The sequence below is a fragment of the Arcicella rosea genome, from assembly GCF_014204325.1.
In the GTDB taxonomy this organism is placed as follows: Bacteria; Bacteroidota; Bacteroidia; order Cytophagales; family Spirosomataceae; genus Arcicella; species Arcicella rosea_A.
Window position 1 is genome coordinate 1 of sequence record NZ_JACHKT010000025.1, and the last position, 57,671, is coordinate 57,671.

43 protein-coding genes are annotated in these 57,671 nt (G+C 33.5%); 23 read left to right on the forward strand and 20 right to left on the reverse strand.

Features of this window, described 5'->3' with window-relative positions; genetic code table 11:
- Positions 1-101 precede the first annotated feature (101 nt).
- Entirely contained in the window at positions 102-512 is a 411-nt protein-coding gene (locus HNP25_RS15545) for a hypothetical protein (protein ID WP_184135572.1), read from the reverse strand.
- A 109-nt stretch (positions 513-621) separates the two neighbouring features.
- Positions 622-1,845: an alpha/beta hydrolase family protein gene (locus HNP25_RS15550; RefSeq protein WP_229202886.1), complete on the reverse strand. Its 1,224-nt coding sequence runs from the start codon at positions 1,843-1,845 to the stop codon at positions 622-624.
- A 299-nt stretch (positions 1,846-2,144) separates the two neighbouring features.
- Here HNP25_RS15550 and HNP25_RS15555 point away from each other — a divergent pair, with 299 nt between their 5' ends.
- Positions 2,145-4,952: an outer membrane beta-barrel protein gene (locus HNP25_RS15555; RefSeq protein ID WP_184135574.1), complete on the forward strand. Its 2,808-nt coding sequence runs from the start codon at positions 2,145-2,147 to the stop codon at positions 4,950-4,952.
- Between the two features lie 118 nt (positions 4,953-5,070).
- Here the strand turns inward: HNP25_RS15555 and HNP25_RS15560 are convergent, their stop codons facing one another.
- The 3 genes from HNP25_RS15560 to HNP25_RS15570 all read right to left on the reverse strand — a co-directional run bounded on the left by HNP25_RS15560 (position 5,071) and on the right by HNP25_RS15570 (position 9,048).
- Positions 5,071-5,838: an SDR family NAD(P)-dependent oxidoreductase gene (locus HNP25_RS15560; protein ID WP_184135576.1), complete on the reverse strand. Its 768-nt coding sequence runs from the start codon at positions 5,836-5,838 to the stop codon at positions 5,071-5,073.
- Positions 5,839-5,876: 38 nt separating this feature from the next.
- Positions 5,877-6,962 carry a carboxypeptidase-like regulatory domain-containing protein gene (locus HNP25_RS15565; protein ID WP_184135577.1) on the reverse strand — a complete coding sequence of 362 codons (1,086 nt, stop codon included), beginning with the start codon at positions 6,960-6,962 and terminating at the stop codon, positions 5,877-5,879.
- A 103-nt stretch (positions 6,963-7,065) separates the two neighbouring features.
- The gene (locus HNP25_RS15570) at positions 7,066-9,048 is read right to left on the reverse strand and encodes a S9 family peptidase (protein WP_184135579.1); all 1,983 of its coding nucleotides are present in this window, start codon (positions 9,046-9,048) and stop codon (positions 7,066-7,068) included.
- Positions 9,049-9,264: 216 nt separating this feature from the next.
- Here HNP25_RS15570 and HNP25_RS15575 point away from each other — a divergent pair, with 216 nt between their 5' ends.
- Positions 9,265-9,489, forward strand: coding sequence for a hypothetical protein (locus HNP25_RS15575; RefSeq protein WP_184135580.1), 225 nt, complete (start codon positions 9,265-9,267; stop codon positions 9,487-9,489).
- Here HNP25_RS15575 and HNP25_RS15580 read toward each other — a convergent pair.
- From HNP25_RS15580 to HNP25_RS15590, 3 genes are all read right to left on the reverse strand, one after another.
- On the reverse strand, positions 9,470-11,188 hold the full coding sequence (locus HNP25_RS15580) for an IlvD/Edd family dehydratase (protein WP_184135657.1): 1,719 nt from the start codon (positions 11,186-11,188) through the stop codon (positions 9,470-9,472). The genes HNP25_RS15575 and HNP25_RS15580 overlap by 20 nt on opposite strands.
- A gap of 139 nt (positions 11,189-11,327) precedes the next feature.
- Positions 11,328-12,470, reverse strand: coding sequence for a MalY/PatB family protein (locus tag HNP25_RS15585; RefSeq protein WP_184135582.1), 1,143 nt, complete (start codon positions 12,468-12,470; stop codon positions 11,328-11,330).
- Between the two features lie 5 nt (positions 12,471-12,475).
- The gene (locus HNP25_RS15590; protein ID WP_184135584.1) at positions 12,476-13,720 is read right to left on the reverse strand and encodes an MFS transporter; all 1,245 of its coding nucleotides are present in this window, start codon (positions 13,718-13,720) and stop codon (positions 12,476-12,478) included.
- Positions 13,721-14,217: 497 nt separating this feature from the next.
- On the opposite strand from HNP25_RS15590, the gene HNP25_RS15595 reads away from it, so the two are divergent.
- Both HNP25_RS15595 and HNP25_RS15600 read left to right on the forward strand, forming a co-directional pair.
- On the forward strand, positions 14,218-15,840 hold the full coding sequence (locus HNP25_RS15595) for a S8 family serine peptidase (RefSeq protein ID WP_184135586.1): 1,623 nt from the start codon (positions 14,218-14,220) through the stop codon (positions 15,838-15,840).
- Between the two features lie 204 nt (positions 15,841-16,044).
- On the forward strand, positions 16,045-17,019 hold the full coding sequence (locus tag HNP25_RS15600; RefSeq protein ID WP_184135588.1) for a helix-turn-helix domain-containing protein: 975 nt from the start codon (positions 16,045-16,047) through the stop codon (positions 17,017-17,019).
- Between the two features lie 38 nt (positions 17,020-17,057).
- Here HNP25_RS15600 and mog read toward each other — a convergent pair whose 3' ends face one another.
- Both mog and HNP25_RS15610 read right to left on the reverse strand, forming a co-directional pair.
- Positions 17,058-17,591, reverse strand: coding sequence for a molybdopterin adenylyltransferase (gene mog, locus HNP25_RS15605; RefSeq protein WP_184135589.1), 534 nt, complete (start codon positions 17,589-17,591; stop codon positions 17,058-17,060).
- 270 nt (positions 17,592-17,861) lie between these two features.
- Positions 17,862-18,440 (reverse strand): TetR/AcrR family transcriptional regulator, encoded by a 579-nt coding sequence (locus HNP25_RS15610; protein ID WP_184135591.1) that lies wholly within the window; start codon positions 18,438-18,440, stop codon positions 17,862-17,864.
- A gap of 279 nt (positions 18,441-18,719) precedes the next feature.
- Between HNP25_RS15610 and HNP25_RS15615 the strand changes: the two genes are divergently transcribed.
- Positions 18,720-20,096, forward strand: a complete 1,377-nt coding sequence (locus HNP25_RS15615) for an aldehyde dehydrogenase family protein (protein ID WP_184135593.1) — start codon at positions 18,720-18,722, stop codon at positions 20,094-20,096.
- Positions 20,097-20,120: 24 nt separating this feature from the next.
- Here HNP25_RS15615 and HNP25_RS15620 read toward each other — a convergent pair whose 3' ends face one another.
- The 3 genes from HNP25_RS15620 to HNP25_RS15630 all read right to left on the reverse strand — a co-directional run bounded on the left by HNP25_RS15620 (position 20,121) and on the right by HNP25_RS15630 (position 24,277).
- Positions 20,121-21,002, reverse strand: a complete 882-nt coding sequence (locus HNP25_RS15620) for an N-acetylmuramoyl-L-alanine amidase-like domain-containing protein (protein WP_221432485.1) — start codon at positions 21,000-21,002, stop codon at positions 20,121-20,123.
- A gap of 7 nt (positions 21,003-21,009) precedes the next feature.
- The gene (locus HNP25_RS15625) at positions 21,010-22,263 is read right to left on the reverse strand and encodes an MFS transporter (RefSeq protein ID WP_184135596.1); all 1,254 of its coding nucleotides are present in this window, start codon (positions 22,261-22,263) and stop codon (positions 21,010-21,012) included.
- Positions 22,264-22,369: 106 nt separating this feature from the next.
- Positions 22,370-24,277 (reverse strand): alpha-amylase family glycosyl hydrolase, encoded by a 1,908-nt coding sequence (locus tag HNP25_RS15630; protein ID WP_229202887.1) that lies wholly within the window; start codon positions 24,275-24,277, stop codon positions 22,370-22,372.
- A gap of 237 nt (positions 24,278-24,514) precedes the next feature.
- On the opposite strand from HNP25_RS15630, the gene HNP25_RS15635 reads away from it, so the two are divergent.
- The 4 genes from HNP25_RS15635 (at position 24,515) to HNP25_RS22105 (ending at position 30,121) form a co-directional block, all read left to right on the forward strand.
- Entirely contained in the window at positions 24,515-26,419 is a 1,905-nt protein-coding gene (locus tag HNP25_RS15635; RefSeq protein WP_184135598.1) for an alpha-amylase family glycosyl hydrolase, read from the forward strand.
- Positions 26,420-26,597: 178 nt separating this feature from the next.
- On the forward strand, positions 26,598-27,245 hold the full coding sequence (pgmB, locus tag HNP25_RS15640; protein WP_184135600.1) for a beta-phosphoglucomutase: 648 nt from the start codon (positions 26,598-26,600) through the stop codon (positions 27,243-27,245).
- 282 nt (positions 27,246-27,527) lie between these two features.
- A complete protein-coding gene (locus HNP25_RS15645; RefSeq protein WP_184135602.1) occupies positions 27,528-29,849 on the forward strand; it encodes a glycoside hydrolase family 65 protein in 2,322 nt (773 codons plus the stop codon).
- Positions 29,850-29,953: 104 nt separating this feature from the next.
- On the forward strand, positions 29,954-30,121 hold the full coding sequence (locus tag HNP25_RS22105; protein ID WP_184135661.1) for a hypothetical protein: 168 nt from the start codon (positions 29,954-29,956) through the stop codon (positions 30,119-30,121).
- 146 nt (positions 30,122-30,267) lie between these two features.
- On the opposite strand, the gene HNP25_RS15655 is transcribed toward HNP25_RS22105, so the two are convergent.
- On the reverse strand, positions 30,268-30,984 hold the full coding sequence (locus HNP25_RS15655) for an SDR family oxidoreductase (protein WP_184135604.1): 717 nt from the start codon (positions 30,982-30,984) through the stop codon (positions 30,268-30,270).
- A gap of 328 nt (positions 30,985-31,312) precedes the next feature.
- Between HNP25_RS15655 and HNP25_RS15660 the strand changes: the two genes are divergently transcribed.
- Together HNP25_RS15660 and msrB are read left to right on the forward strand one after the other, a co-directional pair.
- On the forward strand, positions 31,313-32,602 hold the full coding sequence (locus tag HNP25_RS15660; protein WP_184135606.1) for an MFS transporter: 1,290 nt from the start codon (positions 31,313-31,315) through the stop codon (positions 32,600-32,602).
- Positions 32,603-32,878: 276 nt separating this feature from the next.
- Entirely contained in the window at positions 32,879-33,379 is a 501-nt protein-coding gene (gene msrB, locus HNP25_RS15665) for a peptide-methionine (R)-S-oxide reductase MsrB (RefSeq protein ID WP_184135607.1), read from the forward strand.
- A 492-nt stretch (positions 33,380-33,871) separates the two neighbouring features.
- On the opposite strand, the gene HNP25_RS15670 is transcribed toward msrB, so the two are convergent.
- The 4 genes from HNP25_RS15670 to ligA all read right to left on the reverse strand — a co-directional run bounded on the left by HNP25_RS15670 (position 33,872) and on the right by ligA (position 37,867).
- On the reverse strand, positions 33,872-34,360 hold the full coding sequence (locus tag HNP25_RS15670) for a hypothetical protein (RefSeq protein WP_184135609.1): 489 nt from the start codon (positions 34,358-34,360) through the stop codon (positions 33,872-33,874).
- Positions 34,341-34,643 (reverse strand): Dabb family protein, encoded by a 303-nt coding sequence (locus HNP25_RS15675; protein ID WP_184135611.1) that lies wholly within the window; start codon positions 34,641-34,643, stop codon positions 34,341-34,343. Before HNP25_RS15675 ends, HNP25_RS15670 begins: the two co-directional genes overlap by 20 nt.
- Before the next feature lie 175 nt (positions 34,644-34,818).
- Entirely contained in the window at positions 34,819-35,700 is an 882-nt protein-coding gene (gene dapA, locus HNP25_RS15680) for a 4-hydroxy-tetrahydrodipicolinate synthase (protein ID WP_184135612.1), read from the reverse strand.
- Between the two features lie 163 nt (positions 35,701-35,863).
- A complete protein-coding gene (gene ligA / locus HNP25_RS15685; RefSeq protein WP_184135614.1) occupies positions 35,864-37,867 on the reverse strand; it encodes an NAD-dependent DNA ligase LigA in 2,004 nt (667 codons plus the stop codon).
- 290 nt (positions 37,868-38,157) lie between these two features.
- On the opposite strand from ligA, the gene HNP25_RS15690 reads away from it, so the two are divergent.
- From HNP25_RS15690 to HNP25_RS15740, 11 genes are all read left to right on the forward strand, one after another.
- Positions 38,158-39,825 (forward strand): hypothetical protein, encoded by a 1,668-nt coding sequence (locus HNP25_RS15690; RefSeq protein WP_184135616.1) that lies wholly within the window; start codon positions 38,158-38,160, stop codon positions 39,823-39,825.
- 197 nt (positions 39,826-40,022) lie between these two features.
- A complete protein-coding gene (gene rpe / locus HNP25_RS15695; RefSeq protein ID WP_184135617.1) occupies positions 40,023-40,679 on the forward strand; it encodes a ribulose-phosphate 3-epimerase in 657 nt (218 codons plus the stop codon).
- Between the two features lie 101 nt (positions 40,680-40,780).
- Entirely contained in the window at positions 40,781-42,796 is a 2,016-nt protein-coding gene (locus tag HNP25_RS15700; protein ID WP_184135619.1) for an OmpA family protein, read from the forward strand.
- Between the two features lie 176 nt (positions 42,797-42,972).
- Complete coding sequence (locus HNP25_RS15705) at positions 42,973-44,994, forward strand: OmpA family protein (protein ID WP_184135621.1); 2,022 nt, start codon at positions 42,973-42,975, stop codon at positions 44,992-44,994.
- 111 nt (positions 44,995-45,105) lie between these two features.
- Positions 45,106-46,740: a hypothetical protein gene (locus tag HNP25_RS15710; protein WP_184135623.1), complete on the forward strand. Its 1,635-nt coding sequence runs from the start codon at positions 45,106-45,108 to the stop codon at positions 46,738-46,740.
- Entirely contained in the window at positions 46,741-47,865 is a 1,125-nt protein-coding gene (locus HNP25_RS15715) for an acyltransferase family protein (protein WP_184135625.1), read from the forward strand.
- A 264-nt stretch (positions 47,866-48,129) separates the two neighbouring features.
- A complete protein-coding gene (locus tag HNP25_RS15720; RefSeq protein ID WP_184135626.1) occupies positions 48,130-48,870 on the forward strand; it encodes a glycosyltransferase family 2 protein in 741 nt (246 codons plus the stop codon).
- Positions 48,871-48,885: 15 nt separating this feature from the next.
- Positions 48,886-49,989 (forward strand): UDP-galactopyranose mutase, encoded by a 1,104-nt coding sequence (glf, locus tag HNP25_RS15725; RefSeq protein ID WP_184135628.1) that lies wholly within the window; start codon positions 48,886-48,888, stop codon positions 49,987-49,989.
- A gap of 27 nt (positions 49,990-50,016) precedes the next feature.
- Positions 50,017-52,668 carry a hypothetical protein gene (locus tag HNP25_RS15730; protein WP_184135629.1) on the forward strand — a complete coding sequence of 884 codons (2,652 nt, stop codon included), beginning with the start codon at positions 50,017-50,019 and terminating at the stop codon, positions 52,666-52,668.
- A gap of 1 nt (position 52,669) precedes the next feature.
- Positions 52,670-54,073 carry an MBOAT family O-acyltransferase gene (locus HNP25_RS15735; RefSeq protein ID WP_184135631.1) on the forward strand — a complete coding sequence of 468 codons (1,404 nt, stop codon included), beginning with the start codon at positions 52,670-52,672 and terminating at the stop codon, positions 54,071-54,073.
- 168 nt (positions 54,074-54,241) lie between these two features.
- Entirely contained in the window at positions 54,242-55,282 is a 1,041-nt protein-coding gene (locus HNP25_RS15740; protein WP_184135632.1) for an alginate O-acetyltransferase AlgX-related protein, read from the forward strand.
- Between the two features lie 55 nt (positions 55,283-55,337).
- Here HNP25_RS15740 and HNP25_RS15745 read toward each other — a convergent pair whose 3' ends face one another.
- Entirely contained in the window at positions 55,338-55,922 is a 585-nt protein-coding gene (locus HNP25_RS15745; protein ID WP_184135634.1) for a carboxymuconolactone decarboxylase family protein, read from the reverse strand.
- 63 nt (positions 55,923-55,985) lie between these two features.
- Positions 55,986-56,528 (reverse strand): peroxiredoxin, encoded by a 543-nt coding sequence (locus HNP25_RS15750; RefSeq protein ID WP_184135635.1) that lies wholly within the window; start codon positions 56,526-56,528, stop codon positions 55,986-55,988.
- A gap of 195 nt (positions 56,529-56,723) precedes the next feature.
- Here HNP25_RS15750 and HNP25_RS15755 point away from each other — a divergent pair, with 195 nt between their 5' ends.
- A complete protein-coding gene (locus HNP25_RS15755) occupies positions 56,724-57,662 on the forward strand; it encodes a hydrogen peroxide-inducible genes activator (RefSeq protein WP_184135637.1) in 939 nt (312 codons plus the stop codon).
- Positions 57,663-57,671 lie beyond the last annotated feature (9 nt).

Here is a 57,671-nt window from a genome sequence, read left to right on the forward strand (position 1 = left end):
AGTAGGAATTCATTGCTCATCAATCACAAAAAAGCGGTCAAAAACTAATTTTGACCGCTTTTTTGTGATTTTAAAATTCGGGATGACTCATGTTTTTATCTTTAAAAAATCGAAATGTCGTCTTTAAAAGTATCAGTTTTTTTGTCTTTTTTTACTTTTTCAAAAGTTACTTTCTTGGTTTTACATTCTGTTTTTAAGCCTTTTTGAATTTGTAAATTATGTTCAAAAAATTCAATGGCTCTTTGTACTTTCTTTTTATTGATTGTCAAGAAATACGGTTGACGACCATTCTTTTGAATCAAACGAGCGTCTAATTTATAAATAGTTCCTTCAGGGAAATCAGCGATAATTTTTGTGGGGCAACCAATTTTCAAATCACAGGGAATCGCTTGTCCATCAATGGTTTTTAATCTTGGGCGATTACGGCGAGTATCAAAGTACACCTTAGCGTAAATGTCCAAGAAAATTTTCTTTTCTAATTCGGGCATTTCAGAAATTAGCGAAAGTTGCATTGATTTTTCAGGGATTTTAATGGTTTTGATAAAATTATAAACAATAATTCAAATTTTCAATAGCCTAAGCAATTTTACTAGGCTATTCAAAACCATTTTCGGCGTTTATTTATTTTTTGCCATTGAAAAAGTTGAAAGTTCCGATGGCATAATCTTGTAAAGTTGAACCATGCGTTCCACCAGCCTTTGTAATTAAAGTAACATTGCCACCTTTTGCTTTCATGGCAGTAACTGCTGTCGATGAATTTAAGTAAAATACTTGTTGATCAGCATTGCCATGATACAATTGCGTTTCTGTTTTTGGTGCCCAATCAAAAACGTCATTGTCTTTTACAGCATTCAAAAATTGAGTATCTGTTCCATCATTGATATTCTTCTTGAAAGCATCTGCAAAGGTAAGATTGAAACTTACAGGTACATTTGCAGTATTTCCATTGTTTTGAATGTCTGTGGCATAAGGCTCCTTGAAATAAGTATTCATTGCTCTGTTGAGTCCATAAATACGGTTATAAGTTTGTACTACCCAAATGTAAAGTTGATTGTATTCTGAAATCGCATGAGTGGTTTCGTTAATCAAATACTTCATGAAAGCCGTTTTATTATAAGCACCAGCACCACAAGAGGAAGCGACTAAATTGAATTCCGTTGGGAATTGTTCTTCAATTTTCTTTTGTAAAGACATCGTAGCAAAACCTCCTTGAGAGTAGCCTGTAATCATCAATTTTTTACTCCAGTTTAATTTTTCAGTCGTGATAAATTCTTTAGAAGCACGAATCATATCTAAACTGGCTTGTGCTAAACTTTCACGATGTTCATAAGGGTGAACAATGCTTTTTGAAGCTCCATAGCCAATGTAATCTGGGCAGGAAATGATATAACCATTTGAAGCGAAAAGGGAGGCAATTGTATAAGATTCACTACTTGTTCCATAGTTTGATGGAGCGGCACTATCAGAACGAATGGTACCATGTTGTTGGCTGATTAATGGAACCGCTTCTGTGGTTTGTGGTACAATCAAAGCACCCGAAGCTTGAATTTCAGTGCCATCTGTATTTTTTGTTTTATAAATAATTTTATAAGCCTTCACGTCATACTTAAGTAAACCGCTAATAAAAATAGCCACCAATGGGTCATTTATTCCCCCAGTTAAAACATCAGTTCTGGTTTTTAGTACATCTTTTGAATAGGTACCAATCAATGTGCTGCTTACTAGATACTGATTACTTGGGATTGGGTCTGGGTCACTTATTTTATTCTTACAACTTGCAAACCAAATACCTATGCAAGTCATTAAGAAGTATAATACTATTTTGTGTTGTTGAGGTTTATTCATTTTGTTGTTTTTGATTTACTAACGAAGAGGACAAAGAATTATTTAAGAAATGAGGTTCAAAATTTGGCATTTATTTAAAGGATTCAAAATAAATAAAATTTATGATTAAACCATTATCATTAGACTTAATCTAAAGCATTTATATGAATTATCAAAGATAGATAATCCATATAAACTCAAATTTACCATAAAAGAAATTAATTACAGATAAGTCGCACAATAATTCGTGCTTGTCTCAAATCAGAGTGCTTCAGCTACGTTTTTTTTAATTTGTGTTAAAATAAAAACAAACCTTCGTTATGAAAAAAATATTTTTCCTCTTAGCCCTAATCCTATCTTGTACCAAATTCTATGCTCAAACTGTAATTAGCGGAGAAATTAGAGAGATGGCTACCCAAAAGACATTAAAAAGTGCCTATGTTTCACTTGTTAATCTTGCAGACTCTACTCGAAAAAGAACTATACCTACCAATGATTTAGGAAAGTTTCAGTTTCAGCAAGTAAGGAAAGGCAATTATTCTATCCGTGTAAGCTTCTTAGGATATAAAGAACTCAGACAAAATATTACTGTTGCAGACGAGCCAACCGTTGCGTTAGGTACATTGCTTTTGATTGAAGATAGTCAGACACTTAACGAAGTAAAAGTAGTCGGGCAAGTAGCCGCTGTAATTCAGAAAAAAGATACTTTGGAATTCAACGCTAGAGCTTATAAAGTAAATCCTGATGCTAATGCAGATGAATTAATCGAAAAATTGCCAGGTGCGGTTGTTGAAAATGGTAAAATGCAAATTCAAGGTGAAGAAGTAAAACAAGTAATGATTGATGGAAAACTTTTCTTCGGAAAAGACGCAACCGCAGCCATGAAAAATATTCCAGCTGAAGTAATTGATAAAATTCAGGTATTTGACCAATTGAGTGAACAATCTCAACTAACAGGATTGGATGATGGTAATACGACTAAAACCGTAAACATTACTACTCGTCCTGATATGAGAAATGGTGTTTTCGGTAGAAATTCTGCTGGTATTGGTACAAACGATTCATACAGAGTAGGTTCAAGTATTAATCGTTTCAAAGGAAATAGTCGTTTGACAGTCTTGTTTCAATCGAATAATATTAATCAACAAAATTTTTCTTCGGAAGATCTTACAGGTGTTGCCAGCGGTAGTGCACAGTCACGCAGAGGTGGCGGTGGTGGTGGAAACCGTGGCGGAGGCGGCGGTGCTGGTGGCGGCGGTGACAACTCTGGGAATTTTTTGGTTAATAATCAACCCGGTTATAACACAACGAATGCTTTTGGTTTAAACTATTCTAACGAATGGGGAACAAAATTGAAATTACAAGGAAGTTATTTCTTGAATCAATCAAGTAATTCTATTGTAGAAAACAGTTTTCAACAATATATCCAAAGTTCAAATGCTGGACAAACATATACTGAAAATAGTAATTCAAGTACGAAAAGCTTGAATCACCGTGCATATTTTAGATTAGAATATAAAATTGATGATAATAATTCATTAGTAATGACACCTAATTTAAGTTTTCAAACTACTGATGCAAGTTCTGGCTACGATGGTGTTACCAACTTGAAAGGTAGTAAACTGAATGATGTTTTGAATAAAAACGCAAGTAATAATAATGCTATTAATTTCTCTAACAATATACTTTTCAGACATCGATTTGCTAAAATGGGGCGTTCATTAACGTTTAATGTGACTACTACTTATAACGACAGAAATGCAGAAGGTTCATTGAATTCAGTTAATAATTTTTATGGAACAAATCCTTCAGCTAGAATTTTGAATCAACGTTCCAATACCGATGCCAATGGTTTGGGACTTTCAACAAGTTTATATTATTCAGAACCTATCAGTAAGCAAAGTGCGGTTTTCTTGAGTACAAGTTTTGGTTATAATGAAAGCCAGTCAGAAAAATATGCGTATAATTTTTCTGATTCAGAACAAACTTACAACCGTTTAGATACTTTGTTAAGTAACGTTTTCAACAGTGATTATTATAACTACAGAATTGGAACTGGTTTCCGTCAGTTCTCAAGAAATATGAATATTTCTGCGGAAGTACGCTATCAGAATGCACATTTGATGAATGAGCAGATTTTTCCTAAAGTGTATAACTTGGACAAAAGCTTTAACAATATTTTGCCTTCTTTCTCAATGCGTTATAATATCAATGGTAATGCTAAATCTGTGCGTTTTAATTATCAAACACAAACGCAACAGCCAAGTATAAGCCAATTGCAAGAAGTAGTAAATAACAATAATCCATTGAGGTTATCAACCGGTAACTCTGGATTAACACAAGAATATCAACACCAGCTTTCTCTACGTTATACAGCGACTAGTCCAACTACTTTCTCGAATTTTGTTACTTTAATGAGTGCCAACTTTGTAGTAGGAAATATTACAAATAGCAGTTTTATCGCAACAAGAGATACTGTAATTAGCAAAGACATCATCTTAAAGTCAGGCTCTCAGCTTTCTCGTCCTGTTAATTTAGATGGACAGTATTCGGTGAGAGGTTTTATTTCTTATGGTTTTCCTGTGAAAGCTATCAAGTCAAACATCAATACCAATCTTACGGCTAGTTTTTCAAGAACACCCGGCTTAATTAACAGTGCTTTGAATTATAGCGATTCTCAACGTTATGCTTTTGGTTTAGTGTTAAGTAGTAATATTAGCCAAAATGTTGACTTTACGATTTCGTCAAACTCAAATATTAGCTTTGTTCAAAATACCATTTCAAATACTTTGAATAATAATTACTTTAATCAAAATGTAAAGTTGCGTTTAAATATTATTTTCTGGAAAGGAATTGTATTTAATACAGATGCTACTTATTATTCAAACTCTGGACTTTCGTCTTCGTTCAATCAATCTTATACATTATGGAATATGGCTGTAGCGAAGAAATTGTTTGATAAACAACAAGGAGAAATTCGCCTGTCTGTATTCGATTTATTGAAATTAAACACCAGTATTCAAAGAAACATAACAACAACTTATATCGAAGACAATCAATCGAATGTTCTTCAACAATATTTTATGTTAACGTTTAGTTATAATTTGAAGAAATATTGGAAAAGCTAGAAATAATTGTGAGTTGTGAATTATGAGTGATGAGTTGTGAATTTTATTCGCTGAAACTGTTGGAATAATACAGTATCTATGAACTTGTTTTAAAGAAAAGAATTTTTTTAACTCACAACTAATAAGGCGAAGGACCAACAGAAGTCCAGCCGCCATCTACTACGATACTTTGACCAGTGATTTGTCTGGAAAGTGGAGAAACTAAGAAAAGTGCTGCATTGGCAATGTCTTGAACAGTAGCTGGGCGACCAGTAGGAGTAATTCTGGACCAAGTTTCAAGATAATTAGCATCGCTTAAAGTCCGTTCAGTAAGCGTTGCACCCGGAGCAACAGTATTGATATTAATTTGATGCGGGGATAAATCAACCACTAAATTTTTAGCCAGTTGTTCTATCCCCGCTTTTGTCATTCCATAAGCTGCTAAATATTTATGTGCCTGATGTCCCGTCACAGAAGACGTTAGTAAAATACTTCCGCCATGTCCTTGTTTTAGCATTTGTTTACTTGCTGCTTGGGTCAAGAAGAAAGTGCCAAACAAGTTTACTTGTAAGATTTTCTGCATTGATTCAGGCTGATATTCCCAGAAATCGCCAAAAGTTGTGATACCAGCATTGGCAATTAAAATATCTATTTTATCAAAGCTTTTTATTGTTTTTTGAACTAAATGCTGAATGATTCCCAAGTCAGCTACATCTCCACCAAAAGCTTCACAAATTCCTCCATTTTCTCGAATTGTTTTTGCCGAAGAGTCCGCCAAACCCTCATCAATATCGTTCAACATCACTTTAGCACCCTGCTCTGCTAGTTGTTTCGCAATTTCAAAACCGATGCCAATACCTGCACCAGTGACAATCGCTACTTGGTTTTGGAAACGTTGTTCAAGCATATTCTTCTGTTTTGTTTCGTACTGTTTTAAAAATTTTATCAAGGCTCATAATCGGAAGGTAAAGCCATTCCAATGCGATAATTCCCCATACTCCCAAAAAATTTTAAGGATTGCGGAGGATACAATTCTCCTTGTGAAGTTAAGTATTTTATGTCATCTTTATTGGAAAGGTAAATACTTGTGTGCTCAAAGCGTAAATATCGATAACGATAATTGGCTTGTTGATTATTTTTTCCTTCATAAACAATTTCGATAGGAGAGTTGAGCTTAAAAAAATATTGATGATTTACAGAATCTGGCTCAATCATTTTATCTAAATCTATCTGAAAAGCTTTGTTTGCCAATTTTTGATAAAAATCATTAATGCGATAATTGAACAAAGTATCTTTTACGACTAAAAACTTATTTTCTTTTAGTTGATGTCTTATCAATGATTTGAAAAAATGGTTTGGAGAACCTAAATAAGCTTCTTTTCGGTTTTGTTCCCAAGTATTTTGTTCTGTTTGGTTTTGTGCTTTCAAAGGTTCGAAACGAGTAATACCTAAATAAGAAACATCGCCATTGGTTGTGTATTGAAACTCTTGCAAAGTACTAAATACTTTGTAACCAAGCTTGTGATTGATGATAACAAGCGGTTCATCACAACTGGCAAAGAGTTTGTTTTCTTCCCAAAACAATCGAATTTTATTCCGATTTTCAATTTCATAATCTCCATCTTTATCACTTTCTCCTAGAAATTCTTTTTTGAAAACTTTAAAATCTCTGAGCCACTGTTTGCTTACTTTGCCTTCAATTTTTACTTCAAGTAATTCTTTGCTGACTGGCATCAACTTGAAAGTAAGTGTTTTGGCAATCAATTGTTTACTTTCAAAAACGGAGCTGACTGTTGTATAACCAATAAATGAAGCCCCGATTTGTATGGTTCCGAAAGATACTTTTAGGATGAAATCTCCGTTTTCATTAGCAATTGTTCCAATGGATGAGCCTACCACAAAAACCGTTGAAAAAGGTAATGGCTTATTATTTTCTTCGTCAATTACTTTGCCTTTAATCGTCACTTGACTAAACGACGCAAAGGAGTAAAAAAGGAGTAAAAAAATACATTGATAAAATATTTTTTTCATGAAGTATTCTATCATTTGGAACTGATTGTATGTGTTTATGGAAAACCAAAAAAAATCTGAAATCCTACAGCCGAAATCCGAAGACCGATAGCTGACAGCTATTTTACTTCTTCAAATACTTCCCAAACCATTTCAAGTAACGCTCAAAGCGGTCGATTTGGAAAATGGGGTTGGTGATGCCATGAAATTGTCCCGGATAAATAATCAATTCCGTTGGAATTCCTACTGATTTGAACGCTTGATACATTTGTTCACTACCGATGGCTGGTACATTAAAATCACTTTCACCGACCATAAACTGTGTTGGTGTTTTGATTTTTTCTACTTTCAAGAATGGATACGAAAGTGCGATATATTTATCAAAATTTTTCCACGGCGCCCCTAATTCATGTTCGTATTGTAAAATATATTGGTCTGCACCATACATTGATGAAATCATTGCTACGCCTGCACCACTTGATGCTACTTTAAAACGAGTATCCGTTGCAATGGTATAATCTGTCAAGATTCCGCCATAACTCCAGCCACCAATTCCTAATTTCTCTGGGTCAGCAATGCCATTATTGACTACATAATCGGTTGCACCCAAAATGTCCAATACTTCTTTGTTGCCCCAATCACCCGAAATTACTTTACAATATGCTAAACCTCTACCGTTTGAACCACGATAATTTACCGCCACCACATTATAACCAGCGGCAGCCAACATTTGGCGACTTAAATCAAAACTGAATTCATCTTGTGCTACTGGCCCACCGTGAATAAAGAAAATCGTAGGCAATTTTTCTGTTTTTGAAGCATTCGCTGGGCGATACAAAAGGTTTGAAACCAAAGCACCATCTTTACTTTTTGAGGTAAAACCTTCAACGCTTGCCAATGCCAAAGGTGCAAGGAAAGCTTCATGATGTTTAGTCAATCTTCTAATGGCATTATTTTCAAAAACATATAGTTCCGCAGGCGTTTGCGGGTTACTCATCGTCGTTAAAAAAGTGCCACTAGGATGTCTTTCTAATGCTGTAAAGCTTCTTTCTCCATCGATTAGTTTAGTGATTTTTCCGTCAATAGCGTTGAATTGTGCAATGTATCTTGTACGGTCGTCGGTTACTAAAGCGATTAATGCCGTACCGTCTTTTGTCCATTTGTGTGAAGAAACAGGTCTGTCTAATGTTTTCGTCAAGAGTTTTGGTTCGCCTCCATCTTTTGAAATCGTGCATAAAATAGACTGGTCGTACATGATGTAGGCTTCAGAAGAAGTAGTTCTCAAATAGGCAATTTGTTTGCCATCTGGACTCCAAACGGGTGAATAATCTCTTCCCGTCCAAGTTGTTAATTGCTTTACTGGAGCATTGGCTTTCGCATCCATCACAAAAATATCACTGTTTGAGTTTTTGTCTGGATTTTCAGAATGATTACTCAAAAAGGCAATCTGTGTTCCATCGGGTGACCAAACTGGTGATTCTTCTTCAAAATTTCCTTTGGTTAAAGTATCAATCTTTTTGGTTTCAATGTCAAATAAATAGAGATGCGTCGAGCTTCGGGTAATATAACCTTCAACATCTCTTTTAAACTGAAAACGGTCAATTACGATGGGTTTGGGTACTTTTGATTTAGAAGTATCAGCCGAAACCTTAATGACCAAAGCAATTTTTTTCCCATCTGGCGACCAAGCATATTCTTCTAAATCACCTTTTTTCAAATCTGTCAATTGTTTGGCTTCGCCACCTCTTCTGTCCATTAACCAGATTTGACCACTTGTTAAACCATTTCTTGATGAAATGAAGGACAAGTATTTCCCGTCTGGACTCCAACGAGCTTGAGATTCACCGTCAGGCGTGTGCGTGAGTTGAACGGTTTCTTTTCCATCCCAAGAAACCATGTAAACATCGGCATTTCTTTTATTTTTGGCAGAATCAACCGTTGAAAGCGTGTAACTTACCCAATTCCCATCAGGTGAAATTTTAGCATCTGAAATTGTTTTTAAACGATAAACATCAGAGGGTTTTAAAGCACGTTTGACAGGATTTTGAGCAGATAAATTAAAACTCGCCCAAAAACAAAGCGAGATTAAGAGTAAATGTTTTTTCATGTTGTTGTTGAAGATTTTTGAATGAAATCGAAGATAAGAAAATTCCCCAAAAGATTTTTTGAGAGATATGAATTTTGAATTAGTACTTTATGAAAGATTCAATTTGGTACAACTTCTCAAAACCGTATTTTTTTTGTAGCGGCAAACCCTTGCGGTTGCCGCACTCAGAACGGCAACCGCAAGGGTTTGCCGCTACAAAATCTGTTTTTTGACACAGTGTCACATTTTAATACTCAAGAGTCTCGTTTTGCTACTCGTGAGCATCGTTTTGCTACTCGTGAGCATCGTTTTGATACTCGTGAGCATCGTTTTGATACTCGTGAGCATCATTTTGATACTCATGAGCATCGTTTTAATACTCGTGAGCATCGTTTTAATACTCGTGAGTATCGTTTTGATACTCACGAGCATCATTTTGGTACTAATGAGAATCTCTGGTAACGATACTTCCAGATTTTCCTTTCAAGAAATCCATATCAGCTCCTAAGTGAGCTTGTTCAACGTGATTGATATAAAGATTTACATAACCACGAGTAATATTCATGTCGATAGCTTCCCAATTTTTACGTCTTTCAGCCAATTCTTCGTCTGATACTTCTAAGTTTAGCGTTCTGTTTGGCACATCCAAACTGATATAATCGCCATTTTGAACCAAAGCTAAATTTCCACCAGCGGCAGCTTCTGGCGAAACGTGCAATACAACCGTTCCAAAACCTGTACCTGACATTCTTCCGTCAGAAATTCTAACTAAATCATGAACACCTTTTTCTAAAAGCTTCTTTGGAATACCCATATTGCCAACTTCTGCCATGCCTGGATAACCTTTTGGCCCAACATTTTTCAAGACCATCACAGAATTTTCGTCGATGTCTAAATTCGGGTCTTCAATTCTGGCGTGATAATCTTCAATGGTTTCAAAAACTACTGCTTTACCACGGTGAACCATTAATTCAGGCGTAGCTGCTGAAGGTTTCAACACAGCTCCATTCGGAGAAAGATTTCCTTTTACTACAGCAATGCCAGAATTGGGTTTGAAAGGATTTTCCATCGTAGCCACAATGTTTCTGTTATATACCTCAGCATCTGCACAGTTTTCACCAATTGTTTTTCCGTTTACTGTCAAAGCATCATTATGAAGTACTTCACGCATTTCTTTAATTACCGCTGGCAAACCACCAGAATAATACAAATCTTCCATAAAATGTTCACCAGATGGTTGAAGATTGGCTAATAATGGAATATTTTGAGAGAATTTGTCGAAATCTTCAATGTTTAAATCAACGCCAATTCTACCTGCAATCGCCAATAAGTGAATCACAAAATTGGTTGAACCGCCAATCGCAGCGTTGACCATAATCGCATTTTCAAAGGCTTCACGAGTAAGAATTTTTGAAAGGGTTAAATTTTCTTTCACCATTTCTACGATACGTCTTCCCGAAAACTGAGAAATTACTTTTCTACGAGCATCCGCCGCAGGAATCGAAGCATTATTGGGAAGAGATAAACCCAATGCCTCAACCATCGTTGCCATTGTAGAAGCCGTTCCCATCACAGCACAGTGTCCTTGAGTACGAGCCATACAAGCCTCAGCTTCCACAAATTCCGACTGTGAAATTTGTCCTAATTTATAGGCTTCAGCAAAACGCCAAACATCAGAAGTACCAATATCTTTTCCTTTAAAATGTCCTTTCAACATCGGCCCGCCAGAAATAACCAAGGTTGGAATATCTACACTACAAGCACCCATCACTAAAGAAGGAGTTGTTTTATCGCAACCACAAAGCAATACTACACCATCAACAGGATTGGCACGAATTGATTCTTCTACATCCATACTTGCCAAATTTCTGTACAACATGGCAGTAGGTTTTATCAAAGTTTCGCCCAAAGACATTACTGGAAACTCCACAGGAAAACCACCTGCTTCATACACGCCAATCTTTACGGCTTCTGCCAAATCACGGAAATGAGCGTTGCAAGGGGTAAGTTCCGACCAAGTATTACAAATTCCGATGACAGGGCGACCATCAAATTGGTCGTGCGGAATACCTTGATTTTTCATCCAAGCACGATAAATAAAACCATCTTTTCCTGTTTTCCCAAACCAATTTTGTGAGCGTAAAGCTTTATTTTCTTCCATATTATTTTCCATGTAAATAGTTTATTTTCCAAAGTGGAAATTATTAAAATTATACCGAATTTTATCCTGATATTTTGAAATGGGATTGTAAGGTAAAAAAAATCCCTCCAAACTATCAAAAATTGGAGGGATTTTTAATTTATTCTGCCAAAGCACTTTTAATTCTTTCAATGGCTTCGATGAGTGTGGCTTTCGGACAAGCGAAGTTTAATCTAAAAAATCCTTCGCCTTTGAAAATCTTTCCGTCCATTATTCTTACGCCCGCTTTAAGGAATTTCTCTTGGATATTTTCGATACCTGTTTCTCTGGCATCAATCCAAGCCAAATATGTAGCTTCTAAAGGAAGGAGTTTTAATCCTTTGTAGCCATTCAAGGCTTCGTATAAATAATCATGATTTTCTTTCAGATAATCAACTAAAGCCAAACGCCAATCTTCACAATCACGATAAGCCACAAAAGCAGCTTCTTGTGAGTAACGAGTAAGCGGTGGAAAAAATCCATGTTTGGCTTTTTCAAATTTCTGACGAAGTTCAGGATTAGGGATAATCGCAACCGAACAACCCAATCCCGCAATGTTAAAAGTTTTGGAAGGAGCCATCAAAGTAATGGTTCTGTCGGCTGCCTTTTTACTTAAACTTGCAGTGGGAATATGTTTTTTATGAATATCTAAAATTAAATCAGCGTGAATTTCATCTGAACAAATCACTATGTCATGTTTTTCACAGATGTCAATCAATTTTTGTAGTTCTTCCTTCGTGAAAACTGTTCCAGCAGGATTATGTGGATTACACAACATAAACAATTTTGTGTCAGAAGTAATCGTCGCTTCCAAAGCTTCAAAATCGAAAGTCCATCGTCCATCCGCTTCAATCATCGGGAACGTCTGCAACTTTTTATCGACATAAGCAGGTGCTAAATGGAAAGGATGATACACAGGAATAGCAGTGATAATAGCATCACCAGCTTCTCCGATTGCTTTACAAGTAGCATAAATAGCAGGAACTAAACCGGGAATCCATACTTGCCATTCTTTTTCAGTTTCCCAATTATAAAGATTTTTCAGACGGTCTTGAAAAAGGTCTTTCAACTTTTCAGGAACAATAGAGTAACCAAATACTCCGTGCTCTGTAATATTATTAAGTACTTCTAAAATAGGTTCAGGACATCTAAAATCCATATCAGCCACAGGCATTGGAATTACATTCTCTGGGTCATTAAACATATCCCATTTCTGAGAATCGGTGTTTTTTCGGTTGATGATTTCGTCAAAATTATATTTCATGTATTTTATTGAGGGGAGATTGGTTTCTGGAGTTTTAGCATAAATGCCTTGAATCTCAAAGAAAGAATTAATACGACAAACATTAATCCTGCATTGATGGTGAATGCTAATTGATATGAATGATTGATACTAAAAACGAATCCTGTCATGACGGGACCTAATAACGAACCACCACCTTCAAACATGTTAATAGTACCGTTAATTTTTCCTGCGGAGGCTAAGCCAAATGTTTTGATAGCGATAAGATTATACAAAGAATAAATTCCGCCCCAACTTACAGCCATGAGGGCGATTGAAGGAAATACAAATTGAATATTCATCATGGAAAGACCAAAACAGCCCATCATCATCATGATACAGCAAATTGAAAATACCCAATATGGATTGATATAATCTGAAAAAATAGAAACAAATAGCTTCGCCAAACCAGCCATGATAAAGTATAAACTAAGATAAAAACTCGCACGAGTTTCAGTAAATCCTAGTCCCACTAAATGCAAGAAAACATTGGCAATGGTGCCAACCAAACAGTAAAAAGTAATAAAGCCACAAAGACAAATTAGCCAAAAAAGATGTGTTCTAGTAGCTTCTTGATAAGTCATTCCTTCGATGAGTAAATCGTTCGTTATGTTTTCATTACCCAGTGCTTTAATGGAAATATCGCTTGGTGAATTTTCAACTACGAAGTAAATATAGAAGAAAATTAAAGTAGGAAAAGCTGCTAAAATCATAAATGATTGTCGCCAACCAAATTCGGATAATAAATAATGATTAAAAGGAGAGAAGATAGCACTTCCTAAACTTGTGCCAATTAATACAATGCCTAAAGCCAATCCCTTTTTTTCTTGAAACCATGAGGAAACCAAAATGATACAAGCAACAGAACCAGCGGTAATCATGGATAAACCTAACAGGAAATGAATAAAATAAGCTTGGTACTTGTTGGTAACAAAACTATATGAAAACAAAGCGATTGTTAAAACGAAACTGCCAAAAAGCATCATCTTTTTCACCCTGATTCTATCAATAATTACTCCTGAAATAAGTATAAAAAAGAGTGTCACGCTATTGGTTATAGATTCTCGCAGTTTTAATTCATCTCGTTTCCAATGAAATTCATTGATAAAAACTTTATCGAAAACTGAAAGCGAAGTGGTGGTTAGTCCGTTGATGACAACTAAAATCAATAATCCAGAAAAACATATAAGCCAAGGGTAATAATTATTCTTTTCGTAAAAGATTTTGTTCATCGTTTCTGAATTTATGGAGATACCCAAATTTAATGTATGTACATCATATCAGTAAACTATTCCCTTGTAACACAGGTTCATTTTTGATGGTGAAAAGCCATAAATAAGACAAATGCTTAAAAAGTAAAAAAATATTCTTGGAAAATACATAAACAGATTTGCGAACTTATGGTAATTTTTACACATTGCTTCATATTTTAAAATACTAACCACAACCGATTATATTGTACATCAGTTGATCAATTGATACGTCAGTCAAAAAGTCAACGCTTGTTGAAGAGTCTTTGATTTTAAAATCACATGAAGAGGTGATTCTATGAAAGAAATTATGTTTAAAATGTTAAATTGTACCAGTTTTTTTAATTAAAAAACAATATTCAATCTATCTTTTAGTGTTTTCTTTTAAAACTGCCATTTTTATCTGAATTTGCTTTTTCATAGATTTACAGATAATTAATTCATCAACAGCATATAATCCTTAATTTTTTATAACCGCCATGAATATTTTACCAAAACTCAGTTTGATTTGGCTGCTTTTCCTTTTCAATACTTCTAATGCCCAATATCTTGAACCTTCACTAGAACATGCTCCTTCCAATTGGTTTAATTTAGATTTTTCTGATGATAAAGTACGTGGAATCAGTACTGAAAAAGCTTATCGTGATATTTTGAAAAATAAAAAATCAAAGCCTGTTATCGTCGCAATTATTGATTCAGGCGTTGATATTCTTCATGAAGATTTAACCAATAAAATTTGGGTTAATGCTAAGGAAATTCCTAATAATGGCATTGATGACGATAAGAATGGCTACATTGATGATATTCATGGATGGGATTTTTTAGGAGGAAAAAACGGAGAAGACATTGCAAAAGAAAGCTTGGAAATTACCAGAGAATTTGCTCGTCTTCAAAAAAAATATGAGTATTATAACGAGACAACAGCTCTTTCTGTAGAGGAAAAAAAGGAGTACGATTTGTACAAAAAATACAAACAAGAATACGAGAACAAGTTAAAAGAAGCAAAAGAGCAAGGGGTTTTTGTGATTAACCTTTATCATAAATTTATAGATGCCAAGCTTCAATTGACTCAATATTTGGGTGTAAAAGAAATAACTAAAGCCGATTTAAGTAAAATTACAAATAAGGATAGCGAAGAATTAAAGAAAGCTAAAAGAGTATTTGAATTGATTTTGGATTTAGGACAAGATGAAACCAAGCTTCAAGAAGCTTATGAATATTATGATACTCAACTGAATTATGGTGTGAATCTTACTTATAATCCTAGAGCAATCGTTGGTGATGATGTAAATAATATTCAAGATAGAAATTATGGGAATAATGAGGTAAAAGGCCCAGATGCTCGTCACGGTACTCATGTCGCTGGAATTGTTGCTGCGAATCGCAATAATGATTTTGGTATTGCTGGCGTGGCTGATAATGTTCAAATTATGGTGATTAGAGCTTTGCCTGATGGCGATGAACGTGATAAAGATGTTGTAAATGCTATTTTGTATGCTGTTGAAAATGGAGCGAAAGTAATTAATATGAGTTTTGGGAAAACTGTTTCACCTCAAAAATCTGCGGTTGATGAAGCCGTTAAGTTTGCACAATCAAAAGGAGTTTTATTGATTCATGCGGCAGGAAACGAAAACCAAGATATTGATACCAAAGAAAATTATCCAACAAAACATTTATTAGATGGTACCGAGGCTGATAATTGGATTGAAGTAGGAGCAACTTCATGGATGCAGTCAACCAATACAGTCGCTGAATTTTCTAATTATGGACAAAAAACAGTGGATGTTTTTGCTCCTGGAGTAGATATTCAATCGACGGTTGTGGGTTCAAAATATGAAGATTTGAGTGGCACAAGTATGGCTGCACCAGTTGTTTCAGGTTTAGCCGCTTTATTGATTTCATATTATCCAACTTTTACTTACAAGCAAGTAAAGCAAATTATTTTAGAATCTTCTATCAAATTAGCACAATTAAAAGTTGCTCGTCCGGGTTCATCTGAATTAATTGAATTTGGAAAACTTTCATTAAGCGGAGGCATTGTGAATGCTTATGAAGCCGTTAAATTGGCGGAAAAATTACAAAAAGATTCATTGAAAAATTAGGCAGTATAGATGCCAATTATTCTCTATCCATAATTGGCATTCTACTTAAATTATCGTTATTTTACGAAAATATTTATCCAATATTTTTAAAAAAATCGTTGAAAATTTACTTGAATATTTTTAATCACAGAAAAAATATTTCTTAAGCTATTGCCTTGCAAAATGATTCATTGAGACAAGCGCTAGTGATTTAACCGTCAAACCATGTCTATCGTTAGCAATAATATAAAGTATCTTCGTCGATTGAATGGGCTTACTCAAGAACAGTTCTCTCGCAGAATTGGGATTAAACGCTCATTATTAGGGGCTTATGAAGAAGCCAGAGCCAATCCGAATTTAGAAAACCTCAAAACCATTGCACAAGTATTTGGTACTTCTGTAGATTCTTTGATTAAGACTGATATTAGAAAAATTCGTGAAACACCCGGCATTAGTTTAGGACAAAGTACTACAGGTATTATTGAGCAAGTAAAAATGCCAGTGAATGATGCTGTAAATACTTTTCAGAAGAAAGAAGCTGAACCGCAACCAATTGCTAAAATTATTGATGATTATTTTCAAGAAGAGAAGGAAGAACAACCTGTTAGAAGCGAAAATCAATTTGTTCATAATCGAGTAAATTATACTATTCCTGAGCAAAATTTTAAGTCATTTTCTGAAAATCAGCATAATAATAAATCGCTGAATGAAAGTCTGCATAAAAACTTTGAAATCAGAATTCCTTATGTAAAAAGGTCACAGATAAAAGACTATTTGGCGAATTATACTAAAACAGAATACATCAAAACGTTAACTACTTTTTCCATGCCTTTTGTGAATTCTGAAAAGAGTAGGGCGTTTGAAATGGGAAGTGATTTTCCTTTGCAAAATTCAATTGTCATTGGCAATGCCATTGACCATTGGACGAATATTTTGGATGGAAAATTTTATATTTTAATTACCCCGCAACAGGGTGTTATTTATAGAAGAGTTTATAATCAGATTAAAGTAAAAGGTACTTTATTGCTCAGTTCTGATGATTCTTCGATTCCAAGTTTTGAAATTTCATTGAAATCAATTGCAGAAATTTGGGAAGTATCTGCTTTTATGAGTAAAGAATTACCAGAACCGAGAATATCGCTAGAAAGAGCCAAATCACTCATAGAAGAATTGAGTTTAGAGCTTAATCAATTGAAGTAAAATAAAAAATCCACAAATCAACTTTGTGGATTTTTTATTTATTGTTTAGGTCTGAATTCTTTCATAATTTCTTGATTACAAATTAGATATGGACCTTCAAGTAAGTCAATGCAATATGGAACGGCGGGAAATACTGCATCCAAACATTGACGAATAGCCTTTGGTTTTCCGGGTAAATTGATAATCAAAGATTTACCTCTGAGACCAGCCGTTTGCCTTGATAAAATAGCAGTGGGAACATATTTTAAGCTTTCGGCTCTCATCAATTCCCCAAAACCGGGCATCATTTTGTCACAAACGGCTTCTGTAGCTTCAGGTGTTACGTCTCTTTTGCTTGGGCCTGTTCCTCCAGTTGTTACAATTAAACAACAATTTTCAACATCAGCCATTTCGATTAAAGTTGCTGAAATTAAGTCTTGTTCATCAGGAATTACTTTATAAACAGTTTCAAAAGTAGAAACTAAGTAATCCTTTAAAGTTTCAACTACTGCTTTTCCCGGAATGTCTTCATAAATTCCAGCACTAGCCCTGTCTGAAATATTGATTACTCCAATTTTAATAAGTTCTTGCATCAATTTTAGATATGCTTATCAAAGCGTTTTCTTTCAAAATTTTAAATATAGTGTAAAATTCTTTGTGGAATAACGTTTGATGAGTTAATTTGTAGATTACGCATTAGAATTTTGCTTTTTATATTTTAAACTACTCAACAACGATATGATTTTATTACAATCAAAACTGCCTGAAGGTGCCGAGAAACTATTCTCATTATTGTTTCTAATTTTACTCTTGGGTGCTTTGTATTTTGCTTTCAAGATTTTCAATAAAAATAAAGAGTAAAGTTAAGGTTTTTTAATACCGTCCCAACAAGTAAAAAAAGCCATTTCTAGGTCAGAAGATGTCATTAGAAATTCTCCTGACAAACGAAGTTTAATCAAAGAGCTTGCACTTCCAGTAACCATCGCAATTAGTATTTTAGGAGGAATATCTCTTACTACTTGGGTGAAAACTGCTTTTCTAAGAAAATCATAAATGGGTTGTTCAAGTCGAGTAATATCCTCTTTTTTGAGCATCCCGATATATGGCGAATTCATGAATTGTTCTAAGAAATAAAACTCTTTGGGATTTGTAAAGTAGTAGTTAATCATTTGTAGATAGAAACTACGAAAACGATCTTTAAATGGCTTAGTTGTGTCGTCGTTTTTGAAAATACTCTGAATAGATTTTTCACGTTTGTAAACGTACAGAGCACAGATAAGTTCATCTTTACTTTTGAAGTAGTGATAAATGGTTCCTGCGGCCACATTTGCTTTTTTAGCTACCTCAGACATGGGCGAGCTGTGGAATCCATGTTTTGAAATTAGTTCTAGTGTTGCTTGAAAGATGGCTTCTTTTTTGTCGAAATCTTTAACAGTATTCATAAAATAGTGGAAGGAAGGTAAAATTATATTTTAAGCGTGTGTGAGTGATTTTTGAAATTTGGCATTAAATATAGATTAAAATTGGGAATAATTAAGTAATTCTAGGAATTTCTTAATATTGATCTAGGGTAATTTAATATTTTTTGCTTGTTGCATAATCTTTTGCGTAAAACTTACATTAAAATTACCCATAACACAACTAAAAACTAATCAAAACAGTAAATTTAAAAAATGCAATTTCGTAAATTGTGTTGCATGAATCTTAAGCCTTATAATTAAATGAAAGTAAGAAATCCAAGAACAGGTATATATGATTATGAAATCTCTCTACTCTCTTTTGAAACGCTTCAAATAAAAGCCGATGTAATGCGTCAGGCTCAGAAAAACTGGCAAGTAATTGGTATTGAGCAAAGAATAAAAACTATTCAGCGTTGGAAAAAAGCATTAGAAAGACATCTTGAAGAAATTACAGAAGCATTAACGATTGATACTGGTAGAAAAATTGAAACCGAATCGGAAGTCAATTTAGTAATGGCTTCAATTGATCAGTTTTGTGATTTCGCTAATACTTATTTCAAACCCGAAGCACAAACAATTCTTCATAATAATACTTATCACATCGAAGAGTTTTCAGAGCCTTTTGAACTTGTTGGAATCATTGGATCTTGGCAATTTCCTTTACAGAATGTTATGATGCAAGTCATACCTGCTTTATTAGCTGGTAGTGCTGTCATCGTAAAACCTTCTGAAAAAACGCCAAGATTTATCAAAGTTATTGAAAAAACAATTAGTCAAATTTTACATTTCAATAATCTTGTGGACTTTGTGGAAGGTGGAAAAGAGACTGGAGAAATGCTTTGTGCCATTACTGATTCTGTTTGTTATGTAGGTTCTGAAGTAAATGCACGAAAAATTTATGAGATAAGTGCCAAGCATTTTATCCCAGCCACATTATTATTTGCAGGAAAAGGAGCGGCTATCGTTACGGAAACAGCAGATATAGAACACGCTTCATCAGCAATTTTGTGGGCTGGTGTTTTCAATGCAGGTCAGTCGGCTGATGCCATCGAAAGAGTTTACGTGCATCGTAATATTCACTCTCAGTTTTTATCGAGATTAGTTGGTAAAAGTAATTTGTTGACACTAGCTTATCCGAATATTAATCATGGAGAAATCGGGCCAATTATTTCAGAAAAACAAGCTACTTTGATTAATGAACAATTGGCTGATGCGGTTAAAAAAGGAGCAGTGATTGTAGCAGGAGCAGCCAAATGCCTTGTACAAAAAGGAGGATATTATTGTCGCCCAACGATTTTGACGAACTTAAATCATCAAATGAAAATCATGAAAGAGAAGACTTATGGCCCAATTTTGCCCGTAAAGTCATTTTTAAATGAAGCACAAGCTTTGGATTTAGTCAATGATTCTGCCAGTCCGTTTACTTGTTCAGTTTTTGCAGGAAAAGATAGCGAAACAATGAAAATTGCCCATAAACTGAAAAGTAAAACAGTCACTATCAATGATGTTTACTTAGAAAATAGGTTTTACGGAAATCAAAAAAGTTCCAATACTTCGCTTGAAATCAAAGCTGAAAATATTGGAACTAATTCATTTAAGAAATTCTTGAAAAATAAGGATTTGATTTTTAAGAAGTAATACTGAAACTGGAAGATTGGTTGGTTATTCAATTTTGAACCTAGCAACCATGATTCCAGTTTGTGTTTTTTTCGGAGCCATATATTCTGCCAGTGGCTTATCGCTCACCATTACTCTTTTGAATTCTGACGAGGCGTGTATTAAATATACTCGTTTGTCTTGTAATCTAATCGCAAAACCTTCGTGCGTGATGTCCAAACCATCAATATTGGTAGTAATACCGATAATGTCACCATTCAGTAATTTATCTTCAATACTTCTAATTTTGGCTTTAGGAATGTAATAAAAATCTTGATTACTAATTTTATTTTCTACTTTACTGATTTTTTCTTGAAGTGCAGTATTGCCTGCATTTGGGTTTTTATCCCAGTTTGTACTGATGAAATTAATATCTTTCTTCAATGGGATTCCTCCTAAACTATGCGTAATATCTTCTAAAAGTCCGTCTTGATTGTGCGTATAAATCCAGTCTGAAAAGTAATGGATTCTCGACTCATAGCCTTTGATTTGCCCTTTATTGTAATATCTCAAACGCTTCAAGTAATACTGAAATTTATCGAATGAAGTATCATTTTTTCGGTAGGTCAAGCCCATTGCTACACAACTTTCTACGAAGGTTGAACAATCAAACTCCTTGAGGTTTACCACTAATTTCTCCTCATCTTTACTTTCAAGCGTATAAGCTTTATAAGGTCTATTTAGGAAACCCTTCGCAATATTCAGCGTGTATTCGTGCATATTGCTACCTTGTGCTTGCTGAATTTTCTTTTGATAAATTTCTTCATCTGATAATGGTTGTTGAAAACTACTTCCCATCACCAATACTGATGAAAACACAAAAACCTTGCAAGGTTTTATCAAGCTTGCAAGGTTTTGATTTAAGCTACTAAAATTAATTTTTCTCATGTAATATTTAATCGTTATCATCAACTCGAAGGCTGAACAAGCCAGCCAAAATCATCAATACTCCTCCCAAAGTAACGATATGTATAGGCTCTAATTGCGTTAAATTCATGAATTTTTTCAGTCCCAAACTTGCAACAACTTGTGGTATTACAATAAAAAAATTGAAAACACCCATAAAATAGCCCATTTTGTTGGCAGGTAAACTTCCTGAAAGCATGGCATAAGGCATAGCTAAAATACTTGCCCAAGCTAATCCAATTCCTACAAAAGAAGGTAATAGAGCATACTTTGAAGTAACAAACATAACAGAGATAAGCCCTAATCCACCTGCTGTTAAACAGATTAAATGCGTTACTTTACGACCAAACTTTTTTGCCATACTCGGAAGTAAAAGTGCAAAAAGCATTGCAGTACCATTATAAACCAAGAAACAAATACCAACAAAGTTTGCTCCTTCATTATAAATCGCAGATTTAGTATCTGTTGAGCCGAAAATATTTTTTGTTACCGCATCAGTCATAAAAAGCCACATACAAAATAAAGCAAACCAAGTAAAGAACTGAACAAGAGCCAATTGCTGCATTACTTGTGGCATTTTAAACAATCCGTTTACGGTTTCTTTGATGCCGTGTAAGAAACTCATTTCATCTTTTTCTCTTTGAAATGCTTCCATATCTTCTGGTGGGTATTCTTCTGTTTTTAGAATTGTCCAGAGAATACAAGCAAAGTAAGCAAAAGCTCCAATATAAAACGACCATCTAACAGTATCTGGCACAATTCCTTCTGGGGCAGTATTTTGTACGCCAAAGTAATCTAAAATAGAAGGAAGTCCAGACGCAATCATCGCTCCGACACCAATAAAGAAGGTTTGTACCGAAAAGCCAGTAGTTCTTTGCTCTTTTGGAAGCATATCGCCCACAAATGCTCTAAATGGTTCCATTGAAATATTGATAGAAGCGTCCATCATCCAAAGTATAGCCCCAGCCATCCAAAGTACTGATGATTGTGGCATAGCAATCAATGCAATCGTGGCTAAAATGGCTCCTGCAAAAAAGAATGGTCGGCGACGCCCCCATTTGTGATGCCAAGTGCGGTCGCTCATGTAGCCAATAATTGGCTGAACTAATAATCCTGTAAGTGGTGCTGCTATCCAAAGAATTGGAATATCGTCTGGATTAGCACCTAAAGTTGCGAATATACGGCTTGTATTTGCATTTTGCAGGGCAAAACCAAATTGAATACCCATAAAGCCTATGCTCATGTTGATGATTTGACCAAGGCTAAGGCGGGGTTTGTTTTCTTTTGTCATAAAATGGTTAATGATGTAATTTTAATTCCTCAAATTAATGAAATGCTGAAGATATATTCTATTTTTTCTGAGAAATTTCATAAATAAGTACTGAGTTGGGTTGGATTGTTACAGGAAATGTTTGATTTGCATTTTGACTAAATTGTTCTTTCTGATTGAATTTTCCTTTAAATGTTGATTCTTTACTTGGGTTTAGTCCCATGGCTGTCCAAGCACCTTCTGGAATCACTAAATCAAATGTTTTACTTTGGAAATGGTCGAAATTACAAACGAATAAAAGTTTATGTTTACCAGTATGACGGAGGTAGCTATACACTTTTTTGCGGTCGTAATTACCTTGTTGGATATACTGTAAATCAAAGAAAGAACCAGTTTTTACAGCTTCTGAAATATTCACAAATTTGATTAAATCGCCATAGAATTTTCTTAAATTCTTTTGTTCATCAGTCAAAAGTTTTCCATCAAATTTGCCATTGTTCATCCAAGCTTGATGCGATTTTACTCCCCAGAAATCGAACATAGAAGTACGGTCGTCGGCAGTATTGAAACCTTCTGGTTCATTGGCAGATTCTCCTAATTCTTGTCCGAAGTAAATCATCATTGGTCCAGTATGAAGTGTAGCCGTTACAACCATTGCTGGCACTGCCGAAAAAGGATATCCTTTTGCAAAAGCAGGAGTGTTAATTCTTACTTCATCATGATTTTCTAAAAACCTTAACATGTGTTCTGAAATATCACCAGATTCATGTTGCCAAACTCTTGTAATACTTTCCACACTGGCATCATGTTTATTTTCTACCAAATGACGAAGTCCATCATACAAACCTACTTTATCGTACAAATAATCAAAACCACCGATTTTGATGTAATTGTGGTATTCATTCGGATTATAAATTTCTGCAATGAAAATAATGTCTGGATAGCTTTTCTTTACTTCTGCAATTGCATATTGCCAGAATTCATAAGGAACCATTTCTGCCATATCGCAACGGAAGCCGTCTGTACCTTTATCAGCCCAGTATTTCAAAATGTCAACCATTTTCAACCAAGTATTTGGAATTGGGTCGAAATGTTTTTGTCTGCCATGTTGAATATCCACACCATAATTCAATTTTACTGTTTCAAACCAATCATCAATGGTTGGATGAGAAGAGAAAACATCATTCCCTGAAACTTTCGCAGGACTTTCTACATAAGGAACATCAGCTTTTACAGGTGAATTTACGCCTGCTGGAATTTGAAATTGGGTATTGGGTAAGTAATAGAAATTATTTTGTGGGTCGAATGATTTTGTTGTATCATCTGTTTCTGCAAAATCTTTTACTCCTTTCGGTTTCATGTCAGAATGATACACTCTTGCCACGTGATTTGGTACAAAATCCATGATTAATTTCAAATCATTTTGGTGGATTCTATCAACCATCGCCGAAAATTCTTCCATCCTTTTTTTAGGCTTTTCAGCAAAAAATGGATTGACATCATAATAATCTTTAATGGCAAAGGGTGAACCACTTCTCCCTTTTACAACATCAGGATGATCTTTTGGAATACCATAAGCAGTTAAATCTTCCATCGTGGCATGTTCAATCAAACCTGTCATGTACAAATGCGAGTAACCAAAATCCTTGAGTTTTTTCAAGGCCACATCATTAATATCAGAAAATTTAGTAACGCCATTTTCGGCTGCCGAACCATTGAATTTGTTGGTTGTATTCTTGTTTCCCCAAAGGTGAAACATCATTTGTAAAATTACTAATTTGTCGTTTTTGCTATTTGTCATATTTTTCGGGACTATTTTTTTGCTTTTTTTCGGGTCAATATTTTTGAATTTACTATAATTCTTGGTTTTGGCAATAGCGTTTTGTTTGGCACTTGTTGAAACAGGATTGTTCGTCTGTGCATTCGTGCTTAAAAAGGCAAAAAGGAAGCCTAATAAAGTTGCGACTTTGATTGTATTTTTAGACATTTTTAGAATAAAATTTGGGTATTAGGACAGATTAGCACAGATTCGTTTCTTTTGGCTTTCTTTTATCTTTGCATAAAATTGCTCATAATTTATGATTTTATTATTAGGAAATTCTTGAAATTATTTGAAAAATTGCATCAATGATACTCTTTTAAACTAAGAATCCTGAATGTTAAAATCCTTTTTTGTCTGTATTTCTTCGGTTTCATTGTATATCCATTAACCATTTCAAAACACATGAAAAAAACTATTTTCTTTATTCTTTTTACGTGCTTGCAGATAAGTATTTTGGCACAAACGCCAAGTGTTCAGCGTATTAATCCAAGTAATTGGTGGGTTGGCATGAAAAATCCTAAACTACAATTATTGGTTTATGGAAAAAACATAGCTGGCAGTGAAGTAAAAATTAATTATCAAGGAGTAACCCTAGAAAAAGTTAATCAAGTTGAAAATCCCAATTACTTATTTCTTGATTTGAATATTGCGTCCAATACACAGGCTGGACAAATGTTTATCGAATTGTCAAAAACAATTAAAGTTCAAAAAGGAAAGAAATCAATCGTTGACCAAATGGTGAAAATTACCTATCCATTTCAACTAAAAGTTCGTGACCAAAAGCCCCAAGAAATTAATTCAAAAGATTTTATTTACTTAATTCTGCCAGATCGTTTTTCTAACGGAGACCCTAATAACGATAAATTTGCCGACATGGCTGACCTAGCATCCGACCGAAAAAATCCATTTTTACGTCACGGTGGAGATTTATTAGGCGTACAAAATCATTTAGATTATATAAAAGAATTAGGAGCAACAACCATTTGGTTGAATCCTGTGGTTGAAAATAACCAACCACAAACCAATGAGGGAGGAGCAATGCGTTCGGCTTACCACGGTTATGGTTTTACAGACCATTATAATGTAGATAAACGTTTGGGTGGAAATGAGGCTTATAAAAAACTAATCGAAGCGGCTCATGCCAAAGGTTTGAAAATTATTCAAGATGCGGTTTATAACCACGTTGGTATTAATCACTGGATTTTGAAAGATTTACCGATGAAAAATTGGTTGAATCAATGGGATACTTATACTAATACTTCTTATCGTGATGAACCCGTGGTTGATATTTTACATGGTTCGGCTGCTGATTTTAAAGTACAACAAAATGGCTGGTTTGTAGCTTTCTTGCCAGATTTGAATCATAAAAATGAATTTGTTGCCAACTTTTTAATTCAACATGCACTCTGGACGGTTGAAAATTTTGGTATTGATGGCTGGAGAATTGATACGTATCAATACAACGATTTGAATTTTATGAATCGTTGCAATGCCGCTTTAGTAGAAGAATATCCAAAAATGTTTATCACAGGTGAAAATTCTGTACAAAGTGCTTATTCGCAAGCGTATTTTGCTAAAAACAATTTGAATGTTCCCTTTAAAAGTACTTTACCTTCTGCGAACGACTTTGTACTTTTCAACGCAATCAACGATGCCCTGAATCAAGGTTTTGATTGGGGAAAAGGTTTTAATCGCCTGTATTCAACTTTAGCGATGGATGCTTTGTATGAAGATGCGAATTTGAACATGACTTTCTTGGATAATCATGACATGGACAGATTTTACTCCGTAATTGGTGAAGATTTCAATAAATACAAATTAGGTGTTGGCTTTTTATTGACTACTCGTGGCGTGCCACATTTATATTATGGCACTGAAAATTTGACGAAAAATTTTAAAAATCCATCGGATGCAGAAGTACGCAAAGATTTTGAAGGCGGTTGGGCAGACGATAAAGTAAACAAATTTTTATCTTCTGGTAGAACTGAAAAAGAAAATGAAGCTTTTGATTTTGTAAAGAAACTAGCTAATTATAGAAAAACTAGCGAAGCCATTACGGAAGGAAAACTAACTCAATTTTTACCACAAGACGGAATTTATGTGTACTTTAGATATACCAATAACCAAAGTGTGATGGTAATTATGAGTCAAAATAAGGAAGATAAAAACCTTGATACACAAAGATTTGTTGAAAGAATATCAGGTTTTACTTCAGCAAAAAATATCATGACAGATTCATCGGTTGGAGATTTGAAAAGCCTGAAAATTCCTGCAATGTCAATTACGATACTTGAATTACAAAAATAAAATATATCCTTACAAATATAATTGTGAATTAGTGATTGAGTGAGTTGTGATTAAGGTGTGTTAAAATTTTTATTTGGTTTATTTCTTAAAATATATTTTCATGAAAGAAATAACATATTCGAAAGTCCGATAATTCACTCAATCACTAACTCACAATTCACTAACTAAAAAAATCCACATGACAAATATTAAAGCTTGCCTTTTCGATTTAGATGGCGTAATTGTAGATACCGCAGTATATCATTTTCAAGCTTGGAGACGCTTGGCAAACGAATTAGGGTTTGATTTTACCGAACATCAGAATGAACAATTAAAAGGTATTTCAAGAATGGAATCCTTAGAATTGATTCTCAATTGGGGAAATGTTAGCTTAACAGAAGCGGAAAAAGTGGAATGGGCAACTCGTAAAAATGATTGGTATTTAGATTTAGTGAAGTTGATGACACCCAATGAAGTATTGCCAGGAGTAGCCAAATTTTTAACTGACCTTCGTGAAGCAGGGATTAAAATTGCTTTAGGTTCGGCAAGTAAAAATTCTAAATTGATTTTAGAAAGAATTCAAATGTTGGATTATTTCGATGCCATTATTGATGGAAATAATATTACAAAAGGAAAACCAGACCCACAAGTATTTTTGATGGGAGCAGAAGCAACCAATGCTTTACCAAGCGAATGTGTTGTTTTTGAAGATGCCGTAGCAGGCGTTCAAGCAGCAAAAGCTGGCGGAATGAAAGCGATAGGAGTAGGTTCAGCCGATGTTTTAACAGAAGCAGATTTAGTAATTACTACTTTTGAAGAAATGACTTTGGAAAGATTAAACTTTTAATTTTCCTAAAAAGACAGCTTAGCATAGTGAATTGAATGTTTCTTTTCTCTTCTAAATTGCAAGGCTGAATAAAAATTATTATGACTATAATTGTACTATTCTAATTACTTTTCTAAATAATAATGTTGGTTTTAGTGAAAAGTCAAGAATAGTTCTTTAATTTACCATCAACCATTTTTATTAATTAAATATTAAGCTATTGATAATCAGTTGATTCTGATTGGTGATATTGAAAAAGAAAGAATCCTTTCTTTTATAAACAAAAACAGCATACGACGTAATATGAAAAATTATCTTAAACACGATGAATGGTGTATCATCGAAGAAGGTTTCAATAGAGAGTTCAACGAAATTACAGAATCTGTTTGCTCATTAGGTAATGGACGAATGGGGCAGCGTGGAAATTTTGAAGAGACTTTTACAGGAAAAACACTTCAAGGCAATTATGTAGCTGGCGTATATTATCCTGACAAAACTCGTGTAGGTTGGTGGAAAAACGGTTATCCTGAATACTTTGCCAAAGTATTGAATGCTGCCAATTGGATTGGTATTAAAGTTGAAATAGAAGAAGAAATTCTTGATTTACATAAAGCAGAAGTGTCTGATTTTAAGCGTGTTTTGAACATGAAAGAAGGATACTTACAACGTACTTTTACTGCTACTTTACCTTCTGGCAAACAAGTGAAAGTTGATGCAAAGCGTTTTAATTCAATTGTGGATGATGAAGCTGGTGCTATTTCTTACTCAATTACGCCACTTAATTTTGATGGAAAAATCGTTCTGACTCCTTTTATTGATGGTGACATTAAAAATAAGGATGCCAATTACGATGAAAAATTCTGGGATGAAGTACACAAAGAAACAGCTTTTGCCGAAGGTTATGTAGAAATGGTTACGAAGAAAACAGGATTTCATGTTGTAACTGGTCAGAAATTTCAAATTTTCCAAAATGGCAAAGCCATTGAATTTACAAGCTTCCCACAAAAAGCTGAAAAATACGTAGCAAGTCAAGTTACTTTATCTGCAAAAGCAAATGAAGCTACCGTTTTAGTAAAATATGCTTGTAACCTTTCTTCCGAAAATCATGCAATATCAGAATTACTTCCTAAAGCAAAAGCTTATTTAGCAAGAATTGAGGCTAAAGGTTTTGATAAAATGCTAGAAGAACAAGCTGAAAAGTGGGCTTCAAAATGGGAAACTAATGATATTGTAATTGAAGGAGATGTTGCAGCGCAACAAGGTATTCGTTTCAATATTTTTCAAATGAACCAAACCTATACGGGTGAAGATGCTCGTTTGAACATTGGTCCAAAAGGTTTTACTGGTGAAAAATATGGTGGCTCAACATACTGGGATACCGAAGCTTATTGTATTCCTTTTTACTTGGCTACAGCCGACCAACAAGTTGCTCGTAATTTATTGGTATATCGTTGGAAACAATTAGGAAAAGCCATTGAGAATGCACAGAAATTGGGCTTCAAAGATGGTGCAGCGTTGTATCCGATGGTGACGATGAATGGTGAAGAATGCCATAACGAATGGGAAATTACTTTTGAAGAAATTCACCGTAACGGAGCAATTGCCTATGCCATTTACGATTACGTAAATTATACTGGCGATGAAGCATATTTAGCCGAATACGGATTTGAAGTACTTCTTGGTATTGCTCGTTTTTGGTCGCAAAGAGTAAACTGGTCGGAAGCGAAAAAACAATACGTAATGTTAGGCGTAACCGGACCTAACGAGTACGAAAATAACGTCAATAATAACTGGTACACAAGTTATTTTGCGGTTTGGTGTATGAAGTATTTGATTGAAGTAAGTGAGAAAATCAAGGCTTCAAATCCTGAACGTTTTCAAGAATTAGCAAGCTTGACCAATCTCAACGAAACAGATGAGTTTGATAGATTCAACCATATTATTCGTAATATGTATTTGGGTGAAGATAAAGAATTGGGTATTTTCTTACAACAAGATGGTTTCTTGGATAAAGAATTAATCAAAGTAAGTAATTTGCCAACTCAAGAAAGACCAATCAACCAAAAATGGTCTTGGGATAGGATTTTACGTTCTTGCTTTATCAAACAAGCAGACGTTTTACAAGGAATTTATTTCTTTGAAGATGATTTCGATGCTGAAACTATCAAACGGAATTATGATTTCTATGAACCAATGACGGTACATGAATCGTCATTGAGTCCATGTGTACATTCAATCATTGCAGCGAAGTTAGGCGATAAAGCTCGTTCTTACGAATTCTATCAACGTTCTGCTCGTTTAGATTTAGATGATTATAACAATGATACTGAAGACGGTTGTCATATTACTTCAATGGCAGGAACTTGGATGTCGATTGTAAAAGGTTTTGGAGGAATGAGAGTTCGCAACGGACAAGTATATTTAGCACCATTTGTACCTGAAAATTGGACTTCATTCTCGTTTAAAATCCGTTTTAAAGGCAATTTGTTGAACATCAAAACTTATGCTCATGAAGTATTGATTGAAAATATATTGGGTGATGATACCACAATTTTTGTACATGGTAATACTGTTGAATTAAAAGAAAAGTCAACTGTAAGTATTGAACAAAAATTGTTGAATTAATAAATTTAAAGTAAAAACTAATTTTTTAAGCCTTCAGAAGAAAATCTTCTGAAGGCTTTTTTGTTTTCTATCTTGTCCTTTGCACATAAAATAGCTTTCAAAGAATACATCGTTCCTGTATCATTAATAGTGAGTATTTAATAGATTATAGTTTTGTCAATGGTTATGTAATTCTGAGTAATACAATTAAAGCCTCAATATCTAGGAGATGCAAAAACCAGTTTAAAATGTACTACGTTCAACGAAAGAAAAGAATGGCTAAACCCCAATAAGTTAAGATTAAAGAGTAATATTTGAATGTAAAGTCTTATTATCATCCCAAGTTTAGATGTAAGTAAACGACTCATAATTCTCCAAAATTTAATTGAAAGACTACCCTAACAAGGGTTGTCTTTCAATTTTTTAATGAAATCTGGTCTTAATAATCTTGACTCATTGGATGAATCATCAATTCATCAATTACTACGTGTTTTGGGGCTTCAAGAATATAAGTAATCGTATCAGCAATATTTTGTGAAGTTAAATATTGTGCTTGGTAAGGGTCTCCTTCTTCACGAGCATGGAAATATGTATCTACTAATCCTGAATATACTACCGATACTTTGATACCATCTTTACGAACTTCTTTTCTCAATGCCATCGAAAAGGCATCTTGTGCATATTTCGAAGAACAATATAAAGAACCGCCATCAAAAACACGTTTGGCAACGTCTGAGGCAATGTTGATAATATGACCTTCACCAGCAGATTTCATGAATGGAATGGTTTCACGACAAAATAGAAACGTACCTTTTACATTGGTTTCATAAATTGAATCCCATTCTTCAGTACTGATTTCGCTTGCTTGTTTGAAAATTCCAAACCCCGCATTGTTTACTAAAGCATCAATTTTGCCAAAAGCTTCAATTGTTGAAGTAATAGTTTTTTTAACAAAAGCTTCGTCGCCTACAGAACCTACAAATATTTCAGCTTTAGCTCCTTTAGCTTCGATTTCACTTTTTAACGTAACGAGTTCTGCTTCGCTTCTGGCTACTAAACTTAGGTTTACGCCTTTGTCTGCTAATAATAAAGCTAATGCTCTACCAATGCCTTTACTTGCTCCGGTTACTAAAATGGTTTTATTTTGAAGTGACATATTTTGTTTTTGTTTATAAAAGTTAGTTGAAAGAGATTTACTCCATCGTATAAAATTAATAGAAGCGAAAATTCTTCTTGTCCTTCTTGCCTAGATAAATTTACAGTTCAATCAATTTGACTTTTTTTAAGTCAAATTGTAATGATTTCGGTCAATAGTTAATCACGTAAAAATTTTACAAAAATCATTTTACGTGATTATTTAAAGACATTACGGATTAAATTAACGAATAGACTAAGCTTGTTTTAAGTAAAACTTATGGGATTCAACTATATTTGCCATACACTCCATAAAAATCAAGCAGTTTATATTATATTTTAATTGAACCATGAAAAATAATCCTAAAACCTTAACCGCCTGGACAATGTACGACTGGGCAAATTCGGTTCATTCACTTACCATTACTTCCGCTATTTTTCCGATTTATTATCCCATTGCAGCGGTGATGCTTCCTTCAAAAAGCAGACAATTAGATTTTTTCGGTTTTCAGCTTGAAAATACTGTATTGTATTCTTATGCTGTTTCTATTGGTTTTTTATTATTGGCGTTTTCTGTGCCACTTGTTTCAGCTATTTCTGATTACACTGGTAAGAAGAAAGTGTTCATGAAAATGTATTGTTATCTGGGCGCTATCAGTTGTATGTTGATGTACTTTTTTGAAGAAGGAAGATACTACCTAGGTACTTTTGCTTTTCTGTTTTCGATAGTAGGCTGGGGAGGAAGTATCGTTTTTTATAATTCATATTTACCTGAAATTGCTACTGAAGACCAATACGATAGATTATCTGCCAGAGGTTTTACGATGGGATATTTAGGAAGTGTTATTTTGCTGATTCAGAATTTAACGATGGTTTTAAAACCTGAATGGTACGGTGGAATTAGCGGAGGAGAGGCTTCAAGAATTTCCTTTTTAACCGTTGGTATTTGGTGGATAGTTTTTGCACAGTATTCATTTTTACATTTACCTAAAGATACTAAAGTACAAAAACAAGGAGGAAGTTGGATTTTCAATGGCTTTAAAGAATTAAAGAAAGTATTCCATGAATTAGAAAATCTGAAAACCACGAAGCAATTTCTAATGTCTTTCTTTTTTTATAACATGGGTGCCCAAACTGTTATGTATTTAGGGGCATTGTTTGGAAGTGAGGAATTAAAATTGCCTTCTGATGCGCTGATTGTAACGGTTTTATTGATTCAATTAGTTGCGATTGTTGGAGCATATTTGTTTGCTAAAATCTCTGAAATTGTAGGGAATACAAAATCGTTGGCTATCATCGTCATCAGTTGGGTATTTATTTGTATTGCTGCTTATTTTGTAACGACTCGCAATGAGTTTTACTTTTTAGCGACTGGTATTGGTTTTGTAATGGGTGGAATTCAATCACTCTCACGTTCTACTTATGCAAAATTAATTCCAGAAGAAACACACGATACTGCTTCCTACTTTAGTTTTTACGATGTTTGTGACCGACTTTCAACCGTTATTGGTACGTTTATGTTTGGTTTGGTGAATCAATTAACAGGAAGTATGCGTATGAGTGTACTTTTCTTGACGGTTTTCTTTATTATCGGCTTAATAATTTTATCAAGAGTACCATCCCAAAAGATTTACCGATAGAGGTGTTAGACTTTAGGACTCTGGACTTAAAGACTCTGGACTTTAAGATTTTAGACACTAGACTTTAGATATAAGATTTTAGCCTTTAAGACGTTAGACTTTAAGATTTTGATGAAAAAAGATACTATGTAAAAATCCTAGAGTCCAGATTCCTAAAGTCTAGCGTCTAAAATCTCAAAATCTTTTGTTAAAAGTCTTTTTTCTGACATTCCAACAAACTATTTCATCGCATTTTTACGTAGTTAAATTGAATGACATTTAAACACAAAAAAGGAAATGAAAATCGTCTTAATAACATTAATTACTTGCTTGGCTGTATTGACAAATTGTACTGCACAAGATGAAAAAGCTGGAGTTACTCATCATAAATTTACCGTCGTGAAAACAGATGCTGAATGGATGAAAATATTAACACCCGAACAATTTAAAGTAACCAGAAGAAAAAGTACTGAATTAGCTTGTTCTGGTGCATATTGGAAGAATCACGAAAAAGGTATTTATAAATGTGTATGCTGTAAATTGCCTCTTTTTGATTCTCAAACAAAGTTTGAATCTGGTACAGGCTGGCCATCATTTTACAAGGCTATTCACAAAGATGCTATTTTGGAAGTAGCCGACAATAGTTTTGGTATGGAAAGAGTAGAAATCCTCTGTAGTCGTTGTGGAGCCCATTTAGGTCACGTTTTTGAAGATGGCCCTAAACCAACAGGTTTGCGTTATTGCTTAAACTCATTATCGCTGGATTTTGAGAAAGATGAGAAAATGAGTAAGAAATAATCAAGAGCTTTCAGCAATGAGCTTTTAGATTTTTATGAAACATGAGTCATCCCGAATTTTAAAATCACAAAAAAGCGGTCAAAAACTAATTTTGACCGCTTTTTTGTGATTGATGAGCAATGAATTCCTACTGTTTGAGCGAAGCGAGTTTAGGAATTCTTGAATTTCTTTTGTTACTTTTCTTGTTTCAAGACAAGAAAAGTAAGGATTGTACAATAATAAAGATAAAAACCTCTCAAATCGTCCTAAACCTCACTATTCTAAGAAAAAATTCGGGATGACTCATGTTTTTGTTTTCATACCTCTGATTCAATGGAGCATTAAAACGATACTCACGAGCATTAATTGAATGGAAAATTAAAATAAAACTTGAGGTGAGAGAGAGTCAAGAATTTGAGCGATAAATATGTCCTTATCGCTAGATTAATTTTTAGATAGATTTATTAGAAAAAAAGGGACGTCTGAATTGTCAAACGTCCCTTTTAAACAATCTTAGTTTTCTCTGGCACTTCTTTTTAAAACATATTTAAAAGCGGTGCCTGTTAATATATAACCAGAAGTAGTTGCTGTTGAAAATACTTTGTAATTTACTTTCATCAATCCACTTGCACCTAAATCTTGTGCTTGTGCTACCATTCTAGCTAAAATTGCTTCTTTTTCCTGTTGGTCATTTCCACGTTTCAGCATTGTGCCTTTATATTCTTGCTTGGCTGTTAATGGAAATTCTTCTGAAATGGTTAATTTATCCATTTCTTCAAAGCTTTCTTTAGGCTGTTCATCTCCCTGCAATACATCAATTGCATATTTATCAGGAACTTTAAAACCTAAACCTGTATGTTGATCATAACCACCACTTTGGTAGTTTGGGCTATAGTAAGAAGTAGGTTGAAAGGTTTTGGTTGGCTGACAATTTGTTAAAAAAAATGACAAACAAACAAAACCTACCGCTGTCTTAGTCCACTTAGATACTTTCCGAATCATAAATTAATACCTTTTCCCAAAGATGTTTACAATCATCTATAAACTTTAGATGAAGGGGATGTACTTGATATTCGTCGTGTCCAGCCGCATCATCAAAAACAGTAAGCTCGCAGAAATCATAACTACGGTCGATTACTGGGCGGTCTGTAGCAGCAGGAGGACCTACACTAAACGTTTTAATACTTTCGATATTGCCAAGAGTTTTTACTCCTTCTACAAATTTCTGACGGTCAGCTTCTGACAAGTCTTTCTTTAACCAAAAATTTACTACGTGAACAAACATGAGTAAGAGTTGTGAGCGGTTCGCCGCTGCGATTGTGAGTGATGAGTTTTGAGCTGTCACTGCCTAAAAGAGTTATTACTTCAGTTTAAACAGAACAGCAACTTCGTTTATTTTATATAGATTACTTAATTTAATTTTGAGTAAAAATAAGATTAAGTAATCCTAAAATTAATAATTATAAATTGTCTTTATCAATTATAACTGCCATTCTTTCGCCTAATTCATCAGATGCTTTCATTAATGGCAAGCGTACATCTGAACCACTAATTCCTTTTAGTTCAAGAATTTTTTTCACGCCAACAGGATTACCTTCTTCATATAAAAGAGGGTCAATCGCTAAGAAATGTCCTAGCAAATTACGAGCAGTCGAAAAATCTCCATCCAAAGCCGCATGAATCATTTTAGTGAATTTTGCAGGAACAGCATTAGCAATTACCGACATTACGCCAACACCACCGCAAGCAATGATTGGCACAGCCTGAACATCGTCGCCAGAGATTAATAAGAAATCTTCAGGCTTATCTTTATAAATTTCCATACACTGTTCGATGATACAAGAAGCTTCTTTTACACCGATAATGTTTGGATGTTCTGCTAATTTTAAAGTAGTTGCTGCCGACATATTGATGCCCGAACGACCAGGAATATTATACATAATTACTGGTACTGGCGAAGCATCAGCAATGGCAGAATAATGAGCAATTACGCCACGAGCTCCTGGCTTGTTATAATAAGGACATACCGAAAGGATTGCATCAATACCTGTAAAATCGGTAGCTTGCATCGCTTTAATTACTTCTGGCGTATTGTTTCCGCCAAGCCCAAATACGATTGGTAAATTCTTAGAATTATTTTCCTTGATGAATTCTAAAATCGCAATTTTTTCTTTGGTACTTGTCGTGGCAGATTCACCAGTTGTTCCTTGAACTACCAAGTAATCAACGCCACCGTCGCTTACGTGCTGTACTAATCTTTTTAACCCTTCATAATCAATACTTCCATCTTCAAACATTGGGGTTACTAAAGCTGGAGCTACGCCGTGGAATTTTGGTCTCATTTTTGGAAATTTTACGATTATGCAATCGTCTATATTTAAAAACTATTGGTCTGTATGGTAATTTGAAAATTTGAAAGTGTGGTAATTTGAAAATGAGAAAGGGTTATTAATATTTATATGAATAAATAAAAAATCTCATAGCTCATCGCTCACATCTCAAAGCTTATCCTTCCAACATTTGTAAAAAATCATCTTCTGAAATAATTTGAACACCCAATTTCTGGGCTTTTTGCAATTTTGAAGGACCAGCTTCTGAGCCAGCAACTAGAAAGTTCAACTTTCCAGAAACACCACTCAATACTTTTCCACCATTTGCTTCAATTTTTATCTTCAAATCATCACGTTCGAAATTTTGAAAAGTCCCCGAAATTACGAAAGTTTTTCCTTCTAAACTGTTCCCTTCTACAACAATTTCAGTGGTTTCATGGATAAATTGCAACTTAGCGTCTTTTAAACGAGCAATGTAAGCTTGATTATCCTCATCTTGAAAGAAAGCGACAACACTTTGCGCAATTCTATCGCCAATTTCTGGTACTTGTAACAAGTCTTCATAACTTGCTTTCGCAATGGCGTCGATATTATTAAAATATGAAGCTAATTTTTCGGCAACTGTTGCACCAACAAAACGTATCCCGATGCCAAATAATACTTGTTTGAATGGAATCTCTTTCGATTTTTCAACACCAACAAGAATATTATTGATTGATTTGTCTTTAAAACCTTCCAGATTGGCTAGTTTTTCTTTCGTCAAATCATACAAATCGGCAGGACTTTTTATGATACCTTTTTGATAGAATAAATCAATTGATTCTGTTCCTAAGTTTTCAATGTTCAACGCTTTGCGTTGAATGAAATGTTCAATTTTTCCTTTAATCTGTGGCGGACAACCTTTATCATTTGGACAATAATGGTTGGCTTCACCTTCTTTTCTAATTAAAGGTGTATCACATTCTGGACAAGTAGTTGGGAATTGTACTTTTTCAAATGTTAAACTTCTTTTACTAATATCTACACCCGTAATTTTTGGAATAATTTCTCCGCCTTTTTCTACAAAAACAGTATCGCCAATGTGTAAATCCAAGCGTTCAATTTCATTAGCATTATGAATACTGGCACGTTTTACAACTGTTCCAGCTAATAAAACAGGCTTTAAATTAGCAACAGGAGTAACGTTTCCTGTTCTACCAACTTGGTAACTTACTGTTTCTAAGGAAGTTGATGCTGATTCTGATTTGTATTTATAAGCAATTGCCCAGCGTGGAGATTTGGCTGTGTAGCCTAATACTTCTCTTTGAGCAAAAGAGTTTATTTTAATAACTATTCCATCAGTATTCAATGGTAAATCATGGCGAGCTTTGTCCCAACGCTCAATAAAGGTAAATACTTCTTGAATATTATTACATTTTTCCCATGTAGGCGAAACGTTGAAACCAGCTTTTTTCATCCAGTGAAGACTTTCTTCATGGCTTTCAAAAACTTCGTCATACGATAAAAACTGATACAGGTAGCAATCCATTTTTCTTTTGGCTACTACCGATGAATCTTGCATTTTGAAAGTACCAGAGGCAGCATTTCTAGGGTTTGCCAATAAAGCTTCACCAATGTCTTCACGTTCTTTATTCAACGATTCAAAAGAAGTTAAAGGCATAAAACCCTCGCCACGTACTTCAAAAACAGCAGGTAAGTTTTCAGCATTGATACTCAAAGGCAAAGTACGAATGGTTTTAATATTTGCTGTAATATCATCGCCACGTACACCATCGCCACGAGTTACGCCACGTACTAATTTGCCGTTTTCGTACCAAACGGAAAGTGCCACACCGTCGAATTTTAATTCGCAAATATATTCGTAAGGTTCGTTATTGAGTCCTTTTCTTACTCTTTCGTCAAAATCCGCTAATTCACCTTCATTATAAGTATTTCCTAAAGAAAGCATTGGGAAACGGTGATTTACTGCTTCAAATTCCTTAGAAACTGCACCACCAACCCGATGAGTTGGAGAATCTGCTCTAACAAACAGCGGGAATTCTTTCTCTAATTGCTGTAATTGTTCAAGAAGTTTATCGAATTCAAAATCAGATACTTCTGAATCAGCAGTGATATAATATCGATGGTTCAGTTCATTCAACCTATCTGTTAACTGGTTGATTTGTTCCTGTGGGTTCATTCCAATAAGCTTTAAAATTTTACCGAATTTACCGCCAAAATATAAGTAATCTTAAACTTTTCGGCTAAAATTCTCTTTTTGTTTAATGATGAGAGAAACTAAATTATCATACGGATCATTCTAACTACGAGTTGACTGAAAAAAATCGAAATAAACATTTATTCAAACAAAGTTTAAAAGTGCCTATTTTTTGTAATTTTGTTAGCTTTAACTAATTTCTCAACTGACAAAAGAGAGATTAAAATATCTTTGTGAAATTTGGGCTTACTTATTTAAAATTATTCAAATTGTTGAAAACTAAATTATCAAACAACTTTTTTGGGATTCTCCTCTCGATTACTCCAATCGCATTATATTTCTATTTTTTATCGAAATACGCTGTTAATATTCCTAAATGGGATGATCATGCTTTGAAAGCTTTCTTACTTGAATTTCATGATGGTAAAGGCATTTTTGCCAAAAGTCTTCCTTTTTTTAAGCAACACAACGAGCATAGAATTGCTTTTGACAGAATAATAACGCTATTAGTAAGTGAGGTTCATGGTCACATTGAGTACAGATGGTTGATGTGGATTGGGAACTTAACTTTAGTAGGAGTAATTGGCATTTTTTTTAAAATTTTCCAAAAGAATAAACTGTCATTCATCTCTTTTGTGCCGATTCCGTTTATTATTTTTCAACTTGAACTTTGGGAAAACACCTTTTGGGGAATGGCATCTCTTCAAAATTTCGGCATTTTGTTATTTGTATTTGCTTTAATATATTTCGTAAGTATAAATAATCAGCGTAGCTTTTTATGGTCGATATTTTTTGCTGTTCTGGCCACATACACAAGTGGAAATGGAATGCTTGCTTTTCCTGTTTGTGTGTGTATTTTGGCATTGCAAAAAAGGTGGAAGGATGTGACTATATTTACATTAACTGCTTTGGTTTTAATTATCCTATATTTCTATCATTTTCACTTTCCAGATAATGGTGTCAAAGAACTCCTTAGTAATAACATTCAAAAGCTTATTGTAGGTTTTTTCTGTTTTAATGGTGCTATAGCTGATTTATTTCCTCTTTCTTCTACTCGTCTTCAAATTACTGCTGTTTCAGGAATACTATTAACTTTTTTTGCATTTGGACTAAGTTTTTACTGGATTTTAAATAGCTCATTGTTTGCAAAAAAAGAAAAGACAAGCAGTACAGAATACTTTATTTTAGGCTGTTTTATGTTTTTAATAGCATCTTCAATAGTCGTTAGTGTAACTAGAATCAATCTAGGTGAAATGGGATTGTTGACCAGTAGATATAAAATTTATTCAGTGATGATGGTCGTTTGTATTCATATTGGTTTATTGTTGAATCTTAAGCAAGACAAAGTAAAGATATTTATTTATTCTACGCTTTTGATAAGTATAGGGTTTAACATACTTGCTAATTTCACTTGTTTTGATGAAATGGTTAATCTTCGGAAACAGCTTCTAACTCTTTCAGCCAATTGGGATTTAGAGACTATACAGACTAACAATAAATCCCAGATTACCTTTTATCAAAAACCATCAACGATTTTTGATAATATAAAATCCAAACTATCGAAGGATATAAAACAATTACCTGCTTGGGAGGGATATAAAAACCTGAAAATGGAGCATACAAACAATATTTCAATTCAAAACTCAAACTTTGAACGTACAGAAGATATAGATGATGGTGCTTATTTGATTATTCAATCTACTTCTAAAACCTTTCTAGTACCAGCTTTACAGCATTCATTTTCTGTAAGAAGTTTTTTGAAACATGGAAAGTACTGGGCTAAAGGGTTTGATATAGATATTGATAAAATTGAGTTGACAAAAGGGGTAAACCATTTGGGAATATGGATTCAGGAAGGTAAAAGTAGCCAGCAGTTCTATTTAAACGATTCATTAGTGATACAAAATTCCCCAGTTCGTGTAGTAAATAGTAACTGGTAATATTTAATTAATTTTGTTTTGAATATAATAAGTTTTCAAGCCTTTTTACTTTTGCCTTTGTGCTTAAGTATATTATATGGTAATTTTGCAAGGATACTTTAAATGAGTATCAAGCCAAAAACAAAAATTAATTTAAAGAAAAAGACGGACGTTTGATTGAAATCTTTGAAAATACATCAACGTTTCGCTATTAATTCATGAATAATATCCTTATTGCCCCTTCTTTGCTTGCAGCAGACTTCGCAAATCTTCAGAGAGATATTGAAATGGTAAATGCCTCTGATGCTGATTGGTTTCATATTGATGTAATGGACGGTCACTTTGTGCCGAATATTTCTTTTGGAATGCCTGTAATTGAAGCCATTAATCGCCATGCTAAAAAACCACTGGATGTTCACTTAATGATTGAAAAACCTGAACGTTATTTAGCTGAATTCAAAAAGTTAGGAGCTACCAATATCACTGTTCATTACGAAGCTTGTACACATTTGCATCGTACACTTCAGCAAATCAAAGACTTAGGTTGTTTGGCAGGAGTTGTGTTAAATCCAGCTACGCCAGTTTCTGTTTTGGAAGAAATTTTACCAGATTGCGAAATGGTATTGTTGATGTCGGTGAATCCCGGTTATGGTGGACAAAAATTTATCGAATCTACTTATGATAAAGTTCGTAAACTTCGTACTATGATTCAGGAAAAAGGATTGAATACTTTGATTGAAATTGATGGTGGAGTAAACCAAGAAACTGGACAGAAATTAGTAGATGCTGGTGCCGATATTTTGATTGCAGGAAGCTATGTTTTTGGTGCGAAAGACCCAATTGAAACAATTGCAAATCTAAAAAAAATCAAATAATACTTTGCTTTTTGTAGCAAATTTTAGAAAGAATAATAAAAAAAGACAATTTTCGTTTAATTTTATCAGTAAAAACTAATCGCTTCATTAAACTATTGATAATGAGAATATTCATTTTTTTATTATTCTTTCTCATTTCCTACATTGCTACTGCACAAAAAACTTTTTGGGCTAGCAAGGTAGTTGCTTTTTCTTCTGAATATTATGACGCTAAAACAACCAAAGAGAATCGTGCTATTCAGGCATTAGGAAAACCAAGCAAATTACCGATGGCTGGTACTTCTGCTTGTGCTTGGCAACCGCTCACACAAGATAATCCTCAAGAAGAATTTTTAATTGTAAGTTTTGATACACTTATGTCAATTCAGCAAGTAGCCATTGCCGAAAATTATGGGCAAGGTTGTATTGTACGTGTTGAAGCTTTTGACGAACAAGATAATTTAAAATTGTTATGGACAAACAAAACTGCACCCAGTTTTGAAATGGGTAAAATGTTGAATTTAATCCTTCCAAAACCTACATTATATAAAGTAAGAAGTATAAAATTAGTCCTAAACACTGCAAGAGTAAAAGGTTGGAATCAGATTGATGCCATCGGTATTTCGCAATCTACGACACCAATCAGGGCTACTATAAATCTTGCCAAAAATCTTCCTCCTCAAGTTATCAAAGAAAACCTTGGTTCAAATATTAATTCTCCTTATCGTGAAATTGCTCCGGTGATTTCTCCAGATGGCAAAACTTTATATTTTACTCGTTGGGAGCATCCAGAAAACCTTGGAAAAGATAAAAATCAAGATGTTTGGTATTCAGAATTGCAAAAAGATAACAAATGGGGGATGGCTCGTTCTATGCCTGCACCTATAAACAATACCGAACACAATGCACTTTGTGCAATTTCTCCTGATGGTAAAACGATTTTATTAAATAATGTTTATCTGAAAGATGGAGGAATGTCAACTGGCGTTTCAATTGCTAAAAAGAGTGAAAAAGGTTGGAATTTTCCTGAAGCATTATCAATCAAAAACTTTAAAAATAAATCTGAATTCTCTGAATATAGTTTTTCTGCGAATGGAAGAGTACTCATTCTGACTGGTCAGTTCAAAGAAACACAAGGTGGAAAAGATATTTACTTGTCTTTTTTACAAGCTGATGGAAAATGGTCAGAACCTATCAATGCTGGAAACACGATTAATACTGCCGACGATGAAAGTTCTCCGTTTTTGGCGGCAGATGGCACTACTTTATACTTTTCATCTTATGGTTTTAGTGGTTATGGGAGTAGTGATATTTTTGTGACTCGCCGTTTAGATGATACTTGGATGAAATGGTCGGAACCAGAAAACGTAGGTTCTAGCATTAATACTGCCGATTGGGATGGCTATTTCTCAATTTCAGCTTTAAGTGATTTTGCCTATTATAGTTCCAGAGAAAATGCTATTGGACAAGAAGATATTTTCAAATTCAAAGTGCCAGAATCTATCAAACCAAATGTAGTAGTGCAGTTAACAGGTAATGTGTTTAATATGGTTACCAATAAACCGATTCAGGCAAAAATCAGCGTCCAATCAACTGTTAATAAAGCTGATACCGTTTGTGTAACTTTTGATCCAGAAACAGGTGATTATAAATTAATGCTTCCAGTACAAAAAACTTATACATTAACTGCTTCACAAAAAGGTTTTTTGACGTTTTCAGAACCGTTAGATTTATCAAAAGAAAATTCATTCAAAGAAATTAAGAAGAATATTTATTTAGTTCCGATTGAACCTGGACAGAGAATGACGCTAAATAGTGTGTTTTTTGAACAAAGTAAATATGATATTCTGCCGAACTCATATCCAGAACTTGATAGAATTGTAGCAGTAATGAAAGAAAATGCTACCATGGAAATTATGTTGGAAGGACATACCGACAATCAAGGCGATTGGAATGCCAATTTAACGTTGTCAAAGCAAAGAGTAGAAGAAGTAAAAAAATATTTGGCAAGTAAAGGCGTTGACATGAAGCGAATTCAAACCCAAGGTTATGGTTCTATTAAGCCAGTTTCAAGTAATAATTCGGAAGAAAAAAGGAAACTAAATAGGAGAGTAGAGTTCTTAATCATTAAAAACTAATCTGCTTCATAGTAGTAAACAATGAAATCTTTTTTCGTTAGTATTTCTAATGGGAAAAGATTTTGTATTTTATTGAGGATTTAAAAGATTTTTTACAGACAAGTCGTTAGTATATCTATTTTATTTCTGCAAATTGGTATTGTTTTTGTTTTAGAAAAGGAATAAATAGCTTTTAAATGAAAAGTAAATCATTAGCCATTCTTTTATTATTATATTCTTTTTCATTCAGAATTACAGCCCAACAAGTATTTTGGGCAAGCAAAGTATTGGAATTTTCTTCCGAAAACATCGTTCCTTTCCAATCATCTGCAAACAAAGCCAATCAAATACTCGGCAAGCCCAATGTGCTACCTCAATTCGTAAGGAGTGGTTTAGCTTGGCAACCTGCTTTCAAAACATTAGATAGTCAAGAGTTTATCAAAGTAAGTTTTGATACCACAATCGCCATTCAGCAAATAAGTATAGCCCAAAATTTTGGAGAAGCAACAATCGAAAAAGTCATAGCTTTTGATTCTTTGATACAAACTCATGTACTTTTTCAACAAATAGATTCTTTACAAGCTCCCGAAAAAGGAGAAATGTTCAATATAATACTGTCAGAAAAAACTTCTTTCAAGGTCTTTGGCATTGGCGTATTTATCAGTAAAAGAAAACATAATGAGCAAATTCAGTTGGATGCCATTGGTATTTCAACGCTTGAAAATCCAGTTCAAATCAATATCAATGTTGCTAAAGATGCACCAATAGCAGTAATTCGAGAAAATCTTGGTAAAGGAGTAAATTCAAGACATCAGGAATTTGCCCCAGTGATTTCTAGCGATGGGAATACTTTATATTTTGCTAGAAACTATGTGAGTTTTTTTGGCAAAGAAAAAGATCAGGATGTTTGGTTAAGTAAATTGAATGAAAGTAAAGAATGGACTAAAGCCAAAAATATTGGATTACCAATCAATACCAAAGATAAAAATGCTGTTTTTGCCATTTCTACAGATGGGACAGAAATGTTGTTGATGAATAAATACCATAAAAATGGGAGATTATCATCTGGTATTTCTCGTTCTTTCAAAAATGGAGGAAATTGGACTTTTCCCGAAGAAGTAAAAATCGACAATTATTATAATCAAAGTCAGAATGCAGAGTTTACTTTATCGGTTGATGGAAACATCATGATTATGTCTATTCAACGGAAAAATACAGTTGGGAAAAGAGATTTATATGTTTCTTTCAAAAAAAGTAATAGTACTTGGACAGAACCCAAAAGTCTTGGAAACATAGTCAATAGCATTGAACATGAAATGACTCCCTTCTTAGCTGCAGATACTAAAACATTATATTTTTCTACTCGTGGTTTTCCTGGTTTTGGTGATAATGACGTTTTTAAAAGCCAGCGGTTAGATGATACTTGGACAAACTGGACAGAGCCTGAAAACCTAGGTGAAGCCATCAATACTCCTTATTGGGATGGATATTTTACTTTACCAGCTTCTGGCGAATTTGCTTATGTATGTTCTTATAATGGTAATAATAAGGAGGACATTTATAAATTGACTTTACCTAAAAAAGCTCAGCCTGAACCTGTAGCAATTATTTCAGGAAATGTTTTGACGAGTACTGATAAACAAACAATTGCTAGTACAATTATGATGATTCCAAGAAATGCTAGTTTAAAATCAGAAAAAAAGACGTATGAACCAGCAAATGGAAATTTTAAATTCATTTTGCCTTTACATGAAACAGTAGATTTTGTGGCGGTAGCAAGAGGTTACTTAGGTATCAGTGAAACAATTGATTTGACAAATGTAAAAAGCTATCGAGAAATTAATATAAACTTGTACTTATTACCATTAGAAATTGGAAATAAAGGCATATTAAATAGTTTGACTTTTCAGCAAGGTGATGCCAAATTACAGGCTTCTGCGATGAAAGATTTAGACAGAATCATTCAAGCGATGAATGAATTTCCTGATTTAGAAATTCTATTTGAAGGACATACTGATAATCAAGGAGATTTTCAATTAAACCTTCAATTATCAGAAGACAGAGTAAATGCTGTAAAAAAATACATTACTAGCAAAGGGATTACACCGAATAGAATCACTACAAAAGGCTGGGGACAAACTCGTCCATTAGCTAGTAACGCTACCGAAGAACGTCGTCGGTTGAATAGAAGAGTAGAATTTACAATCACTAAGAAATAGCCTATTTCTTTGGGTAAGGTTTAAAAAGGAGCTACTTTTGTAAGTAGTTGAATGAATAATTACATCTAAACTTTATTCATTTAGGAAGAACATCATATAATAATACAGACTATGATTTTTAAATATATTAGGAATTCCAATATATTTTGGGTTTTATCAGCCTTCACACCAGTTATCTTTTTTTTTAGCATTTTTAATGAGTACGCTATCAATATCCCCTTTTTAGACGATTTCACTTTTTACTCTACTATTTCCACTTTTTACGGAAAATCTGATTTTTGGACAAAAATTGCTTTGTTTTTTGCTCAACACAATGAACATAGAATTTTGTTAGACCGCATTGTCGCAATTATTATATATTTTTTTGAAGGGCATTTAGATTATCGCCTAATGATGCTAATTGGTAATTTATTATTAGTTGGAATTGTAGTTGTTTACTTTGTTATATTCTTTACCCTTAAATTGAAATTCAAGTATTTTGTACCAATCCCATTTTTGGTTTTTCATACTCAATTATTTGAAAATTCCTTTTGGGGAATGGCTGCAATACAAAATTATGGAGTGATTTTATTAGCTTATATTTTGTTTTATCTAATTAGTACTAATAAGCGGCTACATTTTTATTTATCTTTTTTAGTTGCTTTTTTAGCAATTTATTCAAGTGGGAATGGAGTTTTGTGTTTGATTGTCACTTTGATTTTACTACTTCTGCAAAATAGAATTAAATATTTTATTCTATTTAGTATCTATACTTTGATTTTGATTGGTGGATATTTTTATGAATATAATTCTCCTTCAACAAAAGATTATTTAGATGGAATCGTAGTCAAAGATATAATATTTGGTCATTTTGTATTTATAGGATCAATTGCTGACATTTACAATAGTTCTCCACTTAGATATACATTTACAGCTATTGTTGGTTTAACTTTATTTATTGGAGCTTTATTAATTATTTTTAGGTTAATCATTAAAAGCAAATTGTTTTCTTCTACGAAATCGTTGAATAGCACTGAGATTTTTTTATTGGGAGGTGTTTTGTTTGTTTTTTTTACCAGCATCATAGTTGTAGTAACTAGAATTAATTACGGTATGAATTCATTATTAGTTAGTAGGTATAGATTGTATTCAATATTATTTTTTATTAATCTTTACTATTATTTATTATTATATCTTAATGCCAATGTAACTAACAAATTGTTCTATCCACTATTGTTGATGGCTGTTTGTTATAATTTAATAAGTGATTTTCAAAGCTATAATGATGTAGTGAGTTTAAATAAAGCTCGTATATGTGGACTTGCAAATGATATTATGGCAAAAAAGAATGATGGATTAGTTGGCAATATACTTGTGTATAAAAAACCTCCTTTATGGTTTGATCAATCACTAAGTACTTTTAATAAGCCAATAAACAAAGCTCCCATTTGGGAAAAAGATTTCAGTATACATAAATTTTCTGATTTTTTATATTCAATTGAAAATAAAACTGAAGATTTTACAAAAAAGAATTACAATGTGTATTTAATCATGCAATCAGACCAAAAAAAATATATTTTTCCAACAAATCAACGTAGAAATAGTTTGAAAACCTTTTTGAAAACTGGACATTTATGGACTAGAGGATTTATTGGTAATTTTACTAGACGCCAGATTGATGTTGGTAGTTACCAATTAGGCTTATTGATTAAAGAAGAATCTAAAGGACAAACATATTATTTAAACGATTCATTGTTAATCAAGTAAATGGCTAATAAAATAACAAAAGAAACCTATTTTTCGCAATTAGATGGAGTACGCTTTTTAGCAGTAGCTTTAGTGCTAGTAGATCATTGGTTGGCTGAGCGAAACCCATTTCCTCTAGGACATCTTGGTGTAACAATGTTTTTTGTTTTGAGTGGATTTTTGATAACAAGAATTTTGATTCAAAGTAAACTAAAAGATGACAAGTTTGGTAGAAGTCATTGGTTTTCTGTAAAGCAGTTTATCATCCGTCGTAGCATAAGAATTTTTCCCATTTACTTCTTGTCGATTTTTGCTTTGTATTATTTTGATGTTCCCCCCGTTCGTGAAACTCTCGTTTGGTGCCTCACTTACAGTACTAATTTGTACATTGCCATCAATCAGCATTGGATGGGAACAATCGACCACCTTTGGTCTCTAGCTGTTGAAGAACAGTATTATTTAGTTTTTCCTTATTTAATTCTTTTTCTTCCGACTCACAATTATCTGAAATTGTTATGGATAATGATAGCCATTTCAATTGGATTCAGACTTTACTTTTATTTTCATGGAAGTCCGTGGTTAATTCAATATGTATTGATGCCTACTGCACTTGATTGTTTTGGTTTGGGAGGTTTAATGGCTTATTATTTCACTTTTAAGAAGGATGAAGTATTCGCCCAAATTGCAGATACTAAATGGCTAATCATAAGTTTCATCATTTACTGTATTTGTGTAGCTTTGATTATTTTTCAGCAAAAACAAACACAACAAGTTGATAATTTTGGAAAGCTAGTCGTAGAAAGATTTTTGGGTGCATTGTTCTGCTTTTTCCTAATTGCCAAAGCTGTTGCAGGATATTCTGGTTTTGTAAAATGGTTTTTTGAAAACTCGGTTTGTCAATATCTAGGACGTATAAGCTATGGAATTTATTTGTATCATAATTTTGTCTATAATTATTATCATACGCCACAGACAAGTATAGTGTTGAGAGGTCTTCATAAAATTCAAAGAATTATTCCATACTTCACCCTTAATTTAGGCTTTGAATTATTATACTTTCTAATGCTCACCGTAATTCTCGCAAGTTTGTCTTGGTATTGTGTAGAGAAGCCAATTAATCATTTGAAAAAATATTTTACTTATTAATTGATAAAAAATCATCAAAAATGGCTTATTAACAATAAAGTATTAAACTAAAATCGGTTTTGTGCCTAGCTTTAGATATTTTTGTGGTTTGAAAGCTTAGCTTTGTTGATATACTTAGATAAGAGTTGTGTATTGTATGTCAAAGTTGTGAATTTAAAGTGCTGATTTACACTGACTAATTCACAAAAGGAGATTGCCATCCTACTCATTTATATTAGCTTTTTAAATTTTAATTTCTTAATCTAGCTTTACCCCAATAACTGAATGAGTATCAAATTAGCGATTGTCATGCCTGCTTACAATGAACAAGATTGTATGGCTGATGTAGTAAAAATCTGGTCGAATCTTTTAGAAAATGGATTTGCAACAGAAAATACTCGTCTTATTGTAGTGAATGACGGTTCCAAAGATAATACTGGTAAAATTTTAGATGAACTAAAACTTTTCTATCCTAAACTTATTGTTGTTCATCAACCTAATGGAGGCCATGGTAATGCCGTAGTTCATGCCTATCGTAAAGCTGTTGAATTGGAGGCTGAATATATTTTTCAAACAGATTCGGATGATCAGTTTATTCCTGAGGATGTAAAACTACTTTGGGAAAAACGCCACCAATCTAAATTTATTCTAGGTCATAGAGAAGTGCGTCATGACGATCCCTTCAGATTATTAATTACTAGAATTTTAAGATATAGTATGTTTTTTGTTTATGGTACTTTTATCATGGACTCAAATATTCCTTTTAGATTAATTGAAGGTAATTTCTTGAAGAAATTATTAGCTCAATTACCAAATCCAGTGCCATTTGCCCCAAATATTTTTTTAGCAATTATGGCTAAAAAGGCTGGACAAGAATTATTTAATATTCCAATTGTACATAAAGAAAGAGCTACTGGTGAGGTTTCAATCCGTAAAATGAAATTGCTTAAAGTTTGTTGGCAATCGTTCAATGAATTATTAGATTTCCGCCTTACGCTCAATACTAAAATTAAAAACTTGAAATAGAACAGCAGAGAAATTATGAAACAATACGATTTTGTGATAGTTGGTGCTGGATTGTTTGGTGCTGTTTTTGCTCATGAAGCTAATAAGAGAGGCAAAAAATGTCTTGTAATTGATAAAAGAACTCACCTTGGCGGGAATATTTATTGTGAGGAAATAGAAGGCATCAATGTTCATAAATATGGTGCACATATTTTTCATACCAATGATAAAGCTATTTGGGATTATGTAAATTCATTCGTTGAATTTAATCGTTATACTAACTCTCCCTTGGCTAATTTTGAAGGTGAATTGTACAATTTACCTTTCAATATGAATACTTTTTATCAATTATGGAAAGTAAAAACACCGCAAGAGGCTCAAGATAAAATCAACGAACAAGTAGCTGCTTCAGGTATTACTGATCCGCAAAATCTTGAAGAACAAGCAATTTCTTTAGTTGGCACAGATATTTACCATAAATTAATAAAAGGTTATACCGAAAAACAGTGGGGAAGAAAAGCTACCGAACTTCCTGCATTTATCATCAAAAGGCTTCCACTTAGATTTACTTTTGATAACAATTATTTTAACGATAAATATCAAGGTATTCCGATTGGTGGTTATAATAAATTGACTGAAGGTTTATTAAAGGGAATAGAAGTAAAAACTTCAACAGATTTTTTTGCAAATCGTGAAGCATTTCAAGCAATTGCCGATAAAATTGTATTTACGGGTCATATCGACGAGTATTATGATTATTGTTTCGGGAAATTAGAGTACAGAAGTTTACGTTTTGAAAATGAAGTACTCGACCAGGAGAATTACCAAGGAAATGCCGTTGTCAATTATACAGAAGCAGATATTCCTTTCACAAGAATCATTGAACACAAGCACTTTGAATTTGGTAAACAGTCTAAAACCGTAGTCACGAAAGAATATCCATGCGAATGGGATTCAGGTATGGAAGCCTATTATCCAATCAACGATGATAAAAATACGGAAATGTTCAAGCGGTATCGTACCTTGGCTTCTGAGGAAAAGGAAGTGATTTTTGGTGGTCGCTTGGCTGAATATAAATATTATGACATGCACCAAGTGGTGGCTTCTGCTTTAGTGAGAGTGAAATCAATTTTTGGATAATTCTTTGTCCATTAAAATGTTAAAACTATGAAAAATAAGGCAATACTTTTCCTTGCATTAGCCATTTTAGGAATTGCTACTTATCTTTTTTTTCAAAAGAAAAACCCTTATCTAAGCACGCTAAAACGCTTTGTGCCTGATAATACTTTGTTGTTATTAGAAACAAATGAGATGACAGATAATCCTCAATCTCATGTTTTTACTCAGATTCCTTTACTCTCTCGTATTGAAAATCAGTTTTATTTGTTACAGAAAATTGGACTTTCTAAAGAAGAGATTCAAAATTTAATTCAAGATAAAACCTTATATTTTGCCTTACTGCCCGAAGCAAAAGAAGATTTGAATTATATCACTTATTTACCACTAAATCAAAGTGATTCTGCTTTAGTAAATAAAATTAAAAGACTGCAAGAAAATATTTCAGGTAGTCGCATTATTTATCATACTACTCGTGGACAAAGAATTGCTGAAGTAATAGATAGTGCTACCAAATCTGTTTTGTCTTTTTTTATTCAGAATGATATTATCATTTTTAGCTCTTCAAGCATTTTAATTGAAGAAGCTATTTTGCCTAGCGAAAACTCTTGGATTAAAGAAATTGCAGATGAACTTACGCTGCAAAACGATTCTACAATAACAGCTACTCATCTAAACAAACAGGCAATTGCTAGATTTATTAATAAAATTTCGGTTGATAAAAGCAAAATAGCCAAGCAGTTTGTCAATTTACTTTCCGATAATTTCACGGGTTTTCAGTCAGATGAATCTGTTATTAAGGCCTTTGGTGTACTGAAAGATAACAATCTTTTTGAAGGACAAAGTCCTAAAAAACTGGAAGATTTAAGTATGATTCCTAATACTTCTTCATTTTTACTGCACATTCCTTTTGATAATACTACAAAATTTGAAGAAAGTCTTCAACAATATTTCTCTAAAAATAAGGAGTTGAATGTGCTGAGAAATACGGTTAAAGCTGCTTTCAAACTAAATTTTAGTGATATTTATCAAAATCTTGAAGGTGAAATACTTTTTACAGGTTTTGACGAAGGCGATGAAACTTTCAATGGCAAAGCTTTAGTACTTAGAAATAAATTACTTTTCAATATTTTAAAAAACACTTCTGCTGAAGTTTCAAAAGAAGAAAATGCCAATGTTGTAAGTGTTGAATATGGCGGTTATACCATTAAATCTTTAGGAATCAGAGAATTCCCCACAATGCTTTTTGGTGAATATTTTGCTGGCTTTGAAGAATGTTATTTTACAGAATATAAAAATTATTTAATCATCACGAATAGTTTGTCGGCAATGCAGAGCTATTTATTGACAATTAGTAAAGGTGATGTTTGGAGTAATTCTGCTAAAAATCAAGCACTGGTTAAAAAGTGCAAAGCTTCTAATTTAACCTTAATTTCAGAAACGAATCGAGCTTTATTAGGCTTCAAAAAATCTTTAGTAAATGCTTGGGCGAATAGATTTTCTGAGAATGAAAGTCAGCTAAACCGTATTCAAGTAAGTATTTTTGAAATACTTCAGGACAAAACAGAACTTAGCTTATTTAAGAATATTTCTTTGGTAGAATCTTCAAAGAAATATTCAAATAAATGGATAAAACTGGCAAGTATTCAGGTTGATTCTTTGTCAAAACCATTTTACTTTACCAATCCTTTAACCAAAAAGCAAGAAACTTTTGTGCAAGGAACTGATAATCAAATTCATTATGTGAAAGCGGGTAAAAAAGTTTGGTCGTATCAATTGTCTGGAAGAATTGTGGGTGAAATTAAAAATGTTAACGTTTTACCAAATACTCAGCAACAATTGTTGATAGCGAGTGCTAATAAAGTGTATATTCTTAGCAGAAATGCTCAAGGATTTGAGGTAAAAACGATTTCAAATAATACAGGATTAGCCATTCATGATTTTATTGTTTTTGATGCAGAGGATGATAAAAAACAAAATCTGACATTATTTTCTTCTAATTCAGCTTCTTATAAAATTGATAAAACATCGCTTACTTTAAGTTTATATCATAAACCCAAAAATAGTACGCCACACATTTTGCCGATTTCAACTGTTATCATCAAAGGAATTGAATATGCTATTTTATTGGATAAAAAAGGAAAGCTGATTTTGCAAGATGCTAGTGGAAATGTGGCGAGTGGTTTTCCGATTACACTGAATCGTACTTTTAATGCCCCAGCTTTATTGGAAGGTTCAAATGAACGAATTCACATTAAAGTACTCAGTGAAAACGGTGAATTGTTTTCTGTAAATTTATCAGGTAAAATCGTCGAAAAGAAACAATTATTACGTCCGAATTTTGAAAGTAAATTCTTCCTTTGTGCCGATCAACGCAATACAGATTGGGTAATTATGAGAAGTGATGGCAAAGATGTGACAGTCATTGATAAATCAGAAAGAGAAATGTTTACGATTAAAGAGGAAACCTTTGGCGTAAAACGTTTGAAATATTATAATTTGGGTGTTGGAGGAAAGTATTTTGCTTTAACAAACAGCTATACTACTTATCGTTTTTTTGATGAAAATGGAGGTTATGTTGGCGGTATGCCAATAATTTCAAGCTATCATCCAGTACTTACTTATTCAGAATCGTATCAAAAATTAATCATTGACATAACAACGCCTGCTGCTTTAGAAAATTGGTCGGTGAAACTTCGTTAATATGCTTTTTAATTCTATTCATTTTTTAATTTTCTTTATCATTGTTACACTTGGCTATTGGTCTTTGGGTTGGAGTGGTCGCTGGCGATTATTACTTTTTGCGAGTTGCTATTTCTACATGGTTTTTATGCCAATCTATATTTTAATACTCTTTTTTACGATTGTCATTGATTATTTTGCTGGAATTTATATTGAACAATCGAAAGGTTCAAACAGAAAATTATTGCTGATAGTCAGCTTGATTTCTAACATTGGAATTCTAGCGATTTTCAAATATTATAATTTCTTCAATACCAATCTTTCTTATCTTTTACATTTGATTGAGGTCAGAAATCCAGCGCCTTATCTCAAGATTTTATTGCCAATTGGACTTTCTTTCCATACTTTTCAGGCGATGAGTTATACCATTGAAGTATATCGTGGTAATCAAAAAGCAGAACGGCATTTTGGGATTTATGCACTTTATGTAATGTTTTATCCGCAATTGGTTGCTGGGCCTATCGAAAGACCGCAAAATGTAATTCATCAGTTTTATGAAAAACATCAATTCAATTGGGAAAAAACTAAAAGTGGATTGATGATGATGGCTTGGGGTTTATTTAAGAAAGTAGTCATTGCTGATAGACTGGCGATGGTTGTAGATTCGGCTTATAACAATCCCTCCGAAAAAAATGGATTGTCACTTTTAGTAGCTACTTTTTTCTATACTTTTCAGATTTACTGTGACTTTTCTGGTTACTCAGAAATTGCTCTGGGTTCGGCTAGAGTGATGGGTTTTGAATTGATGGAAAATTTTAAAAGTCCTTATTTTTCTAAATCCATTTCTGAATTTTGGCGTAGATGGCACATTTCACTTTCTACTTGGTTTCGTGACTATTTGTATATCCCGATTGGCGGAAATAGAGTAGCCGAATGGCGAAGATATTTTAACCAATTTATTGTTTTTATGATTAGTGGGTTGTGGCATGGTGCTCAGTGGACTTTCGTGATTTGGGGGTCTTTGCATGGTTTTTACTTGATTATCGCATCCGCTAGAAATAAGTATTTTCCAAAGTTGATTTTGCCAGACAATACTTTAGGAAAAACGATTAATCTAATTTCAACTTTTGTATTGGTGATGTTGGCTTGGGTGTTTTTCAGAGCAAAAGATACTAGAGATGCTTTATTGATTTTGAAAAAAATATCACTCTTTTCAGTAAATGATTCGTTAGAATCTCCATTGAATAATATCGAAATACTGTTTTCATTAGGATTGATTGGATTATTATTATGGAAGGAATTGAAATGTTTTTACATCAACACCGAAAGTAATGCTAGATTTTACAGTTTAATCTCTCTGTTGATGATTTTAGTCTATTTCTTTGGAGTATTCAATACCAATAATTTTATCTATTTTCAATTTTAAATGGGCTTTCGGAAATCGGATTGCAGCTTTCGGATGTCAGACTTCTGATGATATAAATAAAAATAAAATCTTGCATCCCCAAACCAACAACTGAGGACTGAATACATAGCTTTAAAACCAAAACCCGAAAGCTGAAATCCGATTTCCGAAAGCCTAATTAATATAGTTATGTTAAAAAGTGCATTAAAATATATTGTATTACTTGTTGCCATTTTCTTGTGGTTGCAAGCTTACTTTCCTGTTATTTACTTCAATACAAAATTGTTTCCAGACGATTACCGTTTTGGAGATTTATATCGACTTTCTTATTTACCTCAGTTTAAAGAACGAACTACTAATTGTCATGAAGAAGGAAAGTCATTGGCAAATGATACTTCTAAGGTGAATTTGTATATTATTGGTGATAGTTTTGCCGAAGAAGCGAGAGTCAATAAAACCGATTTTAATGCTAGTAAATACCTTTACACACATTGGGCAAACGAAGCAAATATTCAATTAGACAGTACAAAAAGAAATATTTTAATTTTAGAATCGGTAGAAAGAGCAGCGAAAGAACATCTTTCAGAAGATGTTGATAATTTTAGCATTGAAAAACCAGTAATAAATACAGAGAATACTAACCTTAGTTTTCGTAAAAAAATAGTTCGTGGATGGGAAAAAATGAGTTCCGTGTTATTTCCTCCAGGAACTGAAGAACGACTAGAACATACGCTTTTCAATTACGATATTTTCCTTTGGTTTAGAGAATTAAAAGCAAAAATGAATTTAATTTTATTCGACAGAATTGAAACAAAAGTGATTCTATCAAAAGATAAACAGCATTTATATTACATGGAAGAAGCCGACAGTACGCATGGACGCTCAGCTTTTTTTCCTGTTACAGATGCACTGATTGACACTTTTGTTACTCATGCGAATCGAAGTAGAGCAAAGTATTTAAAAGCAGGTTTCGATGAAGTTTATTTATCAATTATTCCGAATAAAGTAAGTGTACAGTCGCCCGATTTGGGGAAATATAATCATTTGATTGAGCGAATTCAAAATCATTCAGCTTTGGAAGTTCCTGTGATTGATACTTATACTATCTTCAAAAAGTCACCTGAAAAGTATTATTTAAAAAGTGATACGCATTGGAATTGTACAGGAAGAAATGTTTGGTTAGATATTATCAATCAGCAGATTATCGTAGAAAATAATCTAAAAAAATAAAGAGCCAAACTTTAGTCTGACTCCTATTTAGCGGTTATTAAAGTGGTTATAGCAATTACAATAAAGTAATAAAGCTTTTGATAACGGCTCCTAATCGAACGGCATCAAATATACGCTGTTCGGTAGCACCATGAGATTTTACGGATGCTTCGTGTGAAGTAACACACATTTCGCAACCATTAATCGCTGAAATGACCAAGCTCAATAATTCAAAGAATTCTTTACCAAGCACAGGATTCATCATGATTGACATCCTAACGCCCGCAGGAATATTGTTATAAGATTCTTTATCCATAAAATGGCGGAAACGATACAATACATTGTTTGCATTCATCAAAGACACACAAGAAGCAACTTCCAAAAGTTCTTTTTCTTCAGCTCCTTTGCTTTTTGCAAGCTCTTCCAATGCGGTAATCAAAGTACTTGATTTTTCGTTGATAGCCACAGAAAGTGCTAACAAGATTGCTTCTTTTTCTTTCAAAGTTTGTGCTTTTAAAGCATTAGAAACATTGATTTTAAGATCTTTGATATAACGGTGGTCGGCTGTGTTTAAGCGATCAAGGAATAGACTTTCAAATGTTGAAGGAAGATTTACTTCAGCCAACAAATTATTTTTAGTTTCACTAACTGTTCCGAACATGATTTTTATTTGAAGGGATGAAAATTAAGAGGCTTTAATCAATAAAGCCTCTTAATCAGGAAATTAAGCTGATAAAGTTTCTTCGCCTTGTTTCCAGTTACAAGGACAAAGTTCGTCTGTTTGAAGTGCATCCAAAACTCTTAATACTTCGTCAACGTTACGGCCAACAGATAAATCGTTAGCACATACCCAACGGATAATTCCTTGTGGGTCAACAATATAAGTAACACGGTAAGCGATTTTTTCGTTTGCTTCTAAAATTCCTAATTCTTCTGCTAAAGATTTAGAAGTATCAGCTAACATTGGGAATTTTAATCCACGAAGATCATCGTGATTATTTCTCCAAGCCAAGTGAACAAATTCTGAGTCAGTAGAAGCTCCAACTAAATAAGCATCACGGTCAGAGAAATCATCGTATTTTGCATTGAAAGCAGCAATTTCTGTAGGACAAACAAAAGTAAAATCTTTTGGCCACCAGAACATTACTAACCATTTGTCAGCATTTTTGTGATCTTCTGAAGTAATATCGTGAAACTCTTTTCCTTTTTCAAGAGAAACTACAGCAGTTTTTTGGAATGTTGGAAATGTTGAACCTAATGATAACATCGTTTTGTTGTTTTACTGTTTAAATTAAATATTGAAATTGTACAATTTTTAGTTCTTTTAGAAAGAAATAAAGTATTTCTGTATTTGAAAAGTAATATTTTATTTTCTACTACAAAGTTGCTCACTAATCTCTTTGTAAACAAATTGATAATATTGATATTTACATAGAGATTCCTTATAACTTCTTTTAATAACATGACTATTACTCAATTAGAATATGTAATTGCTGTTGAAAATCATCGAAATTTTGTGCAAGCTGCCGACAGTTGTTTTGTGACTCAACCTACTTTGAGTATGCAAATTCAAAAACTAGAGGATGAACTTGGCGTAAAAATATTTGACAGAAGCAGACAACCTGTTGTAACCACTCAAATTGGTTTAGAAATTATTCAACAGGCACGCATTACCATTGCTGAATTTTATAAAATCAAAGATGCTGTAAATTCTGGAAAACATGATGTAACTGGCGAAGTTCGTTTGGGCGTTATTCCTACTATTGCCCCTTATTTGTTGCCACTTTTTCTGGCTAGTTTTCTTGAAAAATATCCAAATGTTGAACTGAAAATCAAAGAGTTGACAACCGACAGAATTGTTCACGGTTTAAAAAATGATGATTTCGATTTGGGATTAATTGCAACGCCACTTCAACAACCAAATATTGTGGAATATCCAATTTTTTATGAAGAATTAGTGTTGTATGTGTCTAAAGAAAATGCGATTTATCAAAAAAAATATGCAATTTCGGAAGATATTAATCCAAAGGAATTATGGCTTTTAGAGGAAGGACATTGTTTGCGTTCGCAAATTGAAAATCTTTGTGAATTAAAACGAAAGTCTATCGGAAGAAATCAATTTGAATATCAGGCTGGAAGTTTAGAAACACTTCGAAAAATGGTTGAAAGAAATCAAGGAATTACCATTTTACCAGAATTGGCTACGATGGATTTTGATGAAGATAGATTAAACTTAATTCGACACTTCAAATCGCCAGCTCCTGTAAGAGAAGTAAGTTTAGTCGCTCACAAAAATTTTGCAAAAATGGGTATTTTAAAAGCGTTGAAAGAAAGTATTCTTGAAGCAATCCCTAAAGAATTAACAGTTGAAAAGAAAAGAAATATAATTGAAGTTGCTTAGATTTAAGAC

What these genes read in the sequence shown, in the direction of transcription:
- HNP25_RS15545 (WP_184135572.1), bottom strand. Translation starts at nt 512, where the DNA reads ATGCAACTTTCGCTAATTTCTGAAATGCCCGAATTAGAAAAGAAAATT.
- HNP25_RS15550 (WP_229202886.1), bottom strand. Translation starts at nt 1,845, where the DNA reads ATGAATAAACCTCAACAACACAAAATAGTATTATACTTCTTAATGACT.
- HNP25_RS15555 (WP_184135574.1), top strand. Translation starts at nt 2,145, where the DNA reads ATGAAAAAAATATTTTTCCTCTTAGCCCTAATCCTATCTTGTACCAAA.
- HNP25_RS15560 (WP_184135576.1), bottom strand. Translation starts at nt 5,838, where the DNA reads ATGCTTGAACAACGTTTCCAAAACCAAGTAGCGATTGTCACTGGTGCA.
- HNP25_RS15565 (WP_184135577.1), bottom strand. Translation starts at nt 6,962, where the DNA reads ATGAAAAAAATATTTTATCAATGTATTTTTTTACTCCTTTTTTACTCC.
- HNP25_RS15570 (WP_184135579.1), bottom strand. Translation starts at nt 9,048, where the DNA reads ATGAAAAAACATTTACTCTTAATCTCGCTTTGTTTTTGGGCGAGTTTT.
- HNP25_RS15580 (WP_184135657.1), bottom strand. Translation starts at nt 11,188, where the DNA reads ATGGAAGAAAATAAAGCTTTACGCTCACAAAATTGGTTTGGGAAAACA.
- HNP25_RS15585 (WP_184135582.1), bottom strand. Translation starts at nt 12,470, where the DNA reads ATGAAATATAATTTTGACGAAATCATCAACCGAAAAAACACCGATTCT.
- HNP25_RS15590 (WP_184135584.1), bottom strand. Translation starts at nt 13,720, where the DNA reads ATGAACAAAATCTTTTACGAAAAGAATAATTATTACCCTTGGCTTATA.
- HNP25_RS15595 (WP_184135586.1), top strand. Translation starts at nt 14,218, where the DNA reads ATGAATATTTTACCAAAACTCAGTTTGATTTGGCTGCTTTTCCTTTTC.
- HNP25_RS15600 (WP_184135588.1), top strand. Translation starts at nt 16,045, where the DNA reads ATGTCTATCGTTAGCAATAATATAAAGTATCTTCGTCGATTGAATGGG.
- mog (WP_184135589.1), bottom strand. Translation starts at nt 17,591, where the DNA reads ATGCAAGAACTTATTAAAATTGGAGTAATCAATATTTCAGACAGGGCT.
- HNP25_RS15610 (WP_184135591.1), bottom strand. Translation starts at nt 18,440, where the DNA reads ATGAATACTGTTAAAGATTTCGACAAAAAAGAAGCCATCTTTCAAGCA.
- HNP25_RS15615 (WP_184135593.1), top strand. Translation starts at nt 18,720, where the DNA reads ATGAAAGTAAGAAATCCAAGAACAGGTATATATGATTATGAAATCTCT.
- HNP25_RS15620 (WP_221432485.1), bottom strand. Translation starts at nt 21,002, where the DNA reads ATGAGAAAAATTAATTTTAGTAGCTTAAATCAAAACCTTGCAAGCTTG.
- HNP25_RS15625 (WP_184135596.1), bottom strand. Translation starts at nt 22,263, where the DNA reads ATGAGCATAGGCTTTATGGGTATTCAATTTGGTTTTGCCCTGCAAAAT.
- HNP25_RS15630 (WP_229202887.1), bottom strand. Translation starts at nt 24,277, where the DNA reads ATGTCTAAAAATACAATCAAAGTCGCAACTTTATTAGGCTTCCTTTTT.
- HNP25_RS15635 (WP_184135598.1), top strand. Translation starts at nt 24,515, where the DNA reads ATGAAAAAAACTATTTTCTTTATTCTTTTTACGTGCTTGCAGATAAGT.
- pgmB (WP_184135600.1), top strand. Translation starts at nt 26,598, where the DNA reads ATGACAAATATTAAAGCTTGCCTTTTCGATTTAGATGGCGTAATTGTA.
- HNP25_RS15645 (WP_184135602.1), top strand. Translation starts at nt 27,528, where the DNA reads ATGAAAAATTATCTTAAACACGATGAATGGTGTATCATCGAAGAAGGT.
- HNP25_RS15655 (WP_184135604.1), bottom strand. Translation starts at nt 30,984, where the DNA reads ATGTCACTTCAAAATAAAACCATTTTAGTAACCGGAGCAAGTAAAGGC.
- HNP25_RS15660 (WP_184135606.1), top strand. Translation starts at nt 31,313, where the DNA reads ATGAAAAATAATCCTAAAACCTTAACCGCCTGGACAATGTACGACTGG.
- msrB (WP_184135607.1), top strand. Translation starts at nt 32,879, where the DNA reads ATGAAAATCGTCTTAATAACATTAATTACTTGCTTGGCTGTATTGACA.
- HNP25_RS15670 (WP_184135609.1), bottom strand. Translation starts at nt 34,360, where the DNA reads ATGATTCGGAAAGTATCTAAGTGGACTAAGACAGCGGTAGGTTTTGTT.
- HNP25_RS15675 (WP_184135611.1), bottom strand. Translation starts at nt 34,643, where the DNA reads ATGTTTGTTCACGTAGTAAATTTTTGGTTAAAGAAAGACTTGTCAGAA.
- dapA (WP_184135612.1), bottom strand. Translation starts at nt 35,700, where the DNA reads ATGAGACCAAAATTCCACGGCGTAGCTCCAGCTTTAGTAACCCCAATG.
- ligA (WP_184135614.1), bottom strand. Translation starts at nt 37,867, where the DNA reads ATGAACCCACAGGAACAAATCAACCAGTTAACAGATAGGTTGAATGAA.
- rpe (WP_184135617.1), top strand. Translation starts at nt 40,023, where the DNA reads ATGAATAATATCCTTATTGCCCCTTCTTTGCTTGCAGCAGACTTCGCA.
- HNP25_RS15700 (WP_184135619.1), top strand. Translation starts at nt 40,781, where the DNA reads ATGAGAATATTCATTTTTTTATTATTCTTTCTCATTTCCTACATTGCT.
- HNP25_RS15705 (WP_184135621.1), top strand. Translation starts at nt 42,973, where the DNA reads ATGAAAAGTAAATCATTAGCCATTCTTTTATTATTATATTCTTTTTCA.
- HNP25_RS15710 (WP_184135623.1), top strand. Translation starts at nt 45,106, where the DNA reads ATGATTTTTAAATATATTAGGAATTCCAATATATTTTGGGTTTTATCA.
- HNP25_RS15715 (WP_184135625.1), top strand. Translation starts at nt 46,741, where the DNA reads ATGGCTAATAAAATAACAAAAGAAACCTATTTTTCGCAATTAGATGGA.
- HNP25_RS15720 (WP_184135626.1), top strand. Translation starts at nt 48,130, where the DNA reads ATGAGTATCAAATTAGCGATTGTCATGCCTGCTTACAATGAACAAGAT.
- glf (WP_184135628.1), top strand. Translation starts at nt 48,886, where the DNA reads ATGAAACAATACGATTTTGTGATAGTTGGTGCTGGATTGTTTGGTGCT.
- HNP25_RS15730 (WP_184135629.1), top strand. Translation starts at nt 50,017, where the DNA reads ATGAAAAATAAGGCAATACTTTTCCTTGCATTAGCCATTTTAGGAATT.
- HNP25_RS15735 (WP_184135631.1), top strand. Translation starts at nt 52,670, where the DNA reads ATGCTTTTTAATTCTATTCATTTTTTAATTTTCTTTATCATTGTTACA.
- HNP25_RS15740 (WP_184135632.1), top strand. Translation starts at nt 54,242, where the DNA reads ATGTTAAAAAGTGCATTAAAATATATTGTATTACTTGTTGCCATTTTC.
- HNP25_RS15745 (WP_184135634.1), bottom strand. Translation starts at nt 55,922, where the DNA reads ATGTTCGGAACAGTTAGTGAAACTAAAAATAATTTGTTGGCTGAAGTA.
- HNP25_RS15750 (WP_184135635.1), bottom strand. Translation starts at nt 56,528, where the DNA reads ATGTTATCATTAGGTTCAACATTTCCAACATTCCAAAAAACTGCTGTA.
- HNP25_RS15755 (WP_184135637.1), top strand. Translation starts at nt 56,724, where the DNA reads ATGACTATTACTCAATTAGAATATGTAATTGCTGTTGAAAATCATCGA.